The following is a 55,624-nucleotide window of genomic DNA, read 5'->3' as shown; positions in this document are numbered from 1 at the left end:
TCGATCGCGCTCTGCCGCGGCCGCACGGTGCTCGTCGCCGACACGGCGGTTCACGACATGCCCTCTTCGGAGGAGCTTGCCGATATCGCCGAGGAAGCAGCCGGCCTCGCCAAGCGGCTTGGCTACGTGCCGCGCGTGGCAATGCTTGCCTATTCCACCTTCGGCCATCCCCAGGGCGAACGCTCTGAGCGGGTGCGCGAAGCGGTCAATATCCTCGACAAGCGCCGCGTCGATTTCGAATATGACGGCGAGATGGCCGCCGACGTGGCGCTCAATGCTCGCGTCATGGAGCAATACCCGTTCTGCCGCCTCTCGGGCACGGCGAACGTGCTCGTGATGCCGGCGTTCCACTCGGCATCGATTTCGACCAAGATGCTGCAGGAACTCGGCGGCTCGACGGTGATCGGCCCGCTGCTCGTCGGCTTCGACAAGTCGATCCAGATCGTCTCGATGTCGGCCAAGGATTCCGACATCGTCAACATGGCGGCGATCGCGGCCTACAACGCCGGCATGTAGGACCGGCATTGCCGGTCCGGCGGCTGCTTCATTTTGGTGCAGCCGCCTTCATTCGGGTCAACGCGCGACCCCGATTGGTAGCAATTCGATACAACTATAAAGAAGAAAAGCCCGCTCTCCGAAAAGGAGGCGGGCTTAATAACTGGCAATGCATTTATGTTTAAGGTAATGAAAGACGGAGTCTTGGGAACCCTATACCTGTCGACCCCCGGAAGATCGGCAGTTTCTCCATTTATTTTCTCTATTCGTTCGTCATAAAATTAGAGAAGAACATGACAATACATGTCTCTCTTTCGACCTTGAAAGTCAAATCCATCATTAATAATTGGTTAACCTCACCGGGACCCGGTCAGGAGGCGGCGCCACCGAAACGTCCGGCATCTGCGCCGTAGTAGTTGAGGTAGCGGCCCGAGATATTGCTGATCGGCAAAACGATCAGAACGTCGGTGGTGCGGAACGCATGATCGACCACGGCGCCATCGCCGACCATCGCGCCGAGGCGCATATAGCCCTTGATCAACGGCGGCAGAGCGGCGAGCGCCTTCTTGGCATTGATCGCCTCGGCCGGCATCAAATCCATCGTCCGGTGCAGCTCGGGCCGTGCGCTGACGGCCCAGTCGTCGCGGGCGCGGATGTTGTGGTGCAGGAAGGACAGCGCCAGCGCATGCTCGGCCGGAACGACACCCGGGAACGAACCGCAGCCGAACATCGCGTCCATGCCGTATTTGAGCGCATAGGCCCAATTGCCCTGCCACAGGAGTTCGACCGTGCGCTTGGTCCGGTAGTCCGGCAGGACGCAGGAGCGGCCGAGCTCCATGAAGCGCTTGGTCGGATGACGGGCGAGAAGCGCGTCGATCGCGAATTCGGAAGACGAGTAAAAGCCGCCGGAGCGCTCAGCCACATCCTGGCGCAGCAACCGGTATGTCCCGACGATCTGATCTTCGGCGTCGCCTTCGATCGAGGTGTCGAGAACCAGCAGGTGGTCGCAGATCGCGTCCCAGCTGTCGACGTCGCGCTTGCGCCGATCGGCCTCGGGGCCGACCTGCGCCTTCATCTCCTCGACGAAAACCTTGTAGCGCACGGCCTGGGCAGCATCGATTTCCGATGCCGTGCGGGCAAGGCGCGTCTCAAGATTGGCGATCCGGCCAAGCACGTCGGTCGTCGGGACGGCAGCTTTCGTGCCGATGCAAGCCTGAGAAGTGTCAACCACGTTCGCTGAATCCAGTAGCTCGATGGCCATCCGCGTTATCCCGAATCAAATCTGTCTGCGGGGGCTTAGACCACGTTTCTGCAACAACATAGTGACATGAAAGTTGCGTACAACCCCCGCCGCCCGATCAATACCGTAACCATCGCAAGAGTTACCGTTTGCGCAGCAGACGCGCGATCTCCGAAGTCAGCACCTGCGGGTCGGCCGGCTTCGCCAACACCACATCGGCGCCGGCGGCAAGCAGGTGGTCGCGCATATCCTCGCGGATATCGGAAGTCAGCACGATGACCGGCAACCTTGGCAAGGAGCGTATTGCCTCGTCATTACGGATGTGCCGCATCATGGAAAGCCCGTCGCCACCCGGCATATTGAGGTCGGTGACCAGAAGTGCCGGCAAGGCGTTTCCGGCAGGGGCTCGCAGCGTCTCGGCGACCCCCGCGAAGTCGCTGACGAGCTGCACCGCGTGTCCCGAACGCTGCAACAGCGTGCGGATGATCAACGCATTGATCGGATCGTCCTCGGCCAGCAGGATGCCGTGTCCCGGCCGGCGGACGGGTTCAACGACGGGCTCCTCGCGCAGGACCGGCCTGTTGTCGTTGATCGCGTCGCGTTTTTCGATGCCCTTCAGGCGTCCGAGCAGCACTTCAATCAGCGACTTTTCGCGCAAGGGCCGGATCAGCCAGGCCTCGTAGCCATCCATCTGGTTGACGGGGTGGCTGTTGCGCTCCTCCGGATTGATCAGATAGGTGCGGCGAACCTCCAGCCGGCCGATGGCCGGCTGGAGTGCGAGGAGCTGCTCGTACTGCTGCGCATGCCGGTGGTCGACGATCACGTCGGTGAGTGGCGCGCCACCTGCCTGCACATCGGCAAGAACATGCTGGGCTGCGGCAAGCGTCGTTGCGCGATGACAGCGCCCGCCAAGCGTCGCGATGGTTGCCGCCAGCGCCGCCGAGGCCGGTCCATCGGGAGCCATGACCAGCACATGCGACCCGGCGAGGGTGGAGCGGCGCTCCGACGCAATCGCCTCGACTTCGGCAAGCGGCAGGCGGATTTCAAAGCGGCTGCCGCGGCCGGGCGCGCTTGCGGCCGTGAGACTGCCGCCGCAGGCCTGCATGATGCGCCTGGAGATCGCGAGGCCGAGCCCTGTGCCCTTGGCGCGTTGCTCGTCGTTGCCGGCCTGCTCGAATTCCTCGAAGATGCGCTTCAGGTCGTCGGGCGACATGCCCGGCCCCGTATCGTCGATACGGATCCGCACGCAGTCCTCGATCGTGTCGGCGCTGACGAAGACGCCACCGACTTCCGTGAATTTGACCGCGTTGCCGATGACGTTGAAGAGCACCTGGCGCAGGCGCGCCGCGTCGAAAGCCATCAGCGCGGGCACGTCGACGGAAACGGTGGCGCCGATCTCGATGCCCTTCTCGTGGGCGCGATTGGAGAGCATTTCCACGACGCTCTCGATCACGCCGCGCGGATCCTGGCGGCTGGGGCGAAACTGGAAGCGGCCGGCTGAAAGCGACGAGAAGTCGATCAGGTCTTCGACGAGCTGGACCAGAGCGTGGCCGGATTGCTGCATGCCGGCGAGATAGTTCTGCTGCTCGCTCGACAGGCGGGTCTGGCCGAGCAGATGGCTCATGCCGAGAATGCCCGAAAGCGGCGTGCGGATCTCGTGGCTGACGGTGGCGAGCAGCCGCGACTTTGCCTGGCTCGCCTCCTCGGCCCGCCGGCGCGCCGCCTCACGCTCGCGCGCGGCGCGCGCTTCCTCGGTGACATCACGCGCAATGCTGTGACGCATGAGCTTGCCGCTCGCCGGATCGCGGGCGATCACGTCATGCCAATCGAAAAGGCGGACGCCTTCGGCCGCGGCGATGCGCACGAGGTAATGATTGGGCGCAGCCTTCGGCTCGAACCTCAGCCCAAGGGCGCCGCAGGCCATGCCCCGGACATCCGATCGGCCGCAGACCTGATGGAAGACAGCATTGGCGTGGACGATCTTTCCGTCCATGCCACGCATGATCGCAAGGTCACCCAGCGCATCGTGAATGGTCGAAAGCAACGCCGAGGTTTCGGAGCGGTGCCAATCCTGGTCCCGCTCCACCTCATCGGAAACCGGCACGCTATCAAACGCGCGGATGGCTTCGACGGCGAGCAGAAGCGCACCGACCACGCCGGCCGCGGCAATCGCCGCGGCGAACAGGTGGAAGCCGGCAGTCATGCCGACGACGAGGACAAGGCCGGAAGCGACCAGGCCGAGCAGCGCCAGGGATACGTAACTAAGCGCAGAGCGCGCGCCGGAAGCCGGCTGCGCCGACACCTGACGGGACGCCGGCCCATCGAGCGGAAGCGCCGAAACCGACGCAGCCTTACCCGCCCGGGCGTCTCTCCCGAAGCCGGTTTCGATCCGCTCTAGCAGTCGTGACGGTTCGCTCATGCGTTCCGGCTAACACGACAGGCGTTCTGAATGGCTTCAAGGCTTCGATAAAATCTTAGCGATCCGCTTTTTTCGCGTGCAGTAGTTCGTCAAGAATGATCGCGCCGGCGCCGATGGTGATGAAGGTATCGGCCAGATTGAAGACGGCGAAAGACCACGTCTCCGTATAGAACAGGATGTAGTCGATGACGTAGCCGAAGAGCAGCCGGTCGACGAGGTTTCCGAGCGCGCCGGCGATGATCAGCGCATAGCCGAAATGGGCGAAGAACCGATCCTTCGGCGTGCGCTTCCACAGCCAGAGCACAAAGGCGCAGACGGTGAGCCGCATGCCGACGATGAACCAGCCCTCCATGCCTGACAGCATCGAGAAGGCGACGCCGTAGTTGTAGGTGCGGTAGAGCGCCAGCATCGGCACGACATGGACCGCCTGATTGAAGGGCAGGTAAAGCTCGATCAGATACTTGATCACTTGGTCGGCGATGAGCGCGAAGACGATGAAGACCGCGATCGGCAGCGGCCGCGAAAACAGCACCTGCTTCTCGCTCATGCGCGGGCATCCAGGGTCAGAAGGTGGCGACGCGCCTCGAACAGCATGATGCCGGTGGCAATCGCCAGATTGAGCGAGTCGGCGCGGCCGGCCTGCGGGATGCGGGCAAGCGCACCGGCTTCTCGAGCGAGTTCCTCCGGCAGACCCGACTGCTCGTTGCCCATCAGAAGCACGACTGGCTTGGTCTTGTAGTCAATGGTGCGATAGTCGACAGCGCCGGCGAGATGGGTCGCGACGACCTTCACGCCGGCGGATTTCTGCCAGCGGATGAAGTCCTCGACGCTGGCGCGCGCCACCGGCATGGCAAAGACCGAGCCCATGGTCGCACGCACGGTTTCGAGCGAAAACGGATCGGTGGTCTCGCCGACGAGAATGACGCCGGAAGCGCCGGCGGCATCGGCGGTGCGGATGACGGTGCCGAGGTTGCCGGGATCGCGGACGCGGTCGAGCGCCACATAGGTTTCGCCCAATTGCGGCTTCAGGTCCTTCAGCGACTGGTAACGCTGCTCGAAGATGCCGACGACCATCTGCGGATTGTCGCGCCGGGTGATCGTCGACAGCACTTTCTCGCTGACTTCCAATACCAGGCCGCCCTTGGCGAAGGTCTTTGCCGCCACCTGCTCCACGTGCGGCTTGCCCTTGGCCGCCTTGGCATAGATCAGCGTCTTGATCTTCCAGCCAAGGTCGAGCGCGTCGATCACCAGCTTCAGGCCCTCGGCCATGAAGGAGCGCGTCTCGTCGCGGTGCTTCTTCTGCGTCAGCGCGCGGATGTCCTTGATGATCGGGTTGGTGAGGCTCGTGACCTCCTTCACCTGACCGACACGACCGGTGCCGTGTTCGCTTCTGTCGTTCGTCATTGCGGTACCCAGCGGCTGAAGAGTGAGGTCGAAAGCGCCCTGCCCGGCTCGCGACCGTCAAGCCCGCCCTCGCGGATGATGAGCTCGCCCGACTCCACCCGGCCGCCGTGGCCGCGCATCGTCTCGCGCATCAGTTCATGGATCGAGTAGAAGCTCGCCCGGATCGAATAGGCCGTCAACACCAGGCCGCGCGCCTCCGGCGACAGGATCTCGCGGCAGATGTCGAGCATCGCCGCCAGATGGTCGAAAAGCTGCCAGACCTCGCCGTTCGGCCCGCGGCCGAACTTCGGCGGGTCGGTCAGGATGATGTCGTAGCGGCTGCCGCGGCGCTCTTCGCGCTGGATGAACTTCATCGCATCGTCGCAGATCCAGCGGATCGGCAGGTTTTCGGCCCGCGCCAGCTGCTGGTTTTCGCGCGCCCAGCCGATTGCCTTCTTGGAGGCGTCGACATGGGTCACCTCGGCGCCGGCCCTGGCGGCGATCAGCGAGGCGACGCCGGTGTAGCCGAAGAGGTTCAGCACCTTCAGCGGCCGCCCCGCCCTTTCCACCTGATCCTTCACCCAGCTCCAGTGCGCGAGCTGTTCCGGGAACACACCGACATGGCGGAACGAGGTGAAGCGACCGTGGAAATCGGTGCCGAGAAGCTGCATCGGCCAGGTCTCGCCGAGCACGGCGCCAGGAAAGCGCCAGCGCCCCATGCCGTCTTCGTCGGTGTCGCCGGTGAAGATCGCGTCGGCTTTTTCCCAGACGCTATCGGGCAGGCTGCGCGGCCAGAGCGCCTGCGCCTCGGGGCGCACGATGCGGTAGGGACCGTATTGCTCAAGTTTTTCGCCGGCGCCGCTGTCGATCAGGTGATAGCCGGATGCGTCCGACGTTTCGAGAATGAGCGGTATGCGCTCGGCCGGCTTTTCCCCCGTTCGCCGCGCGATCACCCGCGCCGGCGTTTCCTGTGCAGGCGTATGCTTTGCTGGCTTCTCGCGCGTCTCCGCCGTCTGCGCTGCCGCCGGTCGCGCCGGCCGTTCCTTGAAGCCGCCGCCCTTCGGCGGTGCCGAACGTTTCTGATCGTGGCGGCCGCCGCCACGCGCTTCGGCACCACGGCCCTTGGCCGTCGTCACGGAGGCATTCTTCGACCGCCGGTCCTTTTCCTTCACGCTGAAATCCCTGGGCTTTGTTAGTGCATGGGCCGCCTGCCTGCGCAGTATCCGGGACGGGCCGGCGGACGCCATGAGGTTTGTCGCCGCAGCCTGAAGCCGCGGCATCTCTTGAAGCTGCAAATAGCATCGCTGATGCTCTTGGCAAAGCCGTTTCCGTTTTGCGAAGATAACGCGCAAGAACCCGCTGCGAATTTTCTTGGGCTGGAACCGGCTTCGCGACAAAATTCCGCGGCAGGTCTAGTGTGTCGAAGCGACATTTGCGCGTCGATATCGGGCGCGCGGCGTCGCATGGGGGGGAGGAAAACGCATGGACATGACCGGCGAAGAGCGGATTGCGGCTGGGCGCGACGCGGTGTGGCGCGGCCTCAACGACCCGGAAATTCTCAAGCGATGCATTCCCGGGTGCCAGTCGCTGGAGATGACGTCGCCAACCGAGCTTGCGGCCGTGGTGAAGATCAAGATCGGCCCGGTCTCGGCCTCCTTCACCGGCAATGTCGTGCTCTCCAATCTCAATCCGCCGCAGAGCTATACGATCTCGGGCGAAGGAAAGGGCGGCATCGCCGGCTTTGCCAAGGGCGGCGCCGACGTCGCCTTAACAGCGGACGGGGACGAAACGGTGCTGCGTTACGACGTCAAGGCGGAGATCGGTGGCAAGCTCGCGCAGCTCGGCTCGCGCCTGATCGACTCAACCGCCAAGAAGCTGGCGCAGCAATTCTTCGCCGATTTTAGCGCCGCCGTCGGCGGTACGGCGGAAGCTGCGAGTTAAAGAGGCGACGCGGACCGAACGGGCGCCCCGTCTCGGTCTTCGCAGGCTTGTGAACTTCTGATCAGTTCTGCGGCGCTGCGAGCGTCGCCTGGGTTGCGAGCTTTTCCGCCTGGCTGCGGTGTTTCTCCGCCTCGCGGTGCCACTTCACTGCTTCGTTGGCCTCGTTGCGCGCGCGCCGCCGGTACTTGCCCTGGCTGAACCAGGTCGCGGCGGCACCGAGGATGACGCCGACGATGACCGCAAGGAACAGGAAGACGAAGAACGGCGCGCTCACGGAAAGCACGCTGTCTTCCGGCCGGAAGGGGTTCAGCGCCAGCGTTACGCTCTGGCGGTTGGCCACGCTCAGCACAATCAGGATGATAGCGACCGGCACGAGAACAACGATGTTGATCAGTTTCTTGAACATTCAATCGCTCCATCTCGCCGACGCCCGTGCTCTTTGCCAGACGCTTGCCGGCAACGGGCCTCGTATAAAAGGGGTCGTTAGGGGTCTCTGGCGACCGCCAAGGATGATCAATCCTCGTCTTCCCCGTTCATGCCCGGGTTGAGCCGCTCGCGCAGTTCCTTGCCGGTCTTGAAAAACGGTACCCATTTTTCCTCGACAAAAACGGAATCGCCGGTGCGCGGGTTGCGCCCCGACCGCGACGGCCGGTTCTTGACCGAGAAGGCGCCGAAGCCACGCAGTTCGACCCGGTTGCCTGCAGCGAGCGCGTCGGTGATCTCATCGAGGACCGCGTTGACGATATTTTCGACGTCGCGGTGGTAGAGATGCGGATTGCGAGCCGCAACAATCTGCACCAGTTCTGACTTGATCACTGTCGCCCCCTCAAATTCTTGTTTGTTTTGCTTTTTCGGTCTGCATTGTGATTTCCGCAAGGCGGTGCGCGGCATTTGCAAAATCACCGACATCGCTCGACGGCTCAGGCTGGGTATATGTCGCCTTGCTCATTGGCCATCAACCTGCCAAACCGAAACAAGACCGTCAAGAAACAACTTGTCGCCTGCAATTTTTTCGAGCCCGCTCATTGCCGGAAAAGCGTCATATCCCAACATCTTGATCCAGTTGCCGACCAGCGCGCCGAGGCCAAAAGGCAGGGTCTTGCGGGGGGCTTCCCAATCGACGATCGGCAGGTCCTTCGACACCTTTTTCTCCGTGAGGAAGGCGCGAATTTCGTCCTCGCCGCCGAGCTTGTCGACGAGCTTGGCGTTCAGCGCCTGGCGACCGGTGAAAATGCGTCCGTCGGCGAGCAGCAACGCATCGGGACGCGGCAACTTGCGGCGGTCGGCAACCAGGTCGACGAACCAGGCGTAGCTGTCGTCAATCATCGACTGGATCATGGCCTTCGCCTCGTCGCTCGCCGGATGGAAGGGCGAAGGTTCCGCCTTCAGCGGCCGCGACTTGATCGATTCCAGGGAGACGCCGAGCTTGTCCATCAACTCCTTGACCTGCGGATACTGGAAGATGACGCCGATGGAGCCGGTGATCGAGCTCTCACCGGCAACGATCGTATCGCCGCCGAGTGCGATCATGTAGCCTGCCGAGGCGGCAAGTGTGCGCACGTCGGAAACGACCGGCTTCTTGGCCGCCACCTTGCGGATCGCCTTGTAGATGACCTCGCCGCCATAGGTGGTGCCGCCCGGCGACGAAATGGTCACCACCAGCGCCTTGACGCTATCGTTGTCGGCAATCTTCTGCAGGCGCTCGAGCAGTTCGCGGTCATCCTGGATCAGGCCGGTGATCGCAACGCGCGCCACATGCTGCCTGTTGTGGCCGACATCGTCGGCAGCCCCGGACCAGGCAAAGATCGCGAGCGCGACGAGGAGAAGCAGCCCCGCGACCACAAAGCGCCAGAAGCTCAACTTCCGGCGCAGGCTGCGGCGATCGGCGATGGCGAGTTCGTCCATGTGGGTTTCTCCCGATTTGTTGGCGCTGCTTCTGTCAGTTTCCGCGGGAACGTGCTATCTGCGCGCGAAGAGGCATATTCCATAGACGCGCTTGACCACGGTTGAAAGCCGCGGCTGGCGTTTTTGCGCTTCACCCGAGTTTTTTTGCGGCGCCATTGTGCGTCAGCAAAAAATATCCATATTTGCGACGACTTACACCAATGTATGTAAATGACCCCCACGTTGGGTCAGCGACAAAAGCAGTAGAACCGACAGGCCCTTCCATGTTGAACCACGCGCCAGCCCCGGGCATCTTTGCCGATACGGGTGCGAGCTCCGCCGACGCCTATGCGCTCGCCGCACGGCATTCCGCGCGCGTGCGCCGCCTGAAGATCATCCTGCCGATCATCGCCGGCGTCATTGCCGTCATTTTTGCCGCCGTGTCCTTCGTGCGCGCGTTCATGCCCGTCGACCTGCAGATCGAGACCGCGACGATCGAGGACGGCAAGATCGTCATGAAGAATCCGGCGATCTCCGGTCGCAACAAGCAGGGCATCAGCTACTCGATGAAGGCCCAGCGGGCGCTTCAGGATATCGCCAACCCCGACATCATCACGCTGCAGACGATCCACGCAGAAATGCCGATGAAGGATTCGATGATAGCGACCGTCGACGCCACCAACGGCATCTATGATCGCGGCGCCAATACACTCGACATGAACGCCCCGTTCACCATTTCCGTCAATAATGGCATCAACGCCGACTTCCAGTCGGCCTATCTGGACATCAATGCCGGCGAGATGGAAACGAAGCAGCCCGTTGCGATCAGCATGAAGGGTGGTTCGATCATTGCGCAGACGCTGCGAATGACGGATAAGGGACGTATTGTAATTTTCGAGGGTATGGTGAGGGTGAACGTCGAGCCCGCAGCCATCCGCAAAAACGCGAAATAGGACCCGGTGCACTCCATGTCGGTCACAACCGCATCATTTTTCAAGATTTCCGCCAGCCTGGCCATTGCCGGAGCCGGCGCTTTGATTATTGCCTCCGGCGCTTTTGCGCAGGCCACGTCGAGCAAGATGAAAGGCCTTGAGCTGTCCAACGACAAGCCGATCCAGATCGAGAGCGACAAGCTCGAAATCAAGGACCCGGAAAGCAAGGCGATTTTTACCGGCAACGTCAAGGTCGTGCAGGGCACGACGACGCTGCAGGCCGGCAATATGGTCGTCTTCTACAAGTCCGGCGGCGGCTCGGTTTCGAGCGGCGACGCCGACATCGACCGTATCGAGGTCAGCGAAAAGGTGTTCCTGAGCTCCGGCACGCAGCAGGCGACGGCCGATACCGGCTCGTTCGACATGACCAAGCAGGTCTTCGTTCTCAAGGGCGACAAGGTCGTTCTCTCCGAAGGCAAGAACGTCTTCGTCGGCTGCCAGCTTAACGTCCAGATGGAAACCGGTGAGGCCCAGCTCGAAGCCTGCGGCGGCCGCGTGCAGATCCAGCTCGACCCGAAGTCCCGCAAGACGAACTGACGTAGACCGCTCGTGCAACTTCCCTTCCTCCACAAGCGCAAACGGGTCCGCAAGCCGTCGGCGACCACTGCGGTCGCTTCCGGCCATGCGGTCGACAAGGCGCGCTATGACGGCACCCTGATTGCCCGCGGACTGACCAAGGCCTATCGCGAGCGTCGGGTCGTCAACGGCGTGTCGCTGGTGGTGCGGCGCGGCGAGGCCGTGGGCCTGCTCGGGCCGAACGGCGCCGGCAAGACCACCTGCTTCTACATGATCACCGGCCTCGTCCCCGTCGACGAGGGTTCGATAGAGATCAACGGCAATGACGTGACGACCATGCCGATGTACCGGCGTGCACGCCTCGGCGTCGGCTACCTGCCACAGGAAGCGTCGATCTTCCGCGGGCTGACGGTCGAGGAGAACATCCGCGCCGTGCTCGAGGTTCACGACAAGAACCTGGAGCGGCGCGAAAGCAAGCTCAACGACCTGCTCGGCGAGTTCAACATCACGCATCTGCGCAAGTCGCCGGCGATCGCGCTTTCTGGCGGCGAACGCCGCCGTCTCGAAATCGCCCGTGCGCTTGCGACCGACCCCACCTTCATGCTGCTCGACGAGCCCTTTGCCGGCGTCGACCCGATCTCGGTCGCCGACATCCAGGCGCTTGTCCGGCACCTGACCTCGCGCGGCATCGGTGTGCTGATCACCGACCACAATGTCCGCGAGACGCTCGGCCTCATCGATCGCGCCTACATTATCCATGCCGGCGAGGTGCTGACGCATGGTCGCGCCAACGACATTGTCACCAATCCTGACGTGCGCCGGCTCTATCTCGGCGACAATTTCAGCCTCTGAGACCGCCTCGCGGGCGATTCCGCCCGCGAACGCGCTTGACCAAACCTTTCCGATAAGCAATTTTTGGGCCAATTAAGAAAAGGGCCCGACCGGCGACCGGAGAAGCACCGCGGCCCCTGGAGATTTCTCGGGAGTTTCGCGTCAGCATGGCCCTGTCCGCCAGCCTTCATCTGCGCCAGTCCCAGTCCCTGGTGATGACGCCACAGCTCATGCAGTCGATCCAGCTGCTGCAGATGACGCATCTTGAGCTCAACCAGTTCATCGCCCAGGAAGTCGAAAAGAACCCGCTGCTCGAATTTCAGGCAAATGACGATCAGGTCGCCCCGGAGCAGGGCGAGATGGCCGGCGGAGACGAGAGTGGCGGAAGCGACGACGGCGGCCAGGCGGATCTCTATGACAGCGCCACGTCGCAAAGCGGCGAGCGGCTCGACGACCAGCTCGATGCCGATTTCGCCAATGTCTTCCAGGACGACACCACGCCGCAACGCGCCGATGCGCCGGAACTGCTTGGCCAGTGGAAATCGATGCCCGGCAGCGGCGAGGGCGAAGATTACGACCTCGACGATTTCGTCGCCGGCCGCAAGAGCCTGCGCGAAACGCTCCTGGAGCAATTGCCCTTCGCGCTGCCGGTTCCTTCCGATCGACTGATCGCGCAGCATCTCATCGACCAACTCGACGACGCCGGCTACCTGCAGGCGGACCTCGGCGAGGTTGGCGAACGGCTGGGTGCCGCCCATGCCGATGTCCTCAGGGTGCTGCTGACGCTGCAGCAGTTCGATCCGCCCGGTGTATTTGCCCGCTCGCTCGGCGAGTGTCTCGCCATCCAGCTGCGCGCCCGCGACCGGCTCGATCCGGCAATGGAGGCGCTGCTTGCCAATCTCGAACTCCTGGCGCGGCGTGATTTCGCGACGCTGAAGAAGATCTGCGGCGTCGACGAGGAAGACCTGATCGACATGCTGGCGGAAATCCGCAAGCTCGACCCGAAGCCCGGCACCAGCTTCGAGACCAGCGTCAGCGAGGCGATCGTGCCCGATATCGTCGTGCGGGCAGCGCCCGACGGCTCATGGATGGTCGAACTCAATCCGGATGCGCTGCCGCGCGTTCTAGTCAATCAGGACTACTTCGCTTCGGTGTCACGCGGCACGCAGAAAAACAGCGCCGACCAGGCCTTCCTCAACGAATGCCTGCAAAATGCCAACTGGCTGACGCGCAGCCTCGACCAGCGCGCCCGCACGATCATGAAGGTCGCCACCGAGATCGTGCGCCAGCAGGACGCATTCCTCGTCAATGGCATCGGGCACCTCAGGCCGCTGAACCTCAAGACCGTCGCCGACGCCATCAAGATGCATGAATCGACCGTCAGCCGCGTAACCTCGAACAAGTACATGCTGACGCCGCGCGGGCTGTTTGAGCTCAAGTATTTCTTCACCGTCTCGATCGGCTCGGCCGAGGGTGGCGACAGCCATTCGGCGGAATCCGTGCGCCACAAGATCCGCACGCTGATCCACGAGGAGAGCACCGAGGCGGTGCTTTCTGACGACGACATCGTCGACGTCCTCAAGAAGGCCGGCATCGATATCGCGCGGCGCACGGTCGCCAAATACCGGGAAGCGATGAATATCCCCTCCTCCGTGCAGCGCCGGCGGGAGAAGCGCGCGCTCGCCAAGGCCGCCGGTTTCTGAGCACCGGAAGTTAAGGCGCATTAACTTTTTTGCGACCTTCGATTGACTCTCTCCGACACAGACGATATGAGCCCGCCGCAATTGCCGGGGACTGCTCACCCCGGAAGCCTCCGGTGCGACCGGTGGCTGCGACAGAGGCGCGCTCGCAAGTCTGAAAGGCTTGGATGACGGGACCGCTTGGAATAGACTGGCTGCGCAAATCACGAACGAGAGAGGAAACTCCATGAGTGTGCGTGTATCCGGTAAACAGATGGAAATCGGCGATTCGTTCCGCGCCCGCATTGGCGAGCAGATCGAGCAGGCCGTTACCAAATATTTCGACGGAGGATATTCAAGCCAGGTCACTGTGGAAAAATCCGGGCCGCGCTTCAGCGCCGACTGCAAGCTTCATCTCGATACGGGCGTGGTAATGCAGGCGAACGGCCAGGCGAACGATCCACAGGCTGCGTTTGACGCGGCGTCGGATCGCATCGAAAAGCGTCTGCGTCGCTACAAGCGCAAGCTGAAGGATCACCACAACGGCAACGGACAGAACGCTGCCGAGGTGGCTTACACAGTGATGGATTCGGTGCCGTTCGAGGACGACGAAGTTCCCGAGGATTATGCGCCGACCATCGTGGCTGAGAGCTCGAAACAATTAAGGACGATGTCTGTCGCAAGCGCCGTGATGGCGCTCGACATGACGGACGAACCCGTCCTGATGTTCCGCACTCCCGGCAAGGCCGAACTGAATATCGTCTACAGGCGCAACGATGGAAATATTGGCTGGATCGATGCTGCCAATATCAAAGCATGAGCGAAAAAAGAGGGATGCCGGCGTGCCGGCGTCCCTCTCCCGCAACTCAGCGGCCAGGCCGGAAATGTGACTTTTCTGTGCATGGGATCCGCCATGACAAAGATGGTTAGAGCCATTGCGACGCATTTGTGATGATGTTGTCCGGCTCTAACCGGCGAACGAGGACAAAAGAATGGCATTGGCAGGTCTACTGCATCAAAATGCGATCATCCCGGCCATGAGGGCCAACTCGAAAAAACAGCTCCTTCAGGAATTGGCGGCAAAAGCTTCTAAGATCACCGGGGTTCCCGAGCGTGAAATCTTCGACGTGATCCTGCAGCGCGAGCGCCTTGGTTCCACCGGCGTCGGCAACGGCATCGCCATTCCGCACGGCAAGCTCAACAATCTCCCCTCGATCATCGGCATTTTCGCGCGTCTCGACACGCCCGTCGATTTCGAGGCGCTCGACGACCAGCCGGTCGATCTCGTATTCCTGCTGCTCGCTCCGGAAGGCGCCGGCGCGGACCACCTCAAAGCCCTGTCGCGTATCGCCCGCGTGCTTCGCGACCAGGACATGGTCGCCAAGATCCGCTCGAGCGATTCCGCCAGCGCGATCTACACGCTGCTCGACGACGACGCGACCTCGCACGCGGCCTGAGCTTGAACAACGGGGCGCATCCGGCAGGATGCGCACAGTCCGCCCGAAGCCTGCTTCAGTAGAGCTGACGCCCGTTCAAATGATCAATGAAAATCCGGAACAGGGCACCCTGGCTCGAAATGCCGAGCCGGCGATAGATGTTCTTGCGGTGGATGCGAACCGTGCCCTCGGCAATGTTCATCACCTTGCCGATCGACAGGTTGCTGTGGCCCCTAAGGATGAGGCGCACGATGTTGCGCTGCTGCTTGGTCAGCCGATCTGAACACAGGCTTTCGAACGCCGCCTCCATCGCATCGTCGCCCTCCTCGGAGGGCGACGGCGCAATCGTCTGGCCCTGCTGGCGCCAGTTCGACCTGATGGCCTCGCGCACGATCGGCTCGTAGACGCGCAGCCTGGCCAGCTCCGTCTCGCTGAAAGGCTCGCCGCCGCGGCCGCGCATCAACGAGTAGGTCGCCTGCAGGCCACCATCGAGCGGGATGACGAAGCCCACCTCCTCGACGAGAACGCCGGATTCCATCGACACGCAGGGATGCACTTCCGCCGACGACGAGAAGTCGGACAGGAAGAACTGGTCCGGCGCAAGCTCGCGCATTCGCCAGAGCCCTGCCGGCTGGCCGGCACAACAGGCGACGTAAAAGGGATCGAGCAGGTAGGCGCCGCCGAGATAGGCGGAAAGCGCACTTGCCGACACCTTGGCCGTATAGCCGTCATGCAGGACGATCGGCCTTGCATCGTAAGGATAGGCAAACGCGACCGAGAGATCGAAGCCGGTGACCGATCGGAGCATCCGATCGAGCGCTCGGCCGAAATCTTCCGTGCCGATCAGGCCGATCATCGCCGAGATATCGACGGACTCGCTTGCGAGCATTCCCTTGTCATCCCCCAACCCTACGTATCCCCCATGGGATATCGACAGCCCCTCACTCGTCAACAATAATTCCAGGAGAGTGAGAAACCGGATCCGTCGCGGGTCGTCATCGGCGACCGCTGCGAAGGATGCGCCAAGGGGAGGATTAAGATGGCAGGCAGGCTTTCAGGCAAAGTGGCGCTGATCAGCGGTGGCGCGGGAGGCTGCGGTCTTGCCGCATCCGAGCTGTTCGCGCGCGAAGGCGCCAAGGTCGGCATCGTCGATCTGCCGCGCAGCAAAGGCGAAGAGGTGGCCGCCTCGATCCGCGCCAACGGCGGCGAGGCGATTTTTGCCCCGGCCGACGTCTCGGTGTCGGCCGAGGTGACGTCCGCCGTCAAGGCGGTTGAAGCGGCCTTCGGCGCCATCATCGTGCTCTTCAACCACGCCGGCATCCTCGCCGTCGGTCCCTTCCTCGAAACGGAGGAGGACGAGTGGGACCGGCTGATGGCGGTCAATGTGCGCAGCATGTTCCTGATGACCAAGGCGGTACTGCCAGGCATGCTTGCGGCCGGCGGCGGCAGCATTGTCTGCACCTCGTCGATTTCGGCCGTGGCCGCAACGCCGATGGAGGTGCTCTATGACACCACCAAGGGCGCCTGCCACATGTTCGCCCGCGCCATCGCCGTGGAATTCCGCGACCGCGGAATCCGCTGCAACGCAGTCTGCCCGGGCTTCATCGCCACCGACCACGGCAAGCGCGAGCTCGTCGGGCTCAGCAAATACGGCGTTGACGTTTCGGAAGCGGCGATCGCCGCGCAGCAAGGCCGCATGTGCGATCCGAAGGAAGTGGCGAACGCGGCATTGTTTCTGGCGAGTGACGAGGCGAGCTTCATCAACGGCACGCATCTGTTCGTCGACAATTGCTTCACCGCGGTTTGAGGGAGGGGAAAATGCTTCAGGCAGGTGGCCACTGGCGCAACTGGGTCGGTAACCAATCATGCATCGTGCGCCATCGCGGCGCGCCGGAGAGTGAGGCGGCACTTGCCGAAATGGTGCGCGAGGCAACCGCGCAAGGGCTGAACGTTCGCTGCGCCGGTTCCGGACATTCCTTCACGCCAGTGGCGCTTACCAGCGGGCTACAGCTGACACTCTCGAGCATGCAGGGCGTCGTCAACATCGACAGCACCCGCAAGCGCGTGGCGGTCAAGGCCGGCACCACTATCAACCAGCTCGGCAAGGTGCTGAAGGAGAACGGCCTGTCGCTGATCAACCAGGGCGATATCGACAGCCAGGCGCTAGCCGGCGCGCTGACGACCGGCACACATGGCACCGGCGCCAGGCTCGGCAACATGGCCTCGCAGATCGTCGGCATGCGGCTGGTGCAGCCCGACGGCAGCATCCTCGTGGTCGACGAGACCACGCCGGATCTGCTTGAGGCGGCACGCGTCTCGGTCGGCATGCTCGGCGTGATCTCGGAGATCACATTACAGGCGATGGAAAGCTACAATCTCCATGAAAAGCTCTGGCGCTGCACCTTCGACGAAATGATCGAACAGCACGACGAGCTTGCCGCCAAGCACCGCCATTTCGGTTTCTTCTGGTGCCCGGTTCCGGAGAGCCGCCACTGCTACTGCCTGCCGGACACGGCCTCGGTGTCGACCACGGACAAGACCTCCGACGTCTGCGAGATGAAGGTGATCGACATCACCGAGGAAGCGCCGATGGAGCGCGGGTTCGAGAAGATCGCCTATTCCTCGGAGATCTACCCGATCGAATACGTGCCGAACTTCCACGAGCTCGAATATGCAGTGCCCGTCGCCCACGGCAAGGAAGCGGTAAAGGCGGTGCGTAAGCTGATGCTGGAAAAGCACCCGACCTGCATCTACCCGATCGAGTATCGCTTCACCGCCGGCGATACCGGCTGGATCAGCCCCTTCTTCGAGCAGGATTCGATCACGCTTTCGGTCTCGGGCGAACCGGGCACCGACTATTGGGAATATCTGAAGGACGTGGACACGATCCTCAGGCAGTACGGTTCGCGGCCGCACTGGGGCAAGCTGCATTTCCTCGGCGCCGAGGATGTGACGGCACTCTACCCCCGAGCGGGCGATTTCCGGGCACTGAGGGCCAAGGTCGATCCCGAGGGACGTTTCCTCAACGATCACCTGCAGCAACTGTTCGGATAGCGCCGGCGAACGAACGCACACCGCTACGCTTAGCCCAAACAAGAACGCCGCGCGAAGTTCGCGCGGCGTTCTTGTTGAATTCTGATCGGCAGGATCAGGCGGTCGGCGCGTCGCCGTTTTCGCCAGCGACGACCTTGGGGCCGCCCTTGGAAACGCCGACCATGGCCGGGCGCAGGACGCGGTCGCCGATGGTGTAGCCGGCCTGGACGACCTGCAGCACCGTGTTGTTCGGCACATCCGCATTCGGGATTTCGAACATCGCCTGGTGGAAGTTCGGGTCGAACTTCTGGCCTTCCGGCTCCAGCTTCTTGACGCCGTGGCGCTCAAGCGCCGAGAGCATCGAGCGCTCGGTCATCTCCACGCCTTCGATCAGCGTGTTGAGACCGGCCTCACCGGCTTCCTTGGCTTCCGCCGGAATGGCATCGAGCGCGCGGCGCAGGTTGTCGGATACCGCCAGCATGTCGCGGGCAAAGCCAGCGACGGAGTAGGACTTGGCATCCTTGACGTCGCGTTCGGTGCGACGGCGCAGGTTGTCCATTTCGGCGGCAAGCCGAAGGTACTTGTCGCGCAGCTCGGCGCTTTCTGCCCGTGCGAGTTCCAACGGATCGGGCTCGGCAACGGCTGCTGCCTCGGCAGCGTCCGGTGCGGCGTCGAATACCTCGTCGGTGGCCTCGGGTCCGTGCTTGTTCGTATCGTCGGTCATGACGTTCTCCGCAGTGTCGTCTGTATTGTCCTTCGCATTTCCACGCCGCAAGCGCGAGCCTGCGTTTCAGCAAAAATGCTTGGGGACTGGATTTGAAGCCGATATCGAGGTTTGGGGCCGAAAAATCAAGGGTTCAATCGCGCTCCTACAGCGCCGCGCGTCCTATCAGACGCGCGAAGGTCGCTGTAGCACTTTGATTTGCTGCATGTCTTTGTCCTTCATCGAGATCGATCAATGAGACATGCAGCGACTAAAAGCGCCCTTAGCGCGAAAGCCGCGACATCAGCTGCGCGGTATAATCGACCATCGGAACGATGCGCGAGTAGTTGAGCCGCGTCGGCCCGATGACGCCGACGGCGCCGACGATGCGGTCCTCGCCATCGCGATAGGGCGCGACGATCAACGACGAGCCGGAAAGCGAAAACAGCTTGTTTTCCGAGCCTATGAATATCCGCACCCCAGGGCCGCTTTCGGCGAGATCGAGCAGCTCGATCATGCTGTCCTTCTTTTCGAGATCGTCGAACAGCATTCTGAGCCGGTCGATGTCCTCGGCACCCTCGAGGCCTTCGAGCAGGTTGGCGCGGCCGCGCACGATCAGGCGCGCCGGCTTCTCGTCGCCCTCGTTGCCCGACCAGATGGCAAGACCGCGCTCGACAAGATCCTGCGACAGCGCGTCGAGCTCGCCGCGCACCGTCAATTTCACCTTTTCGAGCTGCGCCCGCACCTCGGCGATCGTCTGTCCGGCGAGATGGGCGTTGAGGAAGTTCGCCGCTTCCGTGAGCTGCGAACTGGTGACGCCGGCCGGGAGCTCGATGATGCGATTTTCCACCTGGTCATGTTCGCCGACGAGCACGGCCAGCGCCTTGGTCGGCGCCAGGCGGATGAACTCGACATGCTTCAGCACCGGATCGGCCTTGGCGGTGATGACGAGACCCGCGCCCCGCGACATGCCCGACAGCATCTGGCTCGCTTCGGTCAAAAGCGTATCGACCGGCTGGGTATGGTCGTCGCGCCGCACATGGCGATCGATCGAGGCGCGATCTTCGGGAGAGAGGTTGCCGACCTGCATGAAGGCGTCGACGAAGAAGCGCAGGCCCGTCTGGGTCGGCAGGCGACCGGCACTGACATGCGGCGAATAGATGAGACCGAGATCTTCGAGATCGCTCATAACGTTGCGCACGGAGGCAGGCGACAGCGCCATTGGCAAAAGCCGCGACAGGTTGCGCGAGCCGAGCGGCTCGCCGCTCGTCAGATAGGTCTCCACGATGCGACGGAAGATTTCGCCCGAGCGCTCGTCGAGCGCCGCGGCGATTTCCTTTGCTCCGGGATTGCGCAGTACCATGTCACTCCACATATGCAGGCACATCCTGCCGTGGCCGGAATATAGTGTCCCTGCGGTCCGTTGGCAAAAGGGAAAAAACGGTCGAATGTCCGGCTTTCCACCGGATCCCTTTACCTCTGCCATGCTCTGCAGCGCCGCGCATCCTTGGACGCGCCAAAGGTCGCTGCAGCACCTTAAACTGCTGCATAATTTTGTCCCTAAATCGATTTCGATTTAGGGAATTATGCAGTAGAAGGCTCACGAGATACGATAGGAGTTGACGATGCGGCCATCCGGCAGAAAAACCGATCAAATGCGCAAGGTTTCTTTCGAGCGCAATTTTTCCAAGCATGCGGAAGGCTCCTGTCTGGTGCGGTTCGGCGACACGCATGTGCTGTGCACCGCAAGCCTTGAGGAAAAGGTTCCGGCCTGGCTGCGCAATGGCGGCAAGGGCTGGGTGACGGCGGAATACGGCATGCTGCCGCGCGCCACCGGCGAGCGCATGCGGCGCGAGGCAGCCAGCGGCAAGCAGAGCGGTCGCACCCAGGAAATCCAGCGGCTGATCGGCCGGTCGCTGCGCGCCGTGGTCGATCTGCCGGCGCTCGGCGAACGCCAGATCTCGATCGACTGCGACGTCATCCAGGCCGATGGCGGCACGCGCACTGCCTCGATCACCGGCGCCTGGATCGCGCTCCACGACTGCCTGAAGTGGATGGAAGCCCGCAACATGGTCAAGGTCGAGAAGGTCCTGAAGGATCATGTCGCGGCCATTTCCTGCGGCATCTTCGCCAACCAATCGGTGATCGATCTCGATTACCTCGAAGATTCCGCTGCCGAGACCGACGCCAACTTCGTTATGACCGGCTCCGGCGGCATCGTCGAGATCCAGGGCACGGCCGAAGGCAAGCCGTTCTCGGAAGAGGAATTCGCGAGCCTGATGGGCCTTGCCAAGACGGGCATTGCCGAACTGGTCGCGCTGCAGAAGCAGGCGATCGCCGGCTGAGGAAGGAACGTCAAGATGGCCCCGGCGCTGGAAGGCATTCTCGAGACCGCCCTTTACATGGGTGATCTCGATGCCGCCGAGGCCTTCTACGGTGGCATTCTCGGGCTCGCAAAGATCACGCGTGCCGGCAACCGCCACGTCTTCTATCGCTGCGGACCGGGCGTGCTTTTGATTTTCAATCCGGCCGAAACGCTGAAGCCGCCGATCCCGCACGGCACGAGCGGCCAGGGCCACATGTGCTTCCGGGTTTCCGCCGCAGCGCTGGACGCCTGGAAGGCGAAACTGGAAGCGGCGGGCATCGCGATCGAAGCGGACACCCGCTGGCCGAACGGGGCGCGGTCCTTCTATTTCCGCGACCCGGCCGGCAACAGCCTTGAATGTGCGGAACCGGGCCTCTGGTCCATCGACTGAACACGAAACGGAACACCATGCGCAAACTCGACAACAAGACGCTGATCGTCGCCAGCCACAACGCCGGCAAGATCCGCGAAATCCGCGACCTGATCGGCCCGCTCGGTTTCGAGGCGAAGTCGGCGGCCGACCTCAACTTCATCGAGCCCGACGAGACCGGCACGACGTTTGAGGAGAACGCCACGATCAAGGCGCTCGCCTCGGCCAAGGCCTCCGGCCTGCCGGCACTTTCGGACGATTCTGGTCTCGCGATCGACGCGCTCGATGGAGCGCCCGGCGTCTATACGGCCAACTGGGCCGAGCGCGAAGATGGCAGCCGCGACTTCGCCATGGCCATGCAGAAGGTCGAAGATGCGCTGCAGGAGAAAGGCGCCAAAACGCCTTCCGAGCGCACCGCCCGTTTCGTCTCGGTTCTTTGCCTTGCCTGGCCGGACGGTCATGTCGAGCTTTTCCGCGGCGAGGTCGAAGGCTTCGTCGTCTGGCCGCCGCGCGGCGGCCAGGGCTTCGGCTATGATCCGGTGTTCCAGCCCAAGGGCTACGAGACCACCTTCGGCGAGATGAGCGCCGACGAGAAACACGGCTGGAAGCCGGGTGACGAAGAGGCTCTGTCGCACCGCGCCCGCGCCTTCAAGATCTTTGCCGAGACCTGCCTCGGAGCCTGATCTGAGCGGGATGAGGAAAAGTGCGTGCGGTTTCCGCCCGCATCCCGCTCTCTACTGAAAGTGACCATGAGAGACGCAATAATGCAAACTGCCACGCTATCGGCGATCGGTGACGGCATGGACCCCGGTTTCGGGGTCTACGTGCATTGGCCGTTCTGCGCGGCCAAGTGCCCCTATTGCGACTTCAACAGCCATGTGCGCCACCAGCCGGTGGACCAGCCGCGTTTCGTTGCAGCTTTCCTTAAGGAAATGGAAGAGGTGCGCGAGCTCTCCGGCCCGCGCACGGTCACCAGCGTGTTCATGGGCGGCGGCACGCCGTCCTTGATGGAGCCGTCGACGGTCGATGCCATCCTCCAAGGCATCGCTCGCCATTGGCATGTGCCCGACGGCATCGAAATCACCATGGAGGCGAACCCGTCGAGCGTCGAAGCGACGCGTTTCCACGGCTACCGCGCTGCCGGTGTCAATCGCGTCTCGCTCGGCGTCCAGGCGCTGAACGACCGCGATCTGAAGTTCCTCGGACGGCTGCACAATGTCGAGGACGCGCTGAAGGCGATCCGGCTGGCGCGCGAGATCTTCCCGCGCATGTCCTTCGACCTGATCTATGCCCGTCCGAACCAGACGGTCGAAGAATGGGAGCGTGAGCTGAAGGAAGCCGTCTCCTACGCGGTCGACCATCTGTCGCTCTACCAGCTGACGATCGAGGAAGGCACGCCCTTTTACGGCCTGCACAAGGCCGGCAAGCTGATCGTGCCTGATGGCGAGCAGTCGGCAGTGCTTTACGAGGCGACGCAGGACATTACCGCCGCCATCGGCATGCCGGCCTACGAGGTTTCAAACCACGCCCGCCCGGGTGCCGAGAGCCGGCACAACCTCACCTATTGGCGCTACGGCGACTATGCCGGCATCGGCCCGGGCGCCCACGGGCGCCTGGGCATCGGCAATGGCAAGATCGCTACCTCTACGGAGCGCAAGCCGGAGGAATGGCTGCGGCTCGTCGAGACCCATGGTCACGGCATGATCGAGCGGGAATCCCTCGATCTCGAAGCACAGTCCGACGAGTTGTTGCTGATGGGTCTGCGCCTCAAGGAAGGCGTCGACTTGGCGCGATGGCAGACGCTTTCCGGCCGCGACCCGGACCCGGAGCGCGAGCAGTTCCTGATCGATCACGGCTTCATCGAGCGGCTGGGCAATTCGCGCCTGCGCTGCACGCCGGCCGGCATGCTGATCCTCGACGCCGTGGTCGCTGATCTCGCCTGCCCCTGAGGGCAGGCGGTCTTCGCCGGCTACAGACTCAATCGAACGTTTCACCTGACAGCGGCGTGGCCTGCATCGACGGCCGGCCTTCGAATGCATCGAACCAGCGGGTCAGCCTCGGACGGTTGCGAAACGACGGCAGGTTGCGAAACGCCATCCAGGACAGTGCCGTCGCCAGCGCGATCTGCCCGATATCCACGTCTTCCTCGGGCGATAACGTCTGCTCCAGCCAATCGTAGGTCGCCTCGATCTTTTCTTCGTAGCCCTTGGCGAGTTCCGGATAGCGCAGATGTTCGGGGCGCCTCTCCCACTCCCAGCGCAGGCCGATCCCGGTCTGGGCAAGAACCTGCGCCACCGACTGCATGCGCAGCGCCCGCCATCGAGGTTCGCCGACCTCGGGAATCCGCTTGCGTCCCTCATGCAGCGTATCGAGATAGGCGCAGATGACATCGCTGTCGAAGATCGGCTCTTCGCCCTCACGCAACAGCACCGGAACCTTGCCGAGCGGGTTTTCGGCATAGACCTCGTCGTTGCGCCGCGTTGGGCTCGTCTCGTGGTGGATGACTTTCAGCCGGTCGGCAAGGCCGATCTCGTGAGCAAAGACAAGCGCCTTGCGGGCGAAGGGAGAGTGGGTTTGATAGTAGAGGATCATGGCTGCCTCGCGGGATCTGGCGTGAATTCCTGTTCCCGTGAAGAGATATTGCATCGCGGCCGATAAAGGCGCTCTGTTTCTTCGGCCACGATGCAAGTTTGTTTCGTCTAGGCGGCTTTCATCGGATCGCCCCTCAGCCGGTTGAGCTCGATGCCCCTAGCCACCAGCCGGGCGACCTGAGCGTCGTCCACGTCATCGGTGGTGCGCAGGCGAATATAGGCCATGTCGCCCTTGCCGCCGCCCTTCTCCAGGCGTGCGTCGAGATCGAGCATCTCGGCGCCGCGCCAGAAACCGAAGGTCACGTAATCCTTTGCCCCCTTGAGCAGACAGACCGCGCCGCCGGCCTCATAGATGGGATGGCCCCATTTGACGGCGTCATTGAGCGTGCCTGTGGCCAGGAGGGCACCATGCAGGCGCTTCGCCACGTCGGCCGGGACACCGGAGAGGCCGGCAATGTAGTCGTTGACTGTTTTGGTCATGGTCGTCTTTCGAGCGCTCCGTTTCTGTCAGTTGCTGAAGGGAATGAGGGCGCGCAGCCGCGGATCCCGAAGCCAGAGGCCGCCCCAGGCGATCACGCCGAGATAGAAGCCGAAAAGCAGATGGGTGAAGAGCGGGCTGCCGGCCCGCAGATGCGTCGCCATCGCCCCGCCGAGATAGCCGGTGAGCAGAATGGCGCCGAGGATCGAGGTGCGCGGGATCACATAGAGCACCGTGCACAACAATGTGAGAATGCCGAGCAGCCGCGCCAGACCCTGGTCGGCGGAATAGCCGAGCGCGACCATGGTTTCGGTGACGACAGCTAGCGGCACAAGCTTGATGACGGCATCGAAAATCAGGAAGGCGACTAGCACGCCGCTGAGGAAGCGGCCGAGGATGATCGACTTTGCCCTTGGGGCGGGCATAACGAGGCTGGTGGTCACTGATTTCTCTCCTTGGATTTCGTTCTCGGTCCAAGGACGAAAGCGCATGAGGGATCCCGACAGGCACCGTCAGATTTTTCTTTCGGAGATCTCGATACCAGGCGTTTCATCGAGCTTGTCGAGCTGCATGCGGATGTAAGCGCATTCGGCCGCGTTGGTCGCAAGCGCAATCGCATGGTCGAAGGCCACACGCGCCTCGCGGACCTTGCCGAGCTGCTTCAGGAGATGGCCGCTCAAGCCATGGAAATAGAAATAGCCGGAGAGCTTTTCCGCCAAGGGCGCGATCATCGCCAGCGCGGCTTCCGGCCCCTGACGCTTCGAAACCGCCACTGCGCGATTGAGCGTGATCACCGGAGAGGGCTGCAGCCGCTCGAGCGCCTGGTAGAGCAGGTCGATCTGCGCCCAGTCGGTCTCATCCGCACGCTCGGCGCGGGCATGCAGCGCCGCGATCGCCGCCTGGATCTGGTAGGCGCCCGGTTGGCGGTACTGCATCGCCCTGTCGATCAGCGCCAAGGCCTCGTCGATCAGCGAGCGGTCCCACAGGCTGCGGTCCTGGTCATCAAGCAGGATGACGGCGCCATCGGCGTCGAAGCGGGCGCGCGCCCGCGAATGCTGGATCATCATGAGCGCCGTCAGCCCCTTGATCTCCGGCTCGGCTGGGAAAAGCTGAAGCAGCAGGCGTCCGAGCCGGATCGCCTCCTGGCACAGGTCGGCCGAGACGCTTTCCGGGCCGTTCATCGCCGAATAGCCCTCGTTGAAGACGAGGTAGATCATCGTGGCGACGGCGGCGAGCCGATCTGACCGGTCGGCCGCATCCGGGGTCTCGAAGGCAAGGCCGGCGGCCGCGACACGCGACTTGGCCCGCGTGATCCGCTGTTCCATCGCCGCCTCGCTGACGAGGAAGGCGCGGGCGATCTGCTTGACAGAAAGGCCCGAGACGATGCGCAGCGCCAGCGCGATCTGCTGCGTTGCCGGCAGCGCCGGATTGCTGCAGACGAACAGCAGGCGAAGAATGTCGTCGCGATAGTGGGAGCCGTCGAGCTGGTCGGCGAGCGCGCCCTCCTGATCCTCGAGGTCGGAAAGAATTTCCTCCGGCGGCAGCGCCGTTTCGCGGGACTGGCGGCGCACCTTGTCGATGCCGCTGTTGCGGCCGACGAAGATCAGCCAGGCGGCGGGGTCGCGCGGCGGGCCGCTCTTCGGCCAGGTCTTCAAAGCCCGGATACAGGCCTCCTGAAACGCTTCTTCGGCAGTGTCGAGGTTGCGGAAATAGCGCAACAGCGCGCCCACGGCCTGCGGCCGGGCCGAAACGAGAGCGAGGTCTATCCAGGCTGTGTCTGTCATGAAGCAAGCTCACTGGGTTTGTAGATGGCAAGAGGACGGATTTCATAGGAGCCGGCGGCCGGATTGGCAGAACTCAGATCACGGGCGAACTCGAGCGCATCATCGAGAGACGCACAGTCGATGACATAGAAACCGAGCAGTTGCTCTTTCGTTTCGGCAAACGGGCCATCGATTACGATCGTCTCGCTGTGACTGTGCCGGAGCGTCGTCGCCGCCGTCGTCGGCATCAAGCGCGCCACCGGCCCAAGCCGGCCTGCCTCCGCATATTTGCTCTGTACGGCCAACAGATCATGCATGACTTTTTCGTCCTGCTCCTTGGTCCAGGCGTTCGTGACATCTTCTTGATTGTAGCAAAACACGGCGTAAAGCATCGGAACTCCAGCTCCTGAAACAAAGACGGTGGCGGCAAGCAATAGCCGACAACCCGGATGAAAAAAACAGGGCCGGTGGTGCTTTCGCCCACCGGCCCGCAATGCGTGCAAATCAGAAATGCTCAAGCGTTGTCGCGGCACTCTAACTTGGTGTCGATGGCCGGTCGAGAAAAGAGGCGCAGAAGCCGCCCGTCGATCGCCGCCAGACCGGCCGCGATCAAGGTCATGCCCAGGAAGTGCTTGGGTTCCAGCGTTTCGCCGAGGAACAAAGCGCCAAGCAGGATGGCGCTGACCGGGATCAGGAAGGTCACCAGCATCAGGTTTGTGACACCGGCCGTTTCCAGGATGCGGAAGAACAGGACGTAAGCGAGCGCCGTGGAAATCAGCGCGATGCCGACGATCGCCGCCCAGACGTCGAAGCCGGGCATGGGAAGCGTCCAGGGATGATCGATCAGCAGCGACAGCGGGACCAGCATGATGCTTGCGGTCGAGACCTGACCGGTCGCCGTCACGATCGGCACCACGCCCATGCGCTTGAAGCGGCGGGCAAAGACACCGGCGAGCGCATAGGAGAGCGCTGCGCCAAGCACTGCGACCTGGGCAAGCAGGTTCGAACCAAGGCCACCGAGCGCCGCCGGACCAATCATCATCGCGACCCCGAGGAAGCCGACGACGACGCCTGCAAACCGGTTGGCTGTCAGCTTCTCGTCATCGGTCAGGAGATGCGCGACGATCACGCCGAACAGCGGCGTGGTGGCGTTGAGGATCGAGGCAAGGCCGCTTGCGATATGCGTCTGCCCCCAGACGATCAGCGAGAAAGGGATGAGATTGTTGAGCAGCCCCATCCCGAAGAAGGCCAGCCAAACGCGCGGGTCGCGCGGCATCGACAGTCCCATCAGTCGAACGAAGGCGAGCAGCGCGAGCGCCGCGAGACTGACGCGGAGCGCCACGATCGTGACTGGAGGCAACGCCTTGACGGCGACGCCGATGAAGAAGAAGGAGCCGCCCCACAGAATGGAGAGCAGGATCAACATGCCCCATTCCCGGGCGCCCATGACCTTGGCCTGCGTTGCTTGTGTCATTGCCTTAACCCTCGTTTGTTTGTCAGGCTAAACCGTGATGGCATCGACCATCTTGACTTTGTGCCATTATTCTCAGGATATTGAGCTTCGAACAAACGATCATTTCTCGCCGCATGATTGAGTTTGGCTAAACCATGTCGACATACCTTCCTTCGCTTGCCTCGCTTCGCGCCTTCGAGGCCACCGCGCGACATCTAAGCGTTACCAAGGCCGCGCAAGAACTGAACGTGACGCCTGGCGCCGTCAGCCTGCAGGTGCGCGAACTGGAGCAGGCGTTAGCAGTGACGCTGTTTGAGCGCCGGCCGAGACAGTTGGCGCTGACGGAGGACGGCAGCACCTATTTCGCAACGCTCAGGCGCGCGTTCCGAATGATGCGCGAGGCGACCGAGGAACTGACGGCGCGCAAGCGTGCGCCGGTGCTGACGGTCAGCTGCACGCCCACCTTTGCCGCGCAATGGCTGGTGCCGCGCATCGGCGCCTTCGAGTTACAGGTGCCCGGCATCGACGTGCGCATCAGCACCACCAATCGGCTGACCGACTTCAACAGCGATGGGGTCGACATCGCCATCCGTCATGGGCTTGGCCGCTATGACGGTCTTGTGAGCGAACGATTGATCGATGACGACCCGGTGCCGGTCCTTCACCCGGCACTACGCGCCAGGAACCCACTCGACATGCCGGGTGACCTTGCCGCGCATGTGCTCTTGCACGACGTCCATCGTCAGGATTGGAGGCTGTGGCTGGATGCGGCGCGCGCCGACGGGGTGGACGCCGGGCGAGGGCCGGTCTTCGTCAACAGCAACGGCGCGATCGAGGCGGCCAAGGCCGGCGACGGCGTTGCATTGGTGCGCCTGTCGCTGGTCACGCGCGAGCTTGCGGAGGGTGTGCTGGAAGCCCCCTTCCCTGAGGGCGTGATGACCGGGCTTGCCTACCATCTCGTCTACCCGCCGGCCGCACTCGACCGCCCGCCGGTCACGGCCTTTCGCGCCTGGATCATCGAACAGGCACGAGCCGAGCAGGGTGTGGGGAATGCGGCGACCAAGCGTCCGCCGCAGCCGGCACTGAAAGCGGTCCGGTAAAACAAAAGAGCCCGGGCGAACCCGGGCTTTTTTTGCGGCAATGCGCCTCGACTATTCGTTGATCAGGCGCTTCAGCAGCTCGATCTCATGGCTGAGCTTGGTGTCGCCCGAAATCAGCTCCTCGATCTTGCGCACGGCGTGCAGCACGGTCGTGTGGTCGCGTCCGCCGAAGCGACGGCCGATCTCCGGGAAGGAGCGCGGCGTCAGCGTCTTCGACAGATACATCGCGATCTGGCGCGGCTTGACGATGACACGGGTGCGGCGGTTGGAGACGAGCTCCTGGCGCGAGACGTTGTAGTGCTTGGCGACGACCCGCTGGATGTCCTCGATGCGCACGCGGCGGGGTTCGCCGGCGTTGACGAGGTGGCCGAGCAATTCATCGACGCGCTCGAGCGAGAGCTGCGGCTCGAAGGAGCGGCGGAACAGGAGCTGGTTGAAGGCACCTTCCAGTTCGCGGCCGCTGGCGGTCACGTTGCGTGCCACATGGCTCAGGATTTCGCCGGGAATGTCGAGCGAACCGTCGTCCTGACGGGCCGTGTCCAGGCGGCGCTTCAGCATTTCCAGGCGCATGTCGTAGTCCGGGCCGTCCATCTCGATGGCGACGCCGCCCTGGAGACGCGAACGAACGCGGCTGTCGAGCGATTCCAGTTCCCACGGTGCGCGGTCGGCTGCGACGACGACCTGCTTGGCGGAATCGAGCAGCATGTTCAGCAGGTGGCAAAACTCATGCTGGATCGACTTGCCCTGCAGGAACTGCATGTCGTCGATGATCAGGAGATCGATGTTGCGCAGCGACTCCTTCAAGGACAGCGCGTCGTTGTCGCGGATCGCGGTGGCGAAACGCCACATGAAGTATTCGGCCGTCAGGTAGACGACGCGCGGCGCACGCGCGCTCTGCAGCGCCTGGATGGCGATCGCCTGCAGAAGGTGCGTCTTGCCGAGACCGACGCTCGAATGGATGAAGAGCGGGTTGAACCGCACCGCACCGGCGCCGGCTTCCGCAATCGTCCGGGCGGCGGCAAGCGCCACGCGGTTCGAGGAACCCTCGACGAAGTTTTCGAAATTGTAGCGCTGGTCGAGCGGCGAGCCGAAGAGCGGCGCCTGGGTCGGCCTCTGCATGCTTGCGACAGTCGCCGCGGCAACGGTTGCCACCGGCTGGGCTGCGGCCGGACGGCGCGCGGGCTGAGCCGGAGCTGCTTCTGCCGCCTGCGGCAGCGCTTCTTCCTGGGTGGTCGGACGGGCGCCACGGGTTGCCGTGCGCACCAGGATCTCGATCTTCATGATCTCGCCGTCTTCCTGCTGGAAGATCGAGGTGATGAGGTCAAGATAACGGTTGTTGATCCAGGACTTCAGGAACGTGGTCGGCACCGAAAGGCGCACAACGCTCTTGGATACGGAATGGAGCTTCAGACGCCCAAACCAGCTTGCAAAGACATCCGGACCGACTTGAGCTTTGAGACGCGCACTTACCCGCTCGAACAGTGCGTCGTGCCTCATGTCGGTTTTTTCCCCCGCCGCCTGAGATAGATTGCTTCCGGCTTGAAATGCGTCTCCTTCTTTCTGAAGTGCGCCCGCCGTCACCAAATTCATCTGCATTTTGCCGCCTTCCAATTCATGTTCAGATGCCGTCATCGCTGCCGGCCTCATCTCTTATGTCCGTCGCCCGCGGCGCCCGTATGGGCCATGCCGCTTTCGCCGAACGTCACAGTCGCAGACGACGCCGGGCTCCTCATCTCCCGCCTCGCTGCGCGCTACGCGCACCCACCTGCCCTGCTGGGCCGGAGGATGTCCCCTCGCGCCTCTCGTCAACAATCCCTTCGACGCGCTCCCGCGCCGTACCGGATCCTCCTCCTCGTCAACAGCTCGTCGCACCCTCGTACGAAGCGATGAGCCGCGCGTTGGACCTTGGCCTCGCGTCGGGCGCCGCTTGCACCCTCCATCGAGGCCTCCTGCATCTTTCCTTTGTCGTAGCCGATCAAAGGGCAAGACAGGCAGCCGTCAAAGCGCCGCAGCGACCTCTAGGCGTCCGACCGGACGCAGGTGCTGCAGATGGCCGCCTCACAATCACAGGACGAAAGTTTCCCGTCCGGAGCGGTATGAACCATCCGGTTTTTTCACCTTCGACTTGTCTGATTGAACGACGCGGAGCCGCCCTGATACAAAGGACAGAAACATCGAAACCATTTCTTCGAAATGGCCTCTTTTGCTTCTTTTTACAGATGTGGTCCGTGTCCCCTGTGGAGGGCATTTAGGCAGGATCGATGGGCAAGATCAATCGCGATTTTTACGCAACCTTAAGCGCTGGCCGTTGACTCTCCGGCCGCCATTTGCTTGCCGCATTCCGAGTCCGAGAAGAATCCCTGTTGAATCAAGGGTTTTGATTTTTCGCTCTTTGCTTAGCTGGCGAAAAAGAAAAAAAATAAAAATTCGCTTGACTCAGAATGGGCCGAACGGACCCCCAGTCAGAGACATCCTTTTGATAAGGACCTCTCACAAGTCATTGAAATAATTATATAAATCTTGTCATCGCACTGACATAAGCCCAAGCCGCCAGATTAACCATCGCGATGACAGAAGTATGAATCCGAAAAGCCCGGCGCAAGGGCCGGGCTCTCGATTAACAGATTTTTCTTAGCCGGATTAGGCCGAAAGCGACTTTACGCGCTGTGCAAGACGCGAAACCTTGCGCGATGCAGTGTTGGCGTGCAGGACGCCCTTGGTGGCTGCGCGCATCAGCTCGGGCTGAGCTGCCTTGAGCGCTGCGGCTGCAACTGCCTGGTCGCCGGTTGCAATCGCTTCTTCGACCTTGCGGATGAAGTTGCGAACGCGCGAACGACGGGCCTTGTTCACTGCGGTGCGGCGTGCGATCTTGCGGGTCGCCTTTTTCGCCGAAGTTGTATTGGCCATTTGTGCCTCTCTTCGAAAACTGACATGAACTCCGCCCCTCGCCGTGCCGGGTCACTGCGACCTGTCATCAAAGCAATTCGGGAGTATTTCCGGAAAGCCCAGAATGGCGTTCCAAACTGAGGGCGGCGTATAGCGGGAAACCGCCGCCCCGTCAACGCGCAATTTCCAGAATCTGCGCGCCGTGCTCTGGGCTAGCGATGTTTGAACTCCGGTTTGCGCTTGGCGACGAAGGCGGCCATGCCTTCCTTCTGGTCTTCGGTCGCAAACAGCGAGTGGAAGAGCCGACGCTCGAAACGCAGGCCTTCGGCAAGCGTCAGCTCCAGCGAGCGGCTTACGGCCTCCTTGGCCATCATCACCGCGGGCAGCGAGAAGGAGGCGATCTTCTCGGCAGCGGTGAGCACTTCCTCCATCAATTTCTCCGGCGCCACCACACGCGAAACGAGTCCCGCGCGTTCGGCCTCGGCCGCATCCATCATCCGGCCGGTCAGCACCAGGTCCATGGCCTTCGCCTTGCCGACGGCGCGCGTCAGGCGCTGGGAACCGCCCATGCCGGGAATGACGCCGAGGGTGATTTCCGGCTGGCCGAACTTCGCGGTCTCGGACGCAATGATGAAGTCGCACATCATCGCCAGCTCGCAGCCGCCGCCAAGCGCGTAGCCGGAAACGGCAGCGATCAAAGGCTTGCGAGCTGCCGCCACCTGGTCCCAGCCGCCGATGAAGTCGCCGAGATAGCTGTCGACGAAATCGAGCGTCTGCATCTCCTTGATGTCGGCACCGGCGGCAAACGCCTTCTCCGAGCCGGCGAGGACCACGGCGCCGATCTCCTTGTCGGCGTCGAAGGCCTTCAGCGCCGCGGCAAGCTCGCGCATCACGGTCGAGTTCAGCGCATTCAGCGCCTGCGGACGATTGAGCGTCACCAGGCCGACGCGGCCGCGTGTTTCGACCAGCAGCGTTTCGTAGGTCATTTCTGTTTCCTCCGGTTCATGCACCAGACCGCTCACGGACTGGCGTTCATTTCTGGCAGTGCGGGCAATAGAAGGTTGAGCGTCCCGCCTGCACGATGCGGGCGACCGTACCGTCGCAGCCGGGCGTGCGGCAAGCCTGTCCTTCGCGGTCATAGACGGAGAAGGAGTGCTGGAAGTAGCCGAGCGAGCCGTCAGCCTGGATATGGTCCTTCAGCGACGATCCGCCGGCGGCAATGGCATCGGCGATGACCTCGCGGATCGCATCCGTCAGGCGCACGAGCCCTTCCTTCGGCTTGCCGCGCTTGTCGACGAGCGCGCCGGCCGGTTTCAGCGGCGACAGGTGCGAGCGCCAGAGCGCCTCGCAGACATAGATATTGCCGAGACCGGCGATGTTCTTCTGGTCAAGCAACGCCGCCTTCAGCGGTTGCGCCTTGCCGGAAAAGCGTGCGGCGAGATAGGCGGCATCGAGCACGTTTCCGGTCGGCTCCTCGCCGAGCGCGCGGAAATAGGCGTGGCTCGCCACCGTGTCGCGGCGAGCAAGGTCCATGAAGCCGAAGCGGCGCGGGTCGTTGTAGATCACCCGCACCGGGCCTTGCGCACCGTCGAGATGGAAGATGACGTGATCGTGCTTTTCATCCTTGCCGCGTGGATGGTGGAATTCGCCGGGCGTTGTTGCCGCCGGCCCCACCTCGATGCGGAAGGAACCGGACATGCCCAGATGGGCGATGATCACGTCGCCGGCTTCCAGATCGATCATCAGATACTTGGCGCGGCGCGACAGCGAGACGATGCGCTGGCCGGCAACGGTCGAGGAGAAATTCTCCGGGAAGGGAAACCTGAGATCCGGACGGCGCAATTCCGCATTGACGAGCAGCGCCCCTTCCATGGTCGGCGCGAGGCCGCGCTTGACGGTTTCGACCTCGGGCAACTCCGGCATGAACGCACTCCTTCGATCTCAGCCACCGGATGCGGTGGTTGGCATTTCCTTGGCGGCCTTCTTATCCTATAGGGGTGCGCTATGCCGCAGCCGCAGTCCCGCCCACGAGATAGCGTGTGACGGGCCTTTTCGCTATGGTGCCGGAAAAATTGGTTCAGGTGGAGTTCTTCGTATGACGGATCAGCGCGTATCGGCCGATGGCGGCATGGAAACATCTTTCGGTTTCCGCAACGTCGGCACGGGCGAGAAGCAGCCGCTCGTCAACGACGTCTTCCACAAGGTGGCCAAGCGTTACGACATCATGAACGACGTGATGTCGGCCGGCCTGCACCGCGCCTGGAAGGATGCGATGATCGCGGCCCTCAACCCGCCACGCCGCGAGGGCTACAGGACGCTCGACGTTGCCGGCGGCACCGGCGATATCGCCTTCCGCATCATCGAAGCCTCCGACCGCAAGGCACATTCGACGGTGCTCGACATCAACGGCTCGATGCTGGCCGTCGGCGCCGAGCGGGCCGAGAAGAAGAAGCTCTCCGCCAACCTCGATTTCGTCGAGGCCAATGCCGAGGACCTGCCTTTCGAGGCCAATACCTTCGACGCCTATACGATTGCCTTCGGCATCCGCAACGTGCCGCGCATCGACGTGGCGCTGAAGGAGGCATACCGGGTGCTGAAGCGCGGCGGCCGGTTGCTGGTGCTGGAGTTCTCCGAAGTGGAGATGCCGCTGCTCGACCGCTTCTATGATGCCTGGTCGTTCAACGCGATCCCGAAGTTCGGCAAGCTGATCACCGGCGATGAAGCGCCCTACCAGTATCTGGTGGAATCGATCCGCAAGTTTCCGAACCAGAAGGACTTCGCGACGATGATCAAGGAAGCGGGCTTCTCGCGCGTCTCCTTCACCAATTACACCGGCGGCATCGCAGCGCTGCATTCCGGCTGGAAAATCTGATCCCGATGAGCACGCCTGGAGCATATATCCGCCTCGCGCGGATCGGCTGGGTTCTCGTGCGCGAAGGCGTCGTCTCGGCCGTCCCGACGGAGCACCTGCCACCCTTTGCCCGTTTCGCCCAGAAGGCGGCCGGACTTTTGGCGCGGCGCAGAGTGCCGGGAGAGGAGCGTAGCGACCGGCTGTCGCGCGCCGTCGCCCGGCTCGGCCCCTCCTATGTGAAGATCGGCCAGTTCCTCGCAACCCGCCCCGACGTCGTTGGCGCGGAGTTTGCCGCAGACCTGTCGCTGTTGCAGGACCGCATGGCGACCTTCCCGCAGAACGAGGCGAAGGCCGCGATCGAGGGATCACTCGGCCGGACGGTCGACGATCTCTATGCCGAGTTTTCCGAGCCGATGGCCGCGGCCTCGATCGCTCAGGTGCACCCGGCGATCGTGATGCGCGACAGCGGCCCTGAGAAGGTCGCGGTCAAGGTCATCCGTCCCGGCGTGCGGCAGCGCTTCGCCTCCGACATCGAGGCGATGTATCTCGTCAGCCATATGCAGGAGCGTTTCCTGCCCTACACCCGCCGGCTGAAGCCGGTCGAGGTGACCAAGACGCTGGAACAGACGACGAAGATCGAGATGGATCTTCGTCTGGAGGCGGCCGCCCTTTCCGAGCTTGGCGAGAACACCAAGGACGATTCCGGCTTCCGCGTGCCGAAGGTCGACTGGGAGCGGACCGGGCGCGACGTCGTCACCATGGAGTGGATCGACGGCGTCAAGATGTCGGACATCGAGGGCTTGAAGGCCGCAGGCCACGACCTCAACCTTCTAGCCGAAGTGCTGATCCAGTCCTTCCTGCGCCACACCCTGCGCGACGGCTTCTTTCATGCCGACATGCATCAGGGCAATCTCTTCGTCGACGATGCCGGCCATATCGTCGCCGTCGACATGGGCATCGTCGGCCGCCTCGGCAAGAAGGAACGCCGGTTCCTGGCCGAGATCCTCTTCGGCTTCATCACCCGCGACTACCAGCGCGTGGCCGACGTGCATTTCGAGGCGGGCTATGTGCCTTCGCACCACGACGCTGCGAGTTTCGCCCAGGCGATCCGCGCGATCGGCGAGCCGATCCACGGCCAGCCGGCCGAAACCATTTCGATGGCGAAGCTGCTGACGTTGCTCTTCGAGGTCACTGAGCTCTTCGACATGCAGACCCGCCCCGAGCTCGTCATGCTGCAGAAGACCATGGTGGTCGTTGAAGGGGTGGCTCGCACGCTCAATCCGCGCTTCAACATGTGGAAGGCCTCCGAGCCGGTCGTCGGCAAGTGGATCCGCGACAATCTCGGACCGAAGCGCATCGTCACCGATTTGCGCGACGGCCTGCATGCCGCACTCAGGCTGGCTGAAGCCGCGCCCGAAATCGCCGCCCGCACGGAGAAGTTTTCGAGCGAGATCATGGCGATGAGCGAAAACGGTCTGCGCTTCGACGCCGAGACCGCGCATGCGATCGGCAAGGCGGAAGCGAAACACACGCGCTCCGGCCGCATCGCGCTGTGGCTCATCGCCGCCACGCTCGCCTATATCGCCTGGCAGGTGACCTGATCCCGCCCGCGCCCGAACCGGCGCGGCGGGCTTGTCTTTCTACCCACGCTTGCTATCCTTCCCGCATGGATAATCGCTCTATTCTCACCATGGTGCTTTGCACGCATACCCCAGGGGTGTGCGGGAGACCTGTTGCGCTGACTTAAGCGAAATGTCCCCCACCAACCCTGCCGAGGCGAGCAGGGTTGGGACCTGTTTCCTCGGAACCAAAGAGAGGAAACAATGACCGACGCAACCGACCCTTCAGATATCAACATCCGCGCGGCCCGCGTCGTCGATTTCGAAGCGATCGCGGCGCTGATGAGCCAGCCGGGCATCCGCTCGGGCACGCTGCGCCAGCCGTTCGCCACCCCGGAACAGACACGCAAGTGGTTGGAGAGCCTCTCGGACGACAGCGTCGTCATCGTCGCCGAGCGCGCCGACCGGATCCTCGGCATGGCCGGACTGCATCGCAGCAAGGGGCGCCGGCATCATTCCGCGGCCCTTGGGATCAGCGTCGACGACACCCATCGCGGCGAGGGCATCGGTAAGTCGCTGCTGACCGCTCTGATCGACGCCGCCGATAACTGGCTCGGCATCAGCCGCATCGAGCTTACGGTCTTTACCGACAACGAGCCCGCGATCGCGCTCTACCGCAAGGCCGGCTTCGAGATGGAGGGTACGCACCGGGCCTATGCGCTGAGGAACGGTGTGCTGGCCGACGTGTTCGCGATGGCCCGCATTCGTGAGCCTGCGGCGCCGAAGGCCGCTTGAAGGCCGCAACGGCCGGCAACCGGCACGGACTGTGGCCGGCCGATTGCGATCCAGCGCAACCGCCGGCAGCATCCTGTTCCATCCGGAACTGCGAATATCTCGGCTTCATGCGACTTTCGTCTCATGGATGACGAAGGCTCATCCCAACCCATCCGGAGGAGAGATCATCATGCGCAAGTTCATCGTCGCAGCCGCTGTCGCCATCACCGCTGCCATCTCCTTTGCAGCACCTTCGCAGGCCGGTGGTATTTCGATCGGCTTCGGCAACGGCTACTACGGTCATGGCTGGAGCGGCCGTGTCGGCTACGTCGGCAGCTATTATGGCGGACCCTACTACTACGAGGACGAACCCTATTGCTTCCTGAAGACGGTGAAGCGCTACGACAGCTACGGCAACCGCTACTACAAGAAAATCCGCATCTGCCGCTAAGTGACAGAATGAGGGAGGGCGCTTGAGAGCCCGGCCGCGGTGCGGCCGGGCTTTTGCATTCCGACATCCACTGACGTCAAAACGATTCCGCTGCGAGAAAATCTGGTGTAGCTCGGATGCCAAGCCATTCTGAATTCCGCAATCGAGGAGGGTCGGTCATGGATCTTGGTATCGCTGGAAAACGTGCGCTGGTGCTTGGCGGCAGCAAGGGGCTGGGGCGCGGTATTGCCGAGACTCTCGCCGGCGAAGGCGTCATCGTGGCGCTGACCGGCCGCGACGCGACATCGGCGGCCAAGGTGGCAGGCGACATCAGCCCTTCGGCGCGCGGCTACGCCCTCGACCTCTCGAAGCCCGAAAGCCTCGATGGCCTGCTGGACCAGCTCGAAGCCGATTTCGGCGCGATCGACATTCTGGTGCTGAATGGCGGCGGGCCGCCGCCCTCACCTGCCTCGGTCATCGAACCGGACTTCTGGCGGGCGCAATTCGAGACCATGGTGCTGGCCGGCATGCGCATCGCCGGCCGGCTGCTGCCCGGCATGCGGGAACGCCAGTTCGGGCGCATCATCGCCGTCGCCTCCACCAGTATCCGCGAACCGATCGTCGGGCTCACCGCGTCGAATGCGCTCAGAAGTGCGGTTGCCGGCTGGCTGAAGACGCTCGCCGGCGAGGTCGCTGCCGACGGCGTGACCGTGAACCTGCTTCTGCCCGGAAGGCTTGCCACAGACCGCACGCTCAGCTTCGACCGGATGGACGCCGAAAGCGAAGGGCTCGATATCGAGACGGTCGCAGCCCGCAGCCAACGCGACATCCCGATCGGCCGCTACGGCACGCCGGCGGAATTCGGGGCGGCCGCAGCCTTCCTCGCCGGCCGTCAGGCGAGCTACATCACCGGCGTGGCGCTGCCCATCGATGGCGGCCTCAGCCGCTCGATGCTCTGATACCGTTCTGGACATTTCCGCCGACGGATTGGGGTGAGCTACGAAGGCGACGTCATACCTCGTCCCGACTGTCATCGCCGATGAGCGCCGAGAGGTCTTCGGCCAACCGCGTGACCAGCGCGCCGGCCTCGGGCCGGTAATAGAGGGCGATCTCCATCGTCTCGATCATCGGCAGTCCTTGCTGCGGCCCCACCGTCCGGTGCCGGTCGTGGACGACGCGGGCCGGCAGCAGGCTGATGCCCAGCCCATCGGCGACCGCCGACTGAATGCTAGCGAGGCTGGAACTGGTATAACTCACGCGCCAGCGTCGCCCTGAGGCATCCAGTGCCGCCACCATGTCGTCGCGATAGAGGCCGCGCGGCGGAAAGACGACGAGCGGCAGAGGATCGAGCGCCAGAACAGGATGGGCGGCGCTGTCGATCCAGCACAGGCTTTCCTGCCACTGTTTCACGGCATCGCCCGTGCCGCGGCGCTGCTTGACGACGACGATATCGAGCTCGCCGCGATCATAGAGCGACCGCAGCTCGCGGCTGAGCCCGCTCGTCACTTCGAGCCTGACATTCTCGTGGCGGCGGGCAAAGGCCGCGAGTGTGCTGGTCGTGCGGCCGGCGGCAAAGTCTTCGGGCAGGCCGAGGCGCAGCGTCGCGGCAACCGATGCGCCCGAGAGAAGCTGCCGCACTTCCGCGTCCAGCGCCAGCATGCGCCGCGCATAGCCGATCAACTGCTCGCCCGCTTCCGTCAGGCGGACCTGGCGATGGCTGCGTTCGAGCAGCCGATGGCCGGCCTGCTCTTCCAGCCGCAGGACTTTCTGGCTGACGGTCGACTGGGTGGAATTGAGCCGGCCGGCCGCAGCGGTGAAACCGCCGCAATCGGCCACCGCCGCGAAGGCTTTCAGCAGATCCAGATCGAAAGGTTGAGCATTCATATTTCCACTTGATAGCATTCATACATTTAATTTCCAAATGAATGCGGCACTGCCTATGGTCGCACACGGGAGGGCCACGCCGGGCGCGGGAGAGGTTCGGCGGCGACGCGTGTCTTGCGCCCTTGAAAAGGTCACGGATCGGCTCAAGTAAGCACGAGATTGCGATGAGCAAGAGCGGCACGGATGGAGCCCTTTCAAGGTTTCCTCGTCCGCCCTTAACCGGAACCATTGCGATCGACCGGCCCATTCGGCCGGCCCGCATGATCGGAAAGAACAAATGCGACCAAGACTTTTCGGCTCGCTGATCGGCGCATCCCTTGCCGCCTTCAGCCTTGCACCTCAAACCGTGGGGGCCTCGATGCTTGAAAACCAGCTGATCTCCGCCGCCGAGACCGGCGATCCAGACAAGGTCAAGGCGCTGCTCAAGGAAGGCGCGAGCATCGAAGCGCGCGACGCCAGCGGTGCGACGGCGCTGCTCGCCGCCACCCATGAAAATCGCGTCGATGCGGCGCGTGCCCTGATCGAGGCCGGCGCCGACGTCAACGCCAAGGACAAGATCCAGGACAGCCCCTATCTCTATGCCGGCGCGCGGGGGCATCTCGACATCCTGAAGTTGACGCTTGCCAATGGCGCCGACCTTAAGAGCACCAACCGCTATGGCGGAACGGCGCTGATCCCGGCCGCCGAGCGCGGCCATGTCGAGACCGTCAAGACCTTGATCGAAGCCGGCATCGACGTCGATCACGTCAACCGCCTCGGCTGGACCGCGCTGCTCGAAGCCATCATCCTCGGCAGTGGCGGTGAAAAGCACACCGAGATCGTACGCCTGCTGATCAAGGCCGGCGCAGACGTGAACCTTGCCGATGGCGAGGGTGTCAGCCCGCTGACCCATGCCCGCCAGCGCGGCTATGGCAAGATCGAGAGGCTGCTGGCCGACGCCGGCGCACGCTAGAAAGAACTCTCATGACCCAGGAACAGACCTATCTGGCCGAGGCAGTAACGCTTGCCCGCCGCAACATCGAGAAAGGCGGACGCCCCTTCGGCGCCGTCGTCGTCAAGGATGGCGAGATCGTCGGTCGCGGCGTCAACGAGATGTTGTCATCCGGCGACCCTACCTCGCATGCGGAACTGAACGCGTTGCGTTCCGCCGCCCAAAACCTTCGTTCCCCGCGGCTCGAAGGCGCCGCCGTCTATGCCAGCGGCCAGCCCTGCCCGATGTGCCTGGCGGCCATGCGCATGGCCGGGATCACCGAGATCGCCTATGCGAACTCGAATGCCGACGCCGAACCCTTTGGCCTCTCGACCGCAGCGATCTATGCGGAACTGGCAAAACCGCTCGCCGAGCAGGCCATGCGCTTCCGCCATGTGCCGATCGACGATGCCCAAACGACACCGCTTTACGCCGCCTGGCAAGAGCGCCAGGCCAAGACTTGAGTCGTCGGGCCAACGCCCGGCCATCACGTTGCGAATAGACCCGAGGCGGCCGACGGCCGCCTCGGGCTTTTCTGTTCATTCCGGGCCCCATTGGGAATCGACGCCCCTTGCCGAACACACGTGCCGGCTGTAATCGCATAGGCGTTTCTTCCTTTTGTGCCGCCCCATCTCTTAAGGAGACCGGGCGGATTCCAGCCAGCAGGTGCCCGTGATGACTGCCTATTCCGAAAAAGCCGGCCGCTTCGTCGCGCTGCTTCTCATCGCGGGCTCCGGTGTGGTGACGATCGCCAAGGGCATGAGCCTGACCTTCCTTGCAATCCGCCTCCAGCGTGACTTCGGCCTCAACCCTGCCAGCATCGGCGCGTTGATCGGCGTGGGGCCGCTGCTCGGCGCGATCGTCAGCCCCTTCGCCGGCACGCTCTCCGATCGGATTGGCCGAAAAGGCGTGTTGACCGTCGCACTCTTCATGGCCGGACTGGCGCTGGCCGGGCTCGGACTGGCACAATCGATCGCCGCCTTCGCGCTGGCCCACATCGTTTCCGCCGTTGCCGCCGCCGTTTTTGAACCGGTCGCGCGCGCCTTGATGAGCGATGCGGCGCCTGAACATCTGCGCCTCAAGGTTTTCTCCTGGCGTTATCTCGCCATCAATGCCGGCTGGGCGATCGGGCCATTGATCGGCGTATGGGTCGGCGCTGCCTATGTGACGCTTTTCGTCATCGCGGGCGTCATCCACGCAGCCTTCGGTCTCGTACTCTTGCTCACGGTACCGGAGGCGAGCAGCAGGCAGGCTATCGAAACCGAACGAACGTCAGGGAGTGCCGGTGGCTGGCGCGGACTTGTCGCCGCCTTGCGTGACCGGCGCCTGGTCTTCTTCGTCGTCGGCGGCACGCTGCTTCTCGCCGTTCACGGTCAGTGGTCCGTGACCCTGTCGCAGTATCTCAATACCGGCTTTGAGGACGGCGTCACGCTCTTTGCGCTGCTGGTTTCGACCAACGCGGTAACGGTGCTGGTCGCCAGCACGCCGGCCCGCTTCGTCATCGAACGGATCGGCGCCCTGCACGCGCTGTCGCTTGGCAGCCTGCTGTTCCTGATCGGCGAAATCGGCTTTGCCGCCTCGTCCGGAATGGAAATGCTCGTCGCCTCGATGATCCTTTTCACCATAGGCGAGGTGCTGGTCGTGCCGTCGGAATATGTGCTGGTCGACGGAATTTCGAACGCCGGCAACCGCGGCACCTATTTCGGTGCCCATTCACTCTCGACGTTTGGAAACTTCCTCGGGCCGCTCACCGGCGGCCTTGCGCTTGGCGCCGTCGGCGGCGCCGGCATGTTCCTGCTGTTCGGGGCATTTGCGGCGGCAGGTGCGCTTCTGTTTGCGATCGGCCATTCCATGCCGCCGCCGCGTCCTGAGGCTGCGCGCACCACAGCGCTCGACGATGGCGCCGCCACGGGAGACCTGCTGCGGCTGGGGCAGTTCGCTTGAGACCGGTTATCCGCCGGTCGCGGGCGACGCGTTGATCTGCTCCTGTACCCGTTCGAGTGGCCCCGGCGCCAGTGCTGCCGGCGGCTGATATGGATTGGAGAAGGCGTAGATCAGGAACAGGATGATGCCGGTATAGGCGCCGAATAGGCAGAGCAGCAGCAGGTTCCGCCGCCTTGGCGGATAGGCATAGTAGGCGAGCGCGATGAAGATCACGCCGGAGAGTGCCGCGAACCAGAAGATGCTGTCGATCGAGTCCGCGACGTTGCTTTCCCGCTTGGTTCGGCTCTGCGAAACGTCGTGCAGCCGCTCCAGCATCTGGCTGCGCAGGCTCTCCTGACGCTTGTCGGCGGGCACGAGGTTCAGCACATGCTGGTAGGCCTTGTCCCAGAACGCCCAGGCCTCATTTGAAAGACGGCCCTTGTCGGCCAATGACTGCCACTCGCCGTCGATCACCTGGGACACGTAGGCGGAGATCGCCTGCTGGATCGGTGCCTTGAAGCCTTCGCCGTAGCGTGCGGCATCATAGTAGATGTCGGCGATAGCGCCGGCTTCGGTCGCCATTTCGTATTTGAGCTGCTGGTACTCGACCATCTCCTGCGCGAACACGAGCGCAAGGATCAGGCCATGCAGTGCCGAGATCCGGAAGATGACCGAACTGGCCAGCTCCTTTTCATGGCCCTCGGCCTCGCCGCCCATGATCAGCCGCATCAGGAAGTACGCAGCAAGCGTCAGGGCGACCGTGCCGCACACGAAGAGAGCACCGAGCAGCATCTCGACGATCATGTCCCCTCCATAGCCCATTCTCCTGCCGCGGGCTTTCGTCAATTCTGAGCCCACGACCGGCGAAAGACAACTGCACGCCCCGGACCAGGCCCTGGCGGCTGTCTTGCGGCGGGCCGAAACGCTATGCTTGCAGCGCCATCCACCCGTCTTGCCACCATTTCGACACTGCCAACGCCTAAGCACCGCGCCAAAACTGGAGTAAAAACAATATCATGAGTGCGCCAAGCGAACAGACAGTCCTCAAACAATCGATCGCGGCCACCGTGGTCGTCGGGGTGACGGGCGTTATCTTCGGTCTGCTATCGGGCTCGGTTTCCATCGTGTTCGACGGCGTCTTCTCGGCCGTCGACGCCTCCATGACCCTGCTTGCGCTTGGCGTGACGCAGCTTATCCCGAAGCCGAGCAAACGCTTCCAGATGGGCTTCTGGCACATCGAACCGATGGTGCTGCTCTTCAATGCCGGCCTTCTGACCCTGCTTTCCTTCTACGCGATGGTGAACGCCGTCGGCTCCATTCTGTCGGGCGGCAACCACCTCGCCTTCGATTGGGCGATCGCCTATGCCGCCGTCGTCGTGGTGATCTGCGCCTTCATGTTCTTCTATGTACGCCGGGCGAACCGGCCGATCGGCTCGGAGTTCCTGGCGCTCGACGTGCGCGCCTGGGCGATGTCCGGCGCGATTACCTCCGCCCTGCTCGTCGCCTTTGCGATCGCCGCCGCCTTGAAGGGAACGGCCTACGAGTACGTCACGCCCTATGTCGACCCGGCGATCCTGATCGTGCTGACGCTCTGCCTGATCCCGCTGCCGATCCGCACGGTCTTCCAGGCGCTGAAGGAGATCTTCCTCGTCGCACCCGCCGAGCTTGACGAGCGCGTGCGGCAGGCAGCGGCGAACGCCGTCACACGCCACGGCTTTGCCGATTACCGCACCTATGTCGCCAAGGTCGGGCGCTCCAAGACGATCGAGGTCTATCTGATCGGAACGCCCGAAACCAAGGTCGGCACGCTCGCCGAACTCGACCGGATCCGCGCCGAGATCGGCGAGGAGATCGGTGATCCCGGCCATGACCGCTGGCTGACGATCGCCTTTACCGGCGACGCGCGCTGGGCGGAATAGTCCCGTCAGGAAAGTTCGATCCGCCTGGTGATGCCGATCGCCTCCAGGAAGGCCCAGTCGTGGCTGACGACGAGCAGCGCGCCGTCATAGGCCCTGAGCCCCGCCTCGACCGCCTCGATGGAATCGATATCCAGATGGTTGGTCGGCTCGTCGAGGATCAGGAGCTGCGGCGGATTGCGACCACCGAGCACGCAGGCCAGACCGGCCCGCAGCATCTGGCCGCCGCTGAGGCTCGAGACGACCTGCAGGGCAGCATCGGCCCGGAACATGAAGCGGGCGAGCGCTGCCCGGCAATCGTTCTCGCTGGCATCAGGATTGAGACCCCGAAAATTGTCGCGGATAGAGAGCGCGGGATCGAGCAGGCTTACCTTTTGGTCGAGCATGGCGTGATCGACCAGCAGGCGCACGCTGCCGGACCATGGCTGTAGATCACCCGTCAGCAGCGACAGCAGGGTCGTCTTGCCCGAACCGTTGCGGCCGGTAAGCGCAACGCGCTCCGGCCCGACGATCGAGAGCGACAGCCGGTCGACGACCGGCTTCCCCCGTTCATAGCCGACGCCGACGTTATCGACCTGCAGGACACTGCGACCGGCAGGCAGTCCGGTCGGCGGCAGGCGAACAGTCAGCGGCTGCAGGATTTCGATGCGCTCGCGCGCTTCGACGAGATCGCCGACCGCCTGGTCCCGTCGCCGGTCCGCAAGGCGGGCATTGTCGCCGCCGGTCTTTTCGCTACGCTCCTTCCTGGCGTCGAGCAAGAGCAGCGGTTCGTCGCCCTTGGCGCGCTTGCGGCGGCCGGCGGCATCCTTGCGCGCCTTGCGTTCGGCCGTCTCCTGGGTCTTGCGCTCGACCTCGGCCAGACGCCGCTCGGCATCGGCGAGATCGTGGCGAGCAGACGCCAGCTCGATCGCCTTGCGTTCACGATAGTGGCTCCAATTGCCGCCGTAGGTGGTGGCGCCGAGCGTTGTCAGTTCGACGATTGCGTCCATCTCTTCCAGGAGTTCGCGATCATGGCTGACGACGATGGCGCCGCCGCGCCAGCCCGCCATCAGCGCAGCGACGGCCGCCCGCCCCTCGCGGTCGAGATTGTTGGTGGGTTCGTCGAGCAGGATGAAGTCAGGCTCCTTGAAGACGAGCGCGGCAAGCTTCACGCGGGTCATCTGCCCGCCGGACAAGGCGGCAAGGCGCGTTTCCGCCGAAGCGTCCAGACCGACGCGCGCCAGCGCTTCCTCCATGCGGGCCTCCAGCGTCCAGTCGGCGGAAGCCAGCTCGTCCATGGTGGCGCCCCCCTCTTCTGCTTTCTGCAGAACCGCAAGCGCGTCGGTGACGCCGAAGAGATTGGCGACGGTCTCGTCGGCCGCGACCTGAACGGTCTGGCTGAGCACGCCGAGGCTACCGACGACGCTGACCTTGCCGGCCTGCGGCGCCAGCGTTCCCTCGACCAGTCGCAGCAGGGTGGATTTTCCCACGCCATTGCGACCGACAAGGCCGGTGCGAACGGGACCAAAGCTCAGGTCGAGATCGGAAAGGAGGCTTCGGCCCTCAGGCGCGGACCACGAAATACGGGAGAGTGAAATCGAAGCAGGCATGGATACGGTTTTCCCTGATGGCAAGACGGTTCGGCTTGGCGGTCAGGGTGAAATCCATCGATGCGTGTATCCTGTTCAAATTTCTATCGCGGTCATAGATAGCATCGAATGCGCCCGTTTCAAGGCAGGCCCTTCGATACAGACCTGCGGGGGCCAGGGGATCAGGCGAGGCTGCGCTGCACCTCGTCGTCGCCGAAGACGAGCCCGGAGGCCCGCACGCTCCGGTTTCGGCCGTGGTTCTTGGAGTCGAGAAGAGCGGCATCGGCCCGGGTCAGGAGCGTGGCTACAGGCCCATCGTCCGGCGCCGAGGCAACGCCGACCGAGACCGAAACCGTGCCCAGAATCCGGCCGCGATGCGACAGCGGCGTCGTGCCGATCCGCGTCCTCAACCGCTCGGCAAGCTCGAAGCCCGCGGCTTCGCCGGCGTCGGGCATGAGCACGGTGAACTCCTCGCCGCCGAAACGGTAGGCACTGCCGGCATCGCCGACCGTGTCGACGATGATCTGCGCGACATACTGCATGACGACGTCGCCGGCATCGTGGCCGAACTCATCGTTGAAGCGCTTGAAGTGGTCGATGTCGATCATGAGGCAGCTGAGCGGCTTGCCGGCCTGCCCGCGCGGCTGCCGGTTCAGCGCCTCATCGAGGCAGCGCCGGTTGAGCAGGCCCGTCAACGCATCGCGGACGGCGAGATTGGTAAGCTTCTCGCGCAGCTGAAGATTGGCGACGGCAAGCCCGATGTTTTCGGCGATCAGTTCGAGATAGAGGCGCGACGCCTCGACCGCGAATTGCTCCTCAAACCGTTCCTCGAAGTAGAGGAGCCCGATCGTGTCGCCCTGGGCCGTCAGCGGCACGCAGAGGCCGATCACGCCTTCATCGTCGAGGTGCTGGCAGGCGATGTCGCTGTGGCCACGGTTGCTGACATGCGGCCGGCCGCGGCGGAGCCCCCAGCAGGCGCTGGACGGAAACGTCGGCGCCGAGTGCTGCGGATCGAGCCAGGTACCGACGCGCGACAGGAGCGTCCGGCTGTCGTTGAGCACATAGAGATGGCCGGCGAGGTTGGGAAAGACCTGCGGCGCGAAACGGGCGACGACCTCGGCCAGTTCGTCCTGGCTCTGGCAGGCCTGCAGCCGGTGCATCATCTGCAGGATGAGATCCTTGGTCTGCTGGTCCAGCCGCCGCTCCGCGTCCAGACGGTCCCGCTCCAGGCCGTTTTCGCGGAAGATATGGATCGCCTTGTTCATCTCGCCGATCTCGTCGCTGCGGCGATCGAGCGGGACTTCCACGGCGTAATCCTGCTCGGCAAGTCTTGTGACTATACCGCTCATGCGGGTAAGCGGCATGGCGACGCGGCGCTTGAGGATGAAATAGAGCACGCTCAGGAACAGGGCGGCGGTGATGCCGAGCATCGTCTTGGCGGCGGCCGCATACCAATCGCTGCGCTCCTGCGCCTCGTTGAGGGCCGCGCCGGTGCGGACGTTGGTCAGGTCCCTAAACCGCGCCACCGTCTCAAGAAGGGCGGTCTGCAGACGCTCGTGCTCGGGCCCAAAGAGCTTTTCCTGCGCGCCGGCGCGGTCACCCTTCTGATAGGCATCGATGGCGGCAACCTCGACCTTGTCGAGCGCTTCCGCCTCGCGAACGATATCCTGCAAGGCGGCGATCTCCGCCGGCGTCGCGCCAAGATTGGTCGCGGTCTTGGTCGCCTCCTCGCGGCGGCGTTCTTCTTCCTCGGCGCGGTGGAAGGCTTCGAGATGGCGCTCGTCGCCGCGCATCACATAAAGACGTGCCTCGTCACTTCGCGTTTCAGCCCCGAGCGCAAGCTCTTCGCCGAGTGTATCAAGCACCAGATGCTGCTCAACCGCTTGGCGTTCCTTGATCGCGCTGTCGGTCGACAGGATGAAGGCGGCACCGGAAAGCCCCGTCAGAAGGACGGTCACGCCATAGGCCCAGTTTGTGATCGCATTTATTCGCATGGAAGAAGCTTAGCCCCCGCGGATTGAGAGCGGATTAACCGCATTATCAGGCTTCGGCAACAGCCACTGCCCCGGTTGACGCAAGCGGCGCAGCTTTTGTTCCGCCCCCTCGACATGCCGGCCCCTCCGGACACGTTGCGCCCGGCAGATCGCTCAAGTAGGTTCGACATCAAAGGCGTCGGTGAGGCCGGTCGCCTGGACTATTCTGGTATCGCGTAGGCTCGGCAGCCCATGCCGGGCGAGAGGACGGCCGAAGGGCCGGGTGCAAATGACACTGTCGGGCAAGCGTATTCTCCTCATCATCTCCGGCGGCATCGCGGCCTATAAGAGCCTCGATCTCATCCGGCGCCTCAGGGAGCGCGGCGCAAGCGTGCGGCCGGTCATGACATCGGGCGCACAGCAGTTCGTGACGCCGCTTGCCGTCGGCGCGCTTTCGGCCTCGCATGTCTATCTCGACCTGTTTTCGCGCGAGGACGAGCAGGACGTCGGCCATATTCGGCTGGCGCGCGAATGCGATCTGATCGTCGTGGCACCCGCGACCGCCGACCTGATGGCGAAGATGGCGAACGGCCATGCGGACGATCTCGCCTCGACCATTCTGTTGGCAACGGACCGCCCTGTCCTGGTTGCGCCGGCGATGAACCCGAAAATGTGGGCGCATCCGGCGACGCGCCGCAACCGGGCGACGCTTGCCAGGGACGGCCTCCGCTTCATCGGCCCGGAAGCGGGCGAAATGGCCGAAAGCGGCGAGGCCGGCGAAGGCCGCATGAGTGAGCCGCTGGCAATCGTCGCGGCCGTTGAAGACCTGCTCTTAGGCGCGCCAAAACCGCTTGCCGGGCGCAGCGTCGTCGTCACCTCAGGGCCGACGCATGAGCCGATCGACCCGGTGCGCTACATTGCCAATCGCTCCTCCGGCAAGCAGGGCCATGCGATCGCCGCGGCACTAGCAAAGCTCGGCGCCGACGTCACGCTGGTCTCCGGCCCCGTGACGATCCCGGATCCGGTTGGTGTGAAAGTCGTGCATGTGGAGCGGGCCGAAGAGATGCGCGATGCGGTGCTTGCCGCCCTTCCCGCCGATGTCGCCGTCATGGTCGCCGCCGTTGCCGACTGGCGGGTGGCGACGGCCGCCGGCAACAAGATCAAGAAGAAGCCGGGCGAGGCGCCGCCGCCGCTGCAGCTTGCTGAAAACCCCGATATCCTGAAGACGGTCGGCCACCATGCGAAACGGCCAAAGCTCGTCATCGGCTTTGCCGCCGAGACCGAAAACGTCGCCGACAACGGCCGCGCCAAGCTCGAGCGAAAGGGCGCCGACTTCATCCTCGCCAACGACGTCTCGCCGGCAACCGGCATCATGGGCGGCGACCGCAATAAGGTGAAGCTGATCTCACATGCCGGCAATGACGACTGGCCAGAGATGGACAAGGACGCGGTGGCGGAAAAGCTGGCGGCGATGATTGCCGAGCAGCTGGCGCGCTAAACAATCGATCTCATGGCAAATGCCCCTCACCCGAGCCCTCTCCCCGCAAGCGGGGCGAGGGGACGCGGCACACGCGATATCGCGTCCCGTTGGCTGCGGGCTTAGCCTCTCCCGTCTAACCTCGAGAACGATGATAATCGGTCGCTTTCTCGAAGAGCCAGTCGTGGACGAGCGAGCGCCACGCGTCCCTTCTCCCTGCCTGCGGGGAGGAGGTGGCGGCAGCCGGATGAGGGGCGCGGCGTCCTCGTCGAAGTCGAAAGCGCCGCCGGCTCAGGCCATCTGGCGAGATCTGACCGGCGTGCCCTTGGTCGAAAACAGCCGAACATCGACTCCGTTTTCGCCGACGATGACCGCGGTGCCGTCGGGGATTTCGACCCAGGCACTGTCGTCGTCGTTGAGCGGTTCGGAGACAAGGCAATAGCCACCGCTCGGGCCCATCGGTGCGGCATAGAGCGTCGGCGCCTTCCAGTCGGAGGCGTAGCGCACAGCGTAGAGATCCTGGCCGTCGGAGAAAGCTGCGGTGAAGCGCACCAGCACCTGGCGCTCCAGATGCTCGGCAAGCTGTTCGATAAAGGCGAGCGCCTCGGCGATCGCGCCGAGCGGATCGCGGTCGAGCCCGAACTGCATGGCGAGAAGAAACAGGAGCTCCGAATCCGTCGTGCCGGTGCGCGCCGAATAGAGGTCATTGTCGAGCATGCTCTCCATCGGACGGCGCAGATGCTCGAAGTCGCCGATCTGGCCGTTGTGCATGAAGGACCAGCGGCCGAAGACGAAGGGATGACAGTTGTCGCGCCTGGTTCCGCCGCCGGTCGCGGCGCGCACATGGGCGAGGAAGAGCGGCGAGCGGATCTGCCGTGCGATGCTCTTCAAGTTGCAGTCGGACCAGGCCGGCAGGATATCGCGGTAGCGCCCCGGCTCGGGATGGTCGCCGTACCAGGCGATGCCGAAGCCGTCGCCGTTGGTGGCGGTCTTGGCCCGTGTCGCGCAATGGGACTGTTCGATCAGCGAGTGCGCCGGAGAGGTCACCAGTTCCTCGAGATACAGCGGCTCCCCGCGATAGGCTGCCCAGCGGCACATGCTGATTTCACTCCAGCTCCGCTCCGTTCACTGCGGAGCGATTCGTTAACCATGACGAAACGCGATGTTCCAACGGAACATGGTAAAAATGCGTTAACACATTCCCCCTTCGTCAAGGTGAAGCTAACCGGAACGCACAGTTTTGGCTGTTTCAAACGGCACAACGTCGGTATCGCCGTAGCATTTCGAACAAACATTCCATATTGACAAAACTTGCAAAATTCATTTCATTTCAGACCAACACGACAGCGCCGCCAGGGAGGAATTCAGCATGGGCAGAAAGCGCAAACTCGGCATCGGCCTGATCGGCACGGGCTTCATGGGCAAGGCCCATGCGCTCGGCTTCACCATTGCCGCGCGGGTCTTCGACCTGCCCTTCGAGCTCGATCTGGTTTCGGTCGCCGACGTGACCGTCGAGAGTGCCGAACGCGCCCGCGGTCAACTGGGCTTCCGCAAGGCGACCGCCGACTGGCGCGAGCTCTTGACCGATCCGGATATCGACATCATCGACATCACCACGCCGAACCTTTTGCACAAGGAGATGGCGCTTGCGGCGATCGCCCATGGCAAGCACGTCTATTGTGAAAAGCCGCTGGCGCCGACCGTTGCGGAATGCCGCGAGATGGTTGAGGCGGCCGAGAAGGCGGGCGTCGTGACCCAGGTCGGCTTCAACTATCTGAAGAACCCACTGATCTTCCTTGCCAAGGACATCATCGAAAGCGGCGAGATCGGCGAGATCCGCTCGATGCGCGGCATCCATGCGGAAGACTTCATGGCCGACGCGCAGGTTCCGTGGGGCTGGCGCCTGAACCCGGCCAGCGGCGGCGGTGCGCTTGCCGACATCGGCAGCCACATTATCGCCTCCATGCGCCACCTCGTCGGCCCGATCAAACAGGTGCTTGCCGAAACCATCATCCAGATCCCGGAACGCCCGGTTTCCGCTGGCTCCAGCGAAACCCGCGCCGTCGAGGTCGACGACATCACCCGCGCCTTCGTGCGCTTCGAAAACGGCGCCACCGGCAGCTTCGAGGCAAGCTGGATCGCGACCGGTCGCAAGATGCAGCACGATTTCGAGATCTACGGTTCGAAGGGCAGCATCGTCTTCACCCAGGAGCGGCTGAACGAAATCCGCCTCTACAAGACGGGCGATGATATCCGCACCCGCGGCTTCCGCACCATCTGGGCCGGACCGGAACATCCGCCCTATGGCGCGTTCTGCGTAGCGCCGGGCCACCAGATCGGCTTCAACGACCTGAAGGCCATCGAGGTGAAGGAGTTCCTCGACGCCATCGCCGGCGGCAAGTCTCCCTCGACCGATTTCCGCGAAGGCTACGAGGTGCAGAAGGTGCTTTCGGCGACCTATCAATCGGCCAAGACAAACGAATGGGTGCGGATCTAGGCGGCTTCGACGGCCGGCGTGTCGTAGGAAAACCATCTATTTTTGCTCGCACGTCGGGACGCTAAACCGCTACGCACTTTTCCTGGAAATGCCGCCCGTCTTGCTGCGCATTTCCGGACGCAAAACAGCTTCGCACTTTTCCTGGACATGCTCTCTGTTTTGGTGCGCATTCCGGACGGAAATCCGCTTCGCACTTTTCCTGGACATGCTCCGAGAAAAATAGAATGCCTGTTCTATCCCGTTCCCGACTAATCGATTAGGGTGAGGCCGAAAGCCAGACTGACATCGAGGGAGACGAGCGAGACATGGCCATGCCGGAAACGACGACAGAGGTGCCGCAGGATTTCGAGGCGCTGAAAGCCGCCATTCTGGAACGCAAGGCGGAGCTGCCGAAACGGCTGCGCCAGGTTGCCGCCTATTCGCTCGACAATCCCGACGAAATCGCCTTCGGCACGGCAGCGAGCATCGCGACTTCCGCCGAAGTGCAGCCGTCGACGCTGGTGCGCTTCGCCCAGCATTTCGGCTTCGAGGGCTTTTCCAGCCTGCAGCAGATCTTTCGCGCCCGGCTGCGTGAGCGCACGCCCGGCTATGAGGACCGGCTGAAGGCGCTCAGCGCCAACGACCACAGCAAGCTCGAAAGCGGTTCGATCTTCAACGGCTTCGTCGCTGCCGCCCACCGCTCGCTCGACAACATCGCCTCCTCGGTGGATCCTGAAGCCTTCGAACGCGCCGTCGATATCCTCGCCAAGGCCGACACCGTCTACCTGATCGCCAAGCGCCGCTCCTATCCGATCTCCAGCTACATGGCCTATGCCTTCGGCAAGCTGAAGGTGAAATACCAGCTCGTCGGCACGGCCGCCGGCATCGACGAGGACATGCTGGCGATGGCAACGAAAAACGATGCCGCCTTTGCCGTCAGCTTCTCGCCCTACGCCTCCGAAAGTGCGGCCCAGGCGCGGCTTCTCGCCGAACGCAAGGTGCCCGTCGTGTCGCTGACGGACTCGGCCTTCTCGCCCTTGGCAGAATCCTCGAAGGTCTGGTTCGAACTGGTCGAGGCCGACCATGCCGGCTTCCGTTCTCTTTCCGCCAGCATGGCGTTTGCCATGGCGCTGACGGTCGCCATCGCCGAGAAGCGCCAGCGCCTCGCCGAGGGCGGCTAGGCAAAACGGAACAGATAGAATGAAAATTCCATATTGACGAAACGTCGGAATTTATGTTTCATACGGCCATCACCCACAGTACGGAAATGGTCGGGCCCGCCAAGGTGTCCGCGGGGAGGAAGCAGTGAGCCAGAACGTTTCGGCACAGGGAGCAAAGCCGCTCGACCTGATCACCATCGGCCGGGCCTCGGTCGATCTCTATGGCCAGCAGATCGGCACGCGGCTTGAAGATGTTTCGAGCTTTGCGAAGTCAGTGGGCGGCTGCCCCTGCAACATCTCTGTCGGCACCGCCCGCCTGGGCCTGAAGTCAGCGCTTCTCACCCGCGTCGGCGACGAACAGATGGGCCGCTTCATCCGCGAGCAGCTCATCCGCGAAGGCGTCGAAACGCGCGGCATCGTCACGGATCCGGAGCGGCTGACGGCGCTCGCGATCCTCGCCGTCGAAAACGACAAGACCTTCCCGCTGCTCTTCTATCGCGACAACTGCGCCGACAACGCGCTTTGCGAAGATGACGTTTCCGAGGAGTTCATCCGTTCCGCCCGCGCCGTGCTCGTCTCGGGAACGCATTTCTCCAAGCCGAACACGGACGCCGCCCAGCGCAAGGCGATCCGCATCGCCAAGGAAAACGGCGCGAAGGTCGTCTTCGACATCGACTACCGCCCGAACCTCTGGGGCCTTGCCGGCCATGACGCCGGCGAGAGCCGCTATATCGCGTCGGATCGCGTTTCGGCGCATCTGAAAACGGTTCTTGCCGATTGCGACCTGATCGTCGGCACGGAAGAGGAAGTGCTGATCGCCTCGGGCGAAAGTGACCTGCTCCAGGCGCTGAAGACGATCCGCTCGCTCTCCAAGGCGACGATTGTGCTCAAGCGCGGACCGATGGGCTGCATCGTCTATGACGGTCCGATCACCGACGACCTCGAAGACGGCATCGTCGGCAAGGGCTTCCCGATCGAGGTCTATAACGTGCTCGGCGCCGGCGACGCCTTCATGTCCGGCTTCCTGCGCGGCTGGCTCAAAAACGAGCCGCACGCGACGTCTGCCACCTGGGCCAATGCCTGCGGCGCCTTCGCCGTCTCGCGCCTGCTCTGCGCGCCTGAAATCCCGACCTGGACGGAACTGCAGTTCTTCCTGGAAAAGGGCAGCAAAGAACGGGCCCTGCGCAAGGACGAGGCGATCAACCACGTTCATTGGGCAACCACACGCCGACGCGATATCCCGCTTCTGATGGCGCTGGCGATCGATCATCGCAGCCAGCTCGAAGACATGGCCGCCGGCGACCAGGCTCTGCTTGACCGCATTCCCGCCTTCAAGGTGCTGGCGGTGAAGGCCGCCGCACAGGTCGCGGCCGGCCGCTCCGGCTTCGGCATGCTGATCGACGACAAGTACGGCCGCGACGCGCTTTACGCCGCCGGCGCCCATCGCGATTTCTGGATCGGCAAACCGATCGAGCTTCCGGGCTCGCGGCCGCTGCAATTCGAATTCAGCCAGGATCTCGGCAGTCGCCTGATCGACTGGCCGGTCGACCACTGCATCAAGGTGCTCTCCTTCTACCACCCGGACGATCCGGCGGAGTTGAAAGCCCAGCAGGTGGCAAAGCTCCGCTCCGCCTTCGAAGCGGCGCGCAAGGTTGGCCGTGAGATCCTGATCGAGATCATTGCCGGCAAGCACGGCAAGCTCGACGACCAGACCATTCCGCGGGCACTGACCGAACTCTACGATGCCGGGCTCAAGCCGGACTGGTGGAAGCTCGAGCCGCAGGCGAGCCGCGGCGCCTGGGCAGCGATCGATGCCGTCATCGAGGCACGCGACCCGCTCTGCCGCGGCGTGGTGCTCTTGGGCCTCGAAGCGCCCTATGAGCAGCTCAAGGACGGCTTTGCAGCCGCCCGCACTTCGAAGACGGTCCGGGGCTTTGCCGTCGGCCGAACGATTTTCGCCGATGCCGGCCGGGCCTGGCTCGGCGGCACGATGAGCGACGACCAGGCGATCGCCGACATGGCCGGAAAATTCAAGGCCCTGGTCGATCTCTGGCTGCAACTGGGTGAAACTAAGGCGGCATAGGATCGACAGATATCAGTCGATAATGCCGGACAGGGCGGAACGGGACGATTCCGCCACGAGGAGGAAACAGATTATGAGCCAGAAGACCGTGCGCCTGACCGTGGCCCAGGCCGTGGCGCGGTTCCTGACCCGCCAGATGACCGTCATCGAAGGCAAGAAGGTGCCGATCTTCGGCGGCGTCTTCGCCATCTTCGGCCATGGCAACGTCGCCGGCGTCGGCGAAGCGCTGCACGCGATCAAGGACACTCTACCGACCTATCGCGCCCAGAACGAACAGGGCATGGCGAATGCGGCGATCGCCTTTGCCAAGGCGAGCTTCCGCCGCCGCTTCATGGCCTGCACCACCTCGATCGGCCCCGGCGCGCTCAACATGGTGACCTCGGCAGCACTCGCCCATGTCAACCGCCTGCCGGTCCTCTTCCTGCCCGGCGATGTGTTCGCCAACCGCCGCCCCGATCCGGTGCTGCAGCAGGTGGAAAGCTTCGGCGACGGCACGATCTCGGCGAACGACTGCTTCCGCCCGGTCTCGCGCTACTTCGACCGCATCAGCCGGCCCGAACAGATCATCCCGGCGCTGCGCCGCGCCATGCAGGTCCTGACGGATCCGGCCGATTGCGGCCCGGTAACGCTGTCGCTCTGCCAGGATGTCCAGGCGGAAGCCTACGACTACCCCGAAAACTTCTTCGACGAGAAGGTCTGGGTGCCGCGCCGCGTCGAGCCGGATCTCGACGAACTGGCGACGGCGATCGCGGCGCTGAAGGAAGCAAAGAAGCCGATCATCATCGCCGGCGGCGGCGTGCTCTATTCCGAAGCGAGCAAGGAGCTCGGCGATTTCGCCGAACGCCACGGCATCCCCGTGGTCGAGACGCAGGCCGGCAAGTCGGCGCTGCCGCATTCGCATTCGCTCAACATGGGCTCGGTCGGTGTGACCGGCACCACCGCCTCCAACGCGCTTGCCGAGGATGCCGACGTGGTTCTCGCCGTCGGCTCGCGCCTGCAGGACTTCACAACCGGCTCCTGGG

Annotated in this window: 55 protein-coding genes (2 of these 55 running past the window's edge); 29 read left to right on the top strand and 26 right to left on the bottom strand. The window is 63.4% G+C overall.

Annotated features, from left to right (window positions below; translation table 11 throughout):
* On the top strand, positions 1-516 hold the end of the coding sequence (locus IB277_RS16595; protein ID WP_060519765.1) for an NADP-dependent malic enzyme. It extends 1,770 nt beyond the left edge of the window; only the last 516 of its 2,286 coding nucleotides appear in the window; its start codon lies off the left edge, out of view; it ends in the stop codon at positions 514-516.
* Positions 517-865: 349 nt separating this feature from the next.
* Here IB277_RS16595 and IB277_RS16590 read toward each other — a convergent pair whose 3' ends face one another.
* From IB277_RS16590 to IB277_RS16570, 5 genes are all read right to left on the bottom strand, one after another.
* Positions 866-1,756 carry a GNAT family N-acetyltransferase gene (locus IB277_RS16590; RefSeq protein ID WP_034797430.1) on the bottom strand — a complete coding sequence of 297 codons (891 nt, stop codon included), beginning with the start codon at positions 1,754-1,756 and terminating at the stop codon, positions 866-868.
* A gap of 121 nt (positions 1,757-1,877) precedes the next feature.
* On the bottom strand, positions 1,878-4,154 hold the full coding sequence (locus IB277_RS16585; protein WP_090300943.1) for a hybrid sensor histidine kinase/response regulator: 2,277 nt from the start codon (positions 4,152-4,154) through the stop codon (positions 1,878-1,880).
* A gap of 55 nt (positions 4,155-4,209) precedes the next feature.
* Positions 4,210-4,701 carry a signal peptidase II gene (gene lspA / locus IB277_RS16580; protein WP_090300945.1) on the bottom strand — a complete coding sequence of 164 codons (492 nt, stop codon included), beginning with the start codon at positions 4,699-4,701 and terminating at the stop codon, positions 4,210-4,212.
* Complete coding sequence (locus tag IB277_RS16575; RefSeq protein ID WP_043615629.1) at positions 4,698-5,558, bottom strand: RNA methyltransferase; 861 nt, start codon at positions 5,556-5,558, stop codon at positions 4,698-4,700. Before IB277_RS16575 ends, lspA begins: the two co-directional genes overlap by 4 nt.
* Positions 5,555-6,709 (bottom strand): class I SAM-dependent rRNA methyltransferase, encoded by a 1,155-nt coding sequence (locus IB277_RS16570; protein WP_034797624.1) that lies wholly within the window; start codon positions 6,707-6,709, stop codon positions 5,555-5,557. The genes IB277_RS16575 and IB277_RS16570 overlap by 4 nt, the downstream gene beginning before the upstream one ends.
* Before the next feature lie 310 nt (positions 6,710-7,019).
* Between IB277_RS16570 and IB277_RS16565 the strand changes: the two genes are divergently transcribed.
* The gene (locus IB277_RS16565; RefSeq protein WP_060580658.1) at positions 7,020-7,478 is read left to right on the top strand and encodes a carbon monoxide dehydrogenase subunit G; all 459 of its coding nucleotides are present in this window, start codon (positions 7,020-7,022) and stop codon (positions 7,476-7,478) included.
* 61 nt (positions 7,479-7,539) lie between these two features.
* Here IB277_RS16565 and IB277_RS16560 read toward each other — a convergent pair whose 3' ends face one another.
* From IB277_RS16560 to sppA, 3 genes are all read right to left on the bottom strand, one after another.
* Positions 7,540-7,884: a lipopolysaccharide assembly protein LapA domain-containing protein gene (locus IB277_RS16560; RefSeq protein ID WP_034797442.1), complete on the bottom strand. Its 345-nt coding sequence runs from the start codon at positions 7,882-7,884 to the stop codon at positions 7,540-7,542.
* A 107-nt stretch (positions 7,885-7,991) separates the two neighbouring features.
* Positions 7,992-8,369, bottom strand: a complete 378-nt coding sequence (locus tag IB277_RS16555; RefSeq protein ID WP_226020731.1) for an integration host factor subunit beta — start codon at positions 8,367-8,369, stop codon at positions 7,992-7,994.
* Positions 8,370-8,423: 54 nt separating this feature from the next.
* Positions 8,424-9,383: a signal peptide peptidase SppA gene (gene sppA / locus IB277_RS16550; RefSeq protein ID WP_090300947.1), complete on the bottom strand. Its 960-nt coding sequence runs from the start codon at positions 9,381-9,383 to the stop codon at positions 8,424-8,426.
* 263 nt (positions 9,384-9,646) lie between these two features.
* On the opposite strand from sppA, the gene lptC reads away from it, so the two are divergent.
* From lptC to ptsN, 6 genes are all read left to right on the top strand, one after another.
* Positions 9,647-10,315: an LPS export ABC transporter periplasmic protein LptC gene (lptC, locus tag IB277_RS16545; protein ID WP_034797447.1), complete on the top strand. Its 669-nt coding sequence runs from the start codon at positions 9,647-9,649 to the stop codon at positions 10,313-10,315.
* Positions 10,316-10,330: 15 nt separating this feature from the next.
* The gene (locus IB277_RS16540; protein WP_034797449.1) at positions 10,331-10,891 is read left to right on the top strand and encodes an LptA/OstA family protein; all 561 of its coding nucleotides are present in this window, start codon (positions 10,331-10,333) and stop codon (positions 10,889-10,891) included.
* A 12-nt stretch (positions 10,892-10,903) separates the two neighbouring features.
* Positions 10,904-11,722: an LPS export ABC transporter ATP-binding protein gene (gene lptB / locus IB277_RS16535; protein WP_034797451.1), complete on the top strand. Its 819-nt coding sequence runs from the start codon at positions 10,904-10,906 to the stop codon at positions 11,720-11,722.
* Between the two features lie 146 nt (positions 11,723-11,868).
* Positions 11,869-13,404, top strand: a complete 1,536-nt coding sequence (gene rpoN, locus IB277_RS16530; RefSeq protein ID WP_090300950.1) for an RNA polymerase factor sigma-54 — start codon at positions 11,869-11,871, stop codon at positions 13,402-13,404.
* Positions 13,405-13,627: 223 nt separating this feature from the next.
* Entirely contained in the window at positions 13,628-14,200 is a 573-nt protein-coding gene (hpf, locus tag IB277_RS16525; RefSeq protein ID WP_034797455.1) for a ribosome hibernation-promoting factor, HPF/YfiA family, read from the top strand.
* A 172-nt stretch (positions 14,201-14,372) separates the two neighbouring features.
* A complete protein-coding gene (ptsN, locus tag IB277_RS16520) occupies positions 14,373-14,837 on the top strand; it encodes a PTS IIA-like nitrogen regulatory protein PtsN (RefSeq protein WP_034797457.1) in 465 nt (154 codons plus the stop codon).
* Positions 14,838-14,892: 55 nt separating this feature from the next.
* Here the strand turns inward: ptsN and IB277_RS16515 are convergent, their stop codons facing one another.
* On the bottom strand, positions 14,893-15,705 hold the full coding sequence (locus tag IB277_RS16515) for a helix-turn-helix transcriptional regulator (protein WP_060644091.1): 813 nt from the start codon (positions 15,703-15,705) through the stop codon (positions 14,893-14,895).
* Positions 15,706-15,855: 150 nt separating this feature from the next.
* Here IB277_RS16515 and IB277_RS16510 point away from each other — a divergent pair, with 150 nt between their 5' ends.
* Positions 15,856-16,623, top strand: a complete 768-nt coding sequence (locus IB277_RS16510; protein WP_090300952.1) for an SDR family NAD(P)-dependent oxidoreductase — start codon at positions 15,856-15,858, stop codon at positions 16,621-16,623.
* A gap of 11 nt (positions 16,624-16,634) precedes the next feature.
* The gene (locus tag IB277_RS16505; RefSeq protein WP_090300954.1) at positions 16,635-17,870 is read left to right on the top strand and encodes a D-arabinono-1,4-lactone oxidase; all 1,236 of its coding nucleotides are present in this window, start codon (positions 16,635-16,637) and stop codon (positions 17,868-17,870) included.
* 94 nt (positions 17,871-17,964) lie between these two features.
* Here the strand turns inward: IB277_RS16505 and grpE are convergent, their stop codons facing one another.
* Together grpE and hrcA are read right to left on the bottom strand one after the other, a co-directional pair.
* A complete protein-coding gene (gene grpE / locus IB277_RS16500) occupies positions 17,965-18,573 on the bottom strand; it encodes a nucleotide exchange factor GrpE (RefSeq protein WP_034797465.1) in 609 nt (202 codons plus the stop codon).
* Positions 18,574-18,835: 262 nt separating this feature from the next.
* The gene (gene hrcA / locus IB277_RS16495) at positions 18,836-19,915 is read right to left on the bottom strand and encodes a heat-inducible transcriptional repressor HrcA (RefSeq protein ID WP_034797467.1); all 1,080 of its coding nucleotides are present in this window, start codon (positions 19,913-19,915) and stop codon (positions 18,836-18,838) included.
* 262 nt (positions 19,916-20,177) lie between these two features.
* Between hrcA and rph the strand changes: the two genes are divergently transcribed.
* The 4 genes from rph (at position 20,178) to hemW (ending at position 23,236) form a co-directional block, all read left to right on the top strand.
* Complete coding sequence (gene rph / locus IB277_RS16490) at positions 20,178-20,897, top strand: ribonuclease PH (RefSeq protein ID WP_034797469.1); 720 nt, start codon at positions 20,178-20,180, stop codon at positions 20,895-20,897.
* A gap of 15 nt (positions 20,898-20,912) precedes the next feature.
* Positions 20,913-21,308 (top strand): VOC family protein, encoded by a 396-nt coding sequence (locus IB277_RS16485; RefSeq protein ID WP_090300956.1) that lies wholly within the window; start codon positions 20,913-20,915, stop codon positions 21,306-21,308.
* Positions 21,309-21,325: 17 nt separating this feature from the next.
* Positions 21,326-21,970 (top strand): RdgB/HAM1 family non-canonical purine NTP pyrophosphatase, encoded by a 645-nt coding sequence (rdgB, locus tag IB277_RS16480; RefSeq protein ID WP_090300958.1) that lies wholly within the window; start codon positions 21,326-21,328, stop codon positions 21,968-21,970.
* A gap of 81 nt (positions 21,971-22,051) precedes the next feature.
* Positions 22,052-23,236: a radical SAM family heme chaperone HemW gene (hemW, locus tag IB277_RS16475; protein ID WP_060580654.1), complete on the top strand. Its 1,185-nt coding sequence runs from the start codon at positions 22,052-22,054 to the stop codon at positions 23,234-23,236.
* A 28-nt stretch (positions 23,237-23,264) separates the two neighbouring features.
* Here hemW and IB277_RS16470 read toward each other — a convergent pair whose 3' ends face one another.
* The 6 genes from IB277_RS16470 to IB277_RS16445 all read right to left on the bottom strand — a co-directional run bounded on the left by IB277_RS16470 (position 23,265) and on the right by IB277_RS16445 (position 27,593).
* Positions 23,265-23,879, bottom strand: a complete 615-nt coding sequence (locus IB277_RS16470; RefSeq protein ID WP_060580653.1) for a glutathione S-transferase family protein — start codon at positions 23,877-23,879, stop codon at positions 23,265-23,267.
* Between the two features lie 107 nt (positions 23,880-23,986).
* Positions 23,987-24,358, bottom strand: a complete 372-nt coding sequence (locus IB277_RS16465) for a DUF1801 domain-containing protein (RefSeq protein WP_090300960.1) — start codon at positions 24,356-24,358, stop codon at positions 23,987-23,989.
* A gap of 27 nt (positions 24,359-24,385) precedes the next feature.
* Entirely contained in the window at positions 24,386-24,781 is a 396-nt protein-coding gene (locus tag IB277_RS16460; protein ID WP_176960422.1) for a DoxX family protein, read from the bottom strand.
* A gap of 87 nt (positions 24,782-24,868) precedes the next feature.
* Positions 24,869-26,140 (bottom strand): RNA polymerase sigma factor, encoded by a 1,272-nt coding sequence (locus IB277_RS16455; protein WP_060608319.1) that lies wholly within the window; start codon positions 26,138-26,140, stop codon positions 24,869-24,871.
* The gene (locus IB277_RS16450; protein WP_034797485.1) at positions 26,137-26,511 is read right to left on the bottom strand and encodes a YciI family protein; all 375 of its coding nucleotides are present in this window, start codon (positions 26,509-26,511) and stop codon (positions 26,137-26,139) included. Before IB277_RS16450 ends, IB277_RS16455 begins: the two co-directional genes overlap by 4 nt.
* Positions 26,512-26,633: 122 nt before the next feature.
* On the bottom strand, positions 26,634-27,593 hold the full coding sequence (locus IB277_RS16445; RefSeq protein ID WP_244546881.1) for a DMT family transporter: 960 nt from the start codon (positions 27,591-27,593) through the stop codon (positions 26,634-26,636).
* Positions 27,594-27,727: 134 nt separating this feature from the next.
* On the opposite strand from IB277_RS16445, the gene gcvA reads away from it, so the two are divergent.
* Positions 27,728-28,672: a transcriptional regulator GcvA gene (gene gcvA, locus IB277_RS16440; protein WP_090300962.1), complete on the top strand. Its 945-nt coding sequence runs from the start codon at positions 27,728-27,730 to the stop codon at positions 28,670-28,672.
* A gap of 51 nt (positions 28,673-28,723) precedes the next feature.
* Here the strand turns inward: gcvA and dnaA are convergent, their stop codons facing one another.
* The 4 genes from dnaA to mutM all read right to left on the bottom strand — a co-directional run bounded on the left by dnaA (position 28,724) and on the right by mutM (position 33,481).
* Positions 28,724-30,169 carry a chromosomal replication initiator protein DnaA gene (gene dnaA, locus IB277_RS16435; protein WP_060519887.1) on the bottom strand — a complete coding sequence of 482 codons (1,446 nt, stop codon included), beginning with the start codon at positions 30,167-30,169 and terminating at the stop codon, positions 28,724-28,726.
* Positions 30,170-31,312: 1,143 nt separating this feature from the next.
* Positions 31,313-31,579, bottom strand: coding sequence for a 30S ribosomal protein S20 (gene rpsT / locus IB277_RS16430; protein ID WP_034797494.1), 267 nt, complete (start codon positions 31,577-31,579; stop codon positions 31,313-31,315).
* A gap of 191 nt (positions 31,580-31,770) precedes the next feature.
* A complete protein-coding gene (locus IB277_RS16425; RefSeq protein ID WP_060519737.1) occupies positions 31,771-32,544 on the bottom strand; it encodes an enoyl-CoA hydratase in 774 nt (257 codons plus the stop codon).
* Between the two features lie 46 nt (positions 32,545-32,590).
* Positions 32,591-33,481 (bottom strand): bifunctional DNA-formamidopyrimidine glycosylase/DNA-(apurinic or apyrimidinic site) lyase, encoded by an 891-nt coding sequence (mutM, locus tag IB277_RS16420; protein ID WP_034797500.1) that lies wholly within the window; start codon positions 33,479-33,481, stop codon positions 32,591-32,593.
* A 172-nt stretch (positions 33,482-33,653) separates the two neighbouring features.
* Here mutM and ubiE point away from each other — a divergent pair, with 172 nt between their 5' ends.
* From ubiE to IB277_RS16395, 5 genes are all read left to right on the top strand, one after another.
* Complete coding sequence (ubiE, locus tag IB277_RS16415; RefSeq protein ID WP_034797505.1) at positions 33,654-34,430, top strand: bifunctional demethylmenaquinone methyltransferase/2-methoxy-6-polyprenyl-1,4-benzoquinol methylase UbiE; 777 nt, start codon at positions 33,654-33,656, stop codon at positions 34,428-34,430.
* 5 nt (positions 34,431-34,435) lie between these two features.
* Complete coding sequence (ubiB, locus tag IB277_RS16410; protein WP_090300967.1) at positions 34,436-36,010, top strand: 2-polyprenylphenol 6-hydroxylase; 1,575 nt, start codon at positions 34,436-34,438, stop codon at positions 36,008-36,010.
* Between the two features lie 222 nt (positions 36,011-36,232).
* Positions 36,233-36,763 carry a GNAT family N-acetyltransferase gene (locus IB277_RS16405; protein ID WP_090300969.1) on the top strand — a complete coding sequence of 177 codons (531 nt, stop codon included), beginning with the start codon at positions 36,233-36,235 and terminating at the stop codon, positions 36,761-36,763.
* Positions 36,764-36,932: 169 nt separating this feature from the next.
* Complete coding sequence (locus tag IB277_RS16400; protein ID WP_034797516.1) at positions 36,933-37,193, top strand: hypothetical protein; 261 nt, start codon at positions 36,933-36,935, stop codon at positions 37,191-37,193.
* Between the two features lie 158 nt (positions 37,194-37,351).
* Positions 37,352-38,131 (top strand): SDR family oxidoreductase, encoded by a 780-nt coding sequence (locus IB277_RS16395; RefSeq protein ID WP_090300971.1) that lies wholly within the window; start codon positions 37,352-37,354, stop codon positions 38,129-38,131.
* 52 nt (positions 38,132-38,183) lie between these two features.
* On the opposite strand, the gene IB277_RS16390 is transcribed toward IB277_RS16395, so the two are convergent.
* Positions 38,184-39,056 (bottom strand): LysR family transcriptional regulator, encoded by an 873-nt coding sequence (locus IB277_RS16390; RefSeq protein ID WP_060608333.1) that lies wholly within the window; start codon positions 39,054-39,056, stop codon positions 38,184-38,186.
* Between the two features lie 358 nt (positions 39,057-39,414).
* Between IB277_RS16390 and IB277_RS16385 the strand changes: the two genes are divergently transcribed.
* The 3 genes from IB277_RS16385 to IB277_RS16375 all read left to right on the top strand — a co-directional run bounded on the left by IB277_RS16385 (position 39,415) and on the right by IB277_RS16375 (position 41,970).
* Positions 39,415-40,008, top strand: coding sequence for an ankyrin repeat domain-containing protein (locus IB277_RS16385; protein ID WP_060608558.1), 594 nt, complete (start codon positions 39,415-39,417; stop codon positions 40,006-40,008).
* An 11-nt stretch (positions 40,009-40,019) separates the two neighbouring features.
* On the top strand, positions 40,020-40,490 hold the full coding sequence (locus tag IB277_RS16380) for a nucleoside deaminase (protein WP_110818543.1): 471 nt from the start codon (positions 40,020-40,022) through the stop codon (positions 40,488-40,490).
* A 211-nt stretch (positions 40,491-40,701) separates the two neighbouring features.
* Entirely contained in the window at positions 40,702-41,970 is a 1,269-nt protein-coding gene (locus tag IB277_RS16375) for an MFS transporter (protein ID WP_060608338.1), read from the top strand.
* Positions 41,971-41,976: 6 nt separating this feature from the next.
* Here the strand turns inward: IB277_RS16375 and IB277_RS16370 are convergent, their stop codons facing one another.
* Positions 41,977-42,753, bottom strand: a complete 777-nt coding sequence (locus tag IB277_RS16370; RefSeq protein ID WP_060519720.1) for a DUF4239 domain-containing protein — start codon at positions 42,751-42,753, stop codon at positions 41,977-41,979.
* 212 nt (positions 42,754-42,965) lie between these two features.
* On the opposite strand from IB277_RS16370, the gene IB277_RS16365 reads away from it, so the two are divergent.
* Entirely contained in the window at positions 42,966-43,868 is a 903-nt protein-coding gene (locus IB277_RS16365) for a cation diffusion facilitator family transporter (RefSeq protein WP_034797525.1), read from the top strand.
* Between the two features lie 5 nt (positions 43,869-43,873).
* Here the strand turns inward: IB277_RS16365 and IB277_RS16360 are convergent, their stop codons facing one another.
* Both IB277_RS16360 and IB277_RS16355 read right to left on the bottom strand, forming a co-directional pair.
* A complete protein-coding gene (locus IB277_RS16360; protein WP_090300975.1) occupies positions 43,874-45,454 on the bottom strand; it encodes an ABC-F family ATP-binding cassette domain-containing protein in 1,581 nt (526 codons plus the stop codon).
* Positions 45,455-45,615: 161 nt separating this feature from the next.
* The gene (locus IB277_RS16355) at positions 45,616-47,427 is read right to left on the bottom strand and encodes a diguanylate cyclase (RefSeq protein WP_110818544.1); all 1,812 of its coding nucleotides are present in this window, start codon (positions 47,425-47,427) and stop codon (positions 45,616-45,618) included.
* Positions 47,428-47,695: 268 nt separating this feature from the next.
* Between IB277_RS16355 and coaBC the strand changes: the two genes are divergently transcribed.
* Positions 47,696-48,904 (top strand): bifunctional phosphopantothenoylcysteine decarboxylase/phosphopantothenate--cysteine ligase CoaBC, encoded by a 1,209-nt coding sequence (gene coaBC, locus IB277_RS16350; RefSeq protein WP_090300980.1) that lies wholly within the window; start codon positions 47,696-47,698, stop codon positions 48,902-48,904.
* A gap of 270 nt (positions 48,905-49,174) precedes the next feature.
* Here the strand turns inward: coaBC and IB277_RS16345 are convergent, their stop codons facing one another.
* Positions 49,175-49,981 (bottom strand): class II glutamine amidotransferase, encoded by an 807-nt coding sequence (locus IB277_RS16345; RefSeq protein WP_034797533.1) that lies wholly within the window; start codon positions 49,979-49,981, stop codon positions 49,175-49,177.
* A 271-nt stretch (positions 49,982-50,252) separates the two neighbouring features.
* On the opposite strand from IB277_RS16345, the gene IB277_RS16340 reads away from it, so the two are divergent.
* The 4 genes from IB277_RS16340 to iolD all read left to right on the top strand — a co-directional run.
* Entirely contained in the window at positions 50,253-51,380 is a 1,128-nt protein-coding gene (locus IB277_RS16340; protein WP_090300982.1) for a Gfo/Idh/MocA family protein, read from the top strand.
* 305 nt (positions 51,381-51,685) lie between these two features.
* Complete coding sequence (locus IB277_RS16335; protein WP_060519708.1) at positions 51,686-52,540, top strand: MurR/RpiR family transcriptional regulator; 855 nt, start codon at positions 51,686-51,688, stop codon at positions 52,538-52,540.
* Positions 52,541-52,664: 124 nt separating this feature from the next.
* A complete protein-coding gene (iolC, locus tag IB277_RS16330) occupies positions 52,665-54,602 on the top strand; it encodes a 5-dehydro-2-deoxygluconokinase (RefSeq protein WP_090300985.1) in 1,938 nt (645 codons plus the stop codon).
* A 73-nt stretch (positions 54,603-54,675) separates the two neighbouring features.
* Positions 54,676-55,624: the 5' portion of a 3D-(3,5/4)-trihydroxycyclohexane-1,2-dione acylhydrolase (decyclizing) gene (iolD, locus tag IB277_RS16325; RefSeq protein WP_110818546.1), read on the top strand. Its footprint extends 905 nt past the window's final position; the window shows 949 of its 1,854 coding nt (coding positions 1-949); it begins with the start codon at positions 54,676-54,678; its stop codon lies beyond the right edge, outside the window.

The organism is Ensifer sp. ENS07 (assembly GCF_014852185.1).
Classification (GTDB): Bacteria; Pseudomonadota; Alphaproteobacteria; order Rhizobiales; family Rhizobiaceae; genus Ensifer; species Ensifer adhaerens.
This window is presented reverse-complemented; position numbering and strand designations above follow the sequence as displayed.

Coding starts and splice junctions, on each gene's coding strand:
- IB277_RS16590 (WP_034797430.1), bottom strand. CDS start 1,756: ATGGCCATCGAGCTACTGGATTCAGCGAACGTGGTTGACACTTCTCAG.
- IB277_RS16585 (WP_090300943.1), bottom strand. CDS start 4,154: ATGAGCGAACCGTCACGACTGCTAGAGCGGATCGAAACCGGCTTCGGG.
- lspA (WP_090300945.1), bottom strand. CDS start 4,701: ATGAGCGAGAAGCAGGTGCTGTTTTCGCGGCCGCTGCCGATCGCGGTC.
- IB277_RS16575 (WP_043615629.1), bottom strand. CDS start 5,558: ATGACGAACGACAGAAGCGAACACGGCACCGGTCGTGTCGGTCAGGTG.
- IB277_RS16565 (WP_060580658.1), top strand. CDS start 7,020: ATGGACATGACCGGCGAAGAGCGGATTGCGGCTGGGCGCGACGCGGTG.
- IB277_RS16560 (WP_034797442.1), bottom strand. CDS start 7,884: ATGTTCAAGAAACTGATCAACATCGTTGTTCTCGTGCCGGTCGCTATC.
- IB277_RS16555 (WP_226020731.1), bottom strand. CDS start 8,369: ATGCCGCGCACCGCCTTGCGGAAATCACAATGCAGACCGAAAAAGCAA.
- sppA (WP_090300947.1), bottom strand. CDS start 9,383: ATGGACGAACTCGCCATCGCCGATCGCCGCAGCCTGCGCCGGAAGTTG.
- lptC (WP_034797447.1), top strand. CDS start 9,647: ATGTTGAACCACGCGCCAGCCCCGGGCATCTTTGCCGATACGGGTGCG.
- IB277_RS16540 (WP_034797449.1), top strand. CDS start 10,331: ATGTCGGTCACAACCGCATCATTTTTCAAGATTTCCGCCAGCCTGGCC.
- rpoN (WP_090300950.1), top strand. CDS start 11,869: ATGGCCCTGTCCGCCAGCCTTCATCTGCGCCAGTCCCAGTCCCTGGTG.
- hpf (WP_034797455.1), top strand. CDS start 13,628: ATGAGTGTGCGTGTATCCGGTAAACAGATGGAAATCGGCGATTCGTTC.
- ptsN (WP_034797457.1), top strand. CDS start 14,373: ATGGCATTGGCAGGTCTACTGCATCAAAATGCGATCATCCCGGCCATG.
- IB277_RS16515 (WP_060644091.1), bottom strand. CDS start 15,705: ATGCTCGCAAGCGAGTCCGTCGATATCTCGGCGATGATCGGCCTGATC.
- IB277_RS16510 (WP_090300952.1), top strand. CDS start 15,856: ATGGCAGGCAGGCTTTCAGGCAAAGTGGCGCTGATCAGCGGTGGCGCG.
- IB277_RS16505 (WP_090300954.1), top strand. CDS start 16,635: ATGCTTCAGGCAGGTGGCCACTGGCGCAACTGGGTCGGTAACCAATCA.
- grpE (WP_034797465.1), bottom strand. CDS start 18,573: ATGACCGACGATACGAACAAGCACGGACCCGAGGCCACCGACGAGGTA.
- hrcA (WP_034797467.1), bottom strand. CDS start 19,915: ATGGTACTGCGCAATCCCGGAGCAAAGGAAATCGCCGCGGCGCTCGAC.
- rph (WP_034797469.1), top strand. CDS start 20,178: ATGCGGCCATCCGGCAGAAAAACCGATCAAATGCGCAAGGTTTCTTTC.
- IB277_RS16485 (WP_090300956.1), top strand. CDS start 20,913: ATGGCCCCGGCGCTGGAAGGCATTCTCGAGACCGCCCTTTACATGGGT.
- rdgB (WP_090300958.1), top strand. CDS start 21,326: ATGCGCAAACTCGACAACAAGACGCTGATCGTCGCCAGCCACAACGCC.
- hemW (WP_060580654.1), top strand. CDS start 22,052: ATGCAAACTGCCACGCTATCGGCGATCGGTGACGGCATGGACCCCGGT.
- IB277_RS16470 (WP_060580653.1), bottom strand. CDS start 23,879: ATGATCCTCTACTATCAAACCCACTCTCCCTTCGCCCGCAAGGCGCTT.
- IB277_RS16465 (WP_090300960.1), bottom strand. CDS start 24,358: ATGACCAAAACAGTCAACGACTACATTGCCGGCCTCTCCGGTGTCCCG.
- IB277_RS16460 (WP_176960422.1), bottom strand. CDS start 24,781: ATGCCCGCCCCAAGGGCAAAGTCGATCATCCTCGGCCGCTTCCTCAGC.
- IB277_RS16455 (WP_060608319.1), bottom strand. CDS start 26,140: ATGACAGACACAGCCTGGATAGACCTCGCTCTCGTTTCGGCCCGGCCG.
- IB277_RS16450 (WP_034797485.1), bottom strand. CDS start 26,511: ATGCTTTACGCCGTGTTTTGCTACAATCAAGAAGATGTCACGAACGCC.
- IB277_RS16445 (WP_244546881.1), bottom strand. CDS start 27,593: ATGACACAAGCAACGCAGGCCAAGGTCATGGGCGCCCGGGAATGGGGC.
- gcvA (WP_090300962.1), top strand. CDS start 27,728: ATGTCGACATACCTTCCTTCGCTTGCCTCGCTTCGCGCCTTCGAGGCC.
- dnaA (WP_060519887.1), bottom strand. CDS start 30,169: ATGAGGCACGACGCACTGTTCGAGCGGGTAAGTGCGCGTCTCAAAGCT.
- rpsT (WP_034797494.1), bottom strand. CDS start 31,579: ATGGCCAATACAACTTCGGCGAAAAAGGCGACCCGCAAGATCGCACGC.
- IB277_RS16425 (WP_060519737.1), bottom strand. CDS start 32,544: ATGACCTACGAAACGCTGCTGGTCGAAACACGCGGCCGCGTCGGCCTG.
- mutM (WP_034797500.1), bottom strand. CDS start 33,481: ATGCCGGAGTTGCCCGAGGTCGAAACCGTCAAGCGCGGCCTCGCGCCG.
- ubiE (WP_034797505.1), top strand. CDS start 33,654: ATGACGGATCAGCGCGTATCGGCCGATGGCGGCATGGAAACATCTTTC.
- ubiB (WP_090300967.1), top strand. CDS start 34,436: ATGAGCACGCCTGGAGCATATATCCGCCTCGCGCGGATCGGCTGGGTT.
- IB277_RS16405 (WP_090300969.1), top strand. CDS start 36,233: ATGACCGACGCAACCGACCCTTCAGATATCAACATCCGCGCGGCCCGC.
- IB277_RS16400 (WP_034797516.1), top strand. CDS start 36,933: ATGCGCAAGTTCATCGTCGCAGCCGCTGTCGCCATCACCGCTGCCATC.
- IB277_RS16395 (WP_090300971.1), top strand. CDS start 37,352: ATGGATCTTGGTATCGCTGGAAAACGTGCGCTGGTGCTTGGCGGCAGC.
- IB277_RS16390 (WP_060608333.1), bottom strand. CDS start 39,056: ATGAATGCTCAACCTTTCGATCTGGATCTGCTGAAAGCCTTCGCGGCG.
- IB277_RS16385 (WP_060608558.1), top strand. CDS start 39,415: ATGCTTGAAAACCAGCTGATCTCCGCCGCCGAGACCGGCGATCCAGAC.
- IB277_RS16380 (WP_110818543.1), top strand. CDS start 40,020: ATGACCCAGGAACAGACCTATCTGGCCGAGGCAGTAACGCTTGCCCGC.
- IB277_RS16375 (WP_060608338.1), top strand. CDS start 40,702: ATGACTGCCTATTCCGAAAAAGCCGGCCGCTTCGTCGCGCTGCTTCTC.
- IB277_RS16370 (WP_060519720.1), bottom strand. CDS start 42,753: ATGATCGTCGAGATGCTGCTCGGTGCTCTCTTCGTGTGCGGCACGGTC.
- IB277_RS16365 (WP_034797525.1), top strand. CDS start 42,966: ATGAGTGCGCCAAGCGAACAGACAGTCCTCAAACAATCGATCGCGGCC.
- IB277_RS16360 (WP_090300975.1), bottom strand. CDS start 45,454: ATGCCTGCTTCGATTTCACTCTCCCGTATTTCGTGGTCCGCGCCTGAG.
- IB277_RS16355 (WP_110818544.1), bottom strand. CDS start 47,427: ATGCGAATAAATGCGATCACAAACTGGGCCTATGGCGTGACCGTCCTT.
- coaBC (WP_090300980.1), top strand. CDS start 47,696: ATGACACTGTCGGGCAAGCGTATTCTCCTCATCATCTCCGGCGGCATC.
- IB277_RS16345 (WP_034797533.1), bottom strand. CDS start 49,981: ATGTGCCGCTGGGCAGCCTATCGCGGGGAGCCGCTGTATCTCGAGGAA.
- IB277_RS16340 (WP_090300982.1), top strand. CDS start 50,253: ATGGGCAGAAAGCGCAAACTCGGCATCGGCCTGATCGGCACGGGCTTC.
- IB277_RS16335 (WP_060519708.1), top strand. CDS start 51,686: ATGGCCATGCCGGAAACGACGACAGAGGTGCCGCAGGATTTCGAGGCG.